Origin of the sequence: Duganella sp. Leaf126 (assembly GCF_001423125.1) — a bacterium.
Classification (GTDB): Bacteria; Pseudomonadota; Gammaproteobacteria; order Burkholderiales; family Burkholderiaceae_D; genus Rugamonas.
Genome location: NZ_LMNW01000001.1, coordinates 628715 through 683876 on the forward strand (window position 1 = coordinate 628715; position 55162 = coordinate 683876).

56 protein-coding genes (2 of these 56 cut by a window edge) are annotated in these 55162 nt (G+C 64.1%); 16 read left to right on the forward strand and 40 right to left on the reverse strand.

Translation table 11 applies throughout. The annotated features are described in order from the left end of the window. Positions 1–131, reverse strand: partial view of an LPS assembly lipoprotein LptE gene (gene lptE / locus ASF61_RS02630; protein WP_056150811.1) — the beginning only. 484 nt of this gene lie to the left of the window's left edge; 131 of the gene's 615 nt are visible here — the first part of the coding sequence; it begins with the start codon at positions 129–131; its stop codon lies off the left edge, out of view. An 18-nt stretch (positions 132–149) separates the two neighbouring features. Further along, positions 150–2777, reverse strand: coding sequence for a leucine--tRNA ligase (gene leuS, locus ASF61_RS02635; RefSeq protein ID WP_056150813.1), 2628 nt, complete (start codon positions 2775–2777; stop codon positions 150–152). Between the two features lie 210 nt (positions 2778–2987). Here leuS and ASF61_RS02640 point away from each other — a divergent pair, with 210 nt between their 5' ends. The 4 genes from ASF61_RS02640 (at position 2988) to map (ending at position 6417) form a co-directional block, all read left to right on the forward strand. Next, on the forward strand, positions 2988–4064 hold the full coding sequence (locus ASF61_RS02640; protein WP_056150814.1) for a Fic family protein: 1077 nt from the start codon (positions 2988–2990) through the stop codon (positions 4062–4064). Between the two features lie 257 nt (positions 4065–4321). Further along, positions 4322–5065, forward strand: a complete 744-nt coding sequence (locus ASF61_RS02645; RefSeq protein WP_056150816.1) for an SDR family oxidoreductase — start codon at positions 4322–4324, stop codon at positions 5063–5065. Positions 5066–5174: 109 nt separating this feature from the next. After that, entirely contained in the window at positions 5175–5549 is a 375-nt protein-coding gene (locus tag ASF61_RS02650; protein WP_229205679.1) for a VOC family protein, read from the forward strand. Positions 5550–5607: 58 nt separating this feature from the next. Continuing rightward, the gene (map, locus tag ASF61_RS02655; protein ID WP_056150818.1) at positions 5608–6417 is read left to right on the forward strand and encodes a type I methionyl aminopeptidase; all 810 of its coding nucleotides are present in this window, start codon (positions 5608–5610) and stop codon (positions 6415–6417) included. A gap of 41 nt (positions 6418–6458) precedes the next feature. On the opposite strand, the gene ASF61_RS02660 is transcribed toward map, so the two are convergent. From ASF61_RS02660 to ASF61_RS02680, 5 genes are read right to left on the reverse strand one after another with little or no spacing between them, the layout of a single operon-like run. After that, on the reverse strand, positions 6459–6785 hold the full coding sequence (locus ASF61_RS02660; protein WP_056150820.1) for a barstar family protein: 327 nt from the start codon (positions 6783–6785) through the stop codon (positions 6459–6461). Between the two features lie 10 nt (positions 6786–6795). Beyond that, a complete protein-coding gene (locus ASF61_RS02665; protein ID WP_056150822.1) occupies positions 6796–7218 on the reverse strand; it encodes a biopolymer transporter ExbD in 423 nt (140 codons plus the stop codon). Further along, positions 7215–7883: a MotA/TolQ/ExbB proton channel family protein gene (locus ASF61_RS02670; RefSeq protein WP_056150825.1), complete on the reverse strand. Its 669-nt coding sequence runs from the start codon at positions 7881–7883 to the stop codon at positions 7215–7217. Before ASF61_RS02670 ends, ASF61_RS02665 begins: the two co-directional genes overlap by 4 nt. A 19-nt stretch (positions 7884–7902) precedes the next feature. Beyond that, on the reverse strand, positions 7903–8712 hold the full coding sequence (gene dapB / locus ASF61_RS02675; RefSeq protein WP_056150827.1) for a 4-hydroxy-tetrahydrodipicolinate reductase: 810 nt from the start codon (positions 8710–8712) through the stop codon (positions 7903–7905). A 21-nt stretch (positions 8713–8733) separates the two neighbouring features. Continuing rightward, complete coding sequence (locus tag ASF61_RS02680) at positions 8734–9375, reverse strand: outer membrane protein assembly factor BamE (protein ID WP_056150829.1); 642 nt, start codon at positions 9373–9375, stop codon at positions 8734–8736. A 216-nt stretch (positions 9376–9591) separates the two neighbouring features. Between ASF61_RS02680 and fur the strand changes: the two genes are divergently transcribed. Further along, a complete protein-coding gene (gene fur, locus ASF61_RS02685) occupies positions 9592–10023 on the forward strand; it encodes a ferric iron uptake transcriptional regulator (RefSeq protein ID WP_056150831.1) in 432 nt (143 codons plus the stop codon). 4 nt (positions 10024–10027) lie between these two features. Here the strand turns inward: fur and hrcA are convergent, their stop codons facing one another. Beyond that, on the reverse strand, positions 10028–11050 hold the full coding sequence (gene hrcA, locus ASF61_RS02690) for a heat-inducible transcriptional repressor HrcA (protein WP_056150833.1): 1023 nt from the start codon (positions 11048–11050) through the stop codon (positions 10028–10030). Positions 11051–11061: 11 nt separating this feature from the next. After that, a complete protein-coding gene (locus tag ASF61_RS02695) occupies positions 11062–11796 on the reverse strand; it encodes an HAD family hydrolase (RefSeq protein WP_056150835.1) in 735 nt (244 codons plus the stop codon). A gap of 244 nt (positions 11797–12040) precedes the next feature. Between ASF61_RS02695 and ASF61_RS02700 the strand changes: the two genes are divergently transcribed. Continuing rightward, the gene (locus ASF61_RS02700) at positions 12041–12646 is read left to right on the forward strand and encodes a hypothetical protein (protein WP_156369424.1); all 606 of its coding nucleotides are present in this window, start codon (positions 12041–12043) and stop codon (positions 12644–12646) included. Positions 12647–12702: 56 nt separating this feature from the next. Then, entirely contained in the window at positions 12703–13332 is a 630-nt protein-coding gene (locus tag ASF61_RS02705; RefSeq protein ID WP_056150838.1) for a hypothetical protein, read from the forward strand. 167 nt (positions 13333–13499) lie between these two features. On the opposite strand, the gene ASF61_RS02710 is transcribed toward ASF61_RS02705, so the two are convergent. The 12 genes from ASF61_RS02710 to ASF61_RS02765 form a co-directional block, all read right to left on the reverse strand. After that, positions 13500–14273 carry an enoyl-CoA hydratase gene (locus ASF61_RS02710; protein ID WP_056150839.1) on the reverse strand — a complete coding sequence of 258 codons (774 nt, stop codon included), beginning with the start codon at positions 14271–14273 and terminating at the stop codon, positions 13500–13502. A gap of 78 nt (positions 14274–14351) precedes the next feature. Next, positions 14352–15548 carry an acetyl-CoA C-acyltransferase gene (locus ASF61_RS02715; RefSeq protein ID WP_056150841.1) on the reverse strand — a complete coding sequence of 399 codons (1197 nt, stop codon included), beginning with the start codon at positions 15546–15548 and terminating at the stop codon, positions 14352–14354. A gap of 15 nt (positions 15549–15563) precedes the next feature. After that, positions 15564–17963 carry a 3-hydroxyacyl-CoA dehydrogenase/enoyl-CoA hydratase family protein gene (locus tag ASF61_RS02720; RefSeq protein ID WP_056150842.1) on the reverse strand — a complete coding sequence of 800 codons (2400 nt, stop codon included), beginning with the start codon at positions 17961–17963 and terminating at the stop codon, positions 15564–15566. Positions 17964–17981: 18 nt separating this feature from the next. Beyond that, positions 17982–19772, reverse strand: a complete 1791-nt coding sequence (locus tag ASF61_RS02725; RefSeq protein WP_056150845.1) for an acyl-CoA dehydrogenase C-terminal domain-containing protein — start codon at positions 19770–19772, stop codon at positions 17982–17984. Positions 19773–19847: 75 nt separating this feature from the next. Then, positions 19848–20435 carry a TetR/AcrR family transcriptional regulator gene (locus ASF61_RS02730; RefSeq protein ID WP_056150846.1) on the reverse strand — a complete coding sequence of 196 codons (588 nt, stop codon included), beginning with the start codon at positions 20433–20435 and terminating at the stop codon, positions 19848–19850. A gap of 223 nt (positions 20436–20658) precedes the next feature. Then, complete coding sequence (locus ASF61_RS02735; protein WP_056150848.1) at positions 20659–21030, reverse strand: RNA-binding S4 domain-containing protein; 372 nt, start codon at positions 21028–21030, stop codon at positions 20659–20661. After that, positions 21027–22193 (reverse strand): cardiolipin synthase ClsB, encoded by a 1167-nt coding sequence (clsB, locus tag ASF61_RS02740; RefSeq protein ID WP_056150850.1) that lies wholly within the window; start codon positions 22191–22193, stop codon positions 21027–21029. Before clsB ends, ASF61_RS02735 begins: the two co-directional genes overlap by 4 nt. A 9-nt stretch (positions 22194–22202) precedes the next feature. After that, on the reverse strand, positions 22203–23018 hold the full coding sequence (locus tag ASF61_RS02745) for an endonuclease/exonuclease/phosphatase family protein (protein WP_056150852.1): 816 nt from the start codon (positions 23016–23018) through the stop codon (positions 22203–22205). Positions 23019–23085: 67 nt separating this feature from the next. After that, positions 23086–23544: a dihydroneopterin triphosphate diphosphatase gene (nudB, locus tag ASF61_RS02750; protein ID WP_056150855.1), complete on the reverse strand. Its 459-nt coding sequence runs from the start codon at positions 23542–23544 to the stop codon at positions 23086–23088. Between the two features lie 65 nt (positions 23545–23609). After that, positions 23610–25409, reverse strand: a complete 1800-nt coding sequence (gene aspS, locus ASF61_RS02755; protein ID WP_200919786.1) for an aspartate--tRNA ligase — start codon at positions 25407–25409, stop codon at positions 23610–23612. 86 nt (positions 25410–25495) lie between these two features. Continuing rightward, entirely contained in the window at positions 25496–26125 is a 630-nt protein-coding gene (locus tag ASF61_RS02760) for a DUF502 domain-containing protein (protein ID WP_056150859.1), read from the reverse strand. A 24-nt stretch (positions 26126–26149) separates the two neighbouring features. Next, the gene (locus ASF61_RS02765; RefSeq protein ID WP_056150861.1) at positions 26150–26461 is read right to left on the reverse strand and encodes an FmdB family zinc ribbon protein; all 312 of its coding nucleotides are present in this window, start codon (positions 26459–26461) and stop codon (positions 26150–26152) included. A 243-nt stretch (positions 26462–26704) separates the two neighbouring features. Between ASF61_RS02765 and ASF61_RS23090 the strand changes: the two genes are divergently transcribed. Then, positions 26705–26974 carry a hypothetical protein gene (locus tag ASF61_RS23090; protein ID WP_156369425.1) on the forward strand — a complete coding sequence of 90 codons (270 nt, stop codon included), beginning with the start codon at positions 26705–26707 and terminating at the stop codon, positions 26972–26974. Here the strand turns inward: ASF61_RS23090 and ASF61_RS02770 are convergent. From ASF61_RS02770 to ASF61_RS02805, 8 genes are all read right to left on the reverse strand, one after another. Next, positions 26922–27515: a methyltransferase domain-containing protein gene (locus ASF61_RS02770; RefSeq protein WP_056150862.1), complete on the reverse strand. Its 594-nt coding sequence runs from the start codon at positions 27513–27515 to the stop codon at positions 26922–26924. The two genes, ASF61_RS23090 and ASF61_RS02770, sit on opposite strands and share 53 nt — an antisense overlap. A gap of 10 nt (positions 27516–27525) precedes the next feature. Continuing rightward, positions 27526–29091 (reverse strand): ubiquinone biosynthesis regulatory protein kinase UbiB, encoded by a 1566-nt coding sequence (ubiB, locus tag ASF61_RS02775; protein WP_056150864.1) that lies wholly within the window; start codon positions 29089–29091, stop codon positions 27526–27528. Next, positions 29088–29699, reverse strand: a complete 612-nt coding sequence (locus ASF61_RS02780; protein ID WP_056150866.1) for an SCP2 domain-containing protein — start codon at positions 29697–29699, stop codon at positions 29088–29090. Before ASF61_RS02780 ends, ubiB begins: the two co-directional genes overlap by 4 nt. An 88-nt stretch (positions 29700–29787) precedes the next feature. Then, a complete protein-coding gene (locus ASF61_RS02785; RefSeq protein WP_056150868.1) occupies positions 29788–30741 on the reverse strand; it encodes a Tim44 domain-containing protein in 954 nt (317 codons plus the stop codon). Between the two features lie 21 nt (positions 30742–30762). Further along, positions 30763–31497: a bifunctional demethylmenaquinone methyltransferase/2-methoxy-6-polyprenyl-1,4-benzoquinol methylase UbiE gene (ubiE, locus tag ASF61_RS02790; protein WP_056150870.1), complete on the reverse strand. Its 735-nt coding sequence runs from the start codon at positions 31495–31497 to the stop codon at positions 30763–30765. Positions 31498–31692: 195 nt separating this feature from the next. Next, positions 31693–33150 (reverse strand): alpha/beta fold hydrolase, encoded by a 1458-nt coding sequence (locus ASF61_RS02795; RefSeq protein ID WP_056150872.1) that lies wholly within the window; start codon positions 33148–33150, stop codon positions 31693–31695. Between the two features lie 2 nt (positions 33151–33152). Further along, positions 33153–34439: an LLM class flavin-dependent oxidoreductase gene (locus tag ASF61_RS02800; protein WP_056150874.1), complete on the reverse strand. Its 1287-nt coding sequence runs from the start codon at positions 34437–34439 to the stop codon at positions 33153–33155. Between the two features lie 2 nt (positions 34440–34441). Next, positions 34442–36691 carry a TonB-dependent receptor gene (locus ASF61_RS02805; protein ID WP_056150876.1) on the reverse strand — a complete coding sequence of 750 codons (2250 nt, stop codon included), beginning with the start codon at positions 36689–36691 and terminating at the stop codon, positions 34442–34444. Positions 36692–36925: 234 nt separating this feature from the next. Here ASF61_RS02805 and ASF61_RS02810 point away from each other — a divergent pair, with 234 nt between their 5' ends. From ASF61_RS02810 to ASF61_RS02820, 3 genes are all read left to right on the forward strand, one after another. After that, on the forward strand, positions 36926–37885 hold the full coding sequence (locus tag ASF61_RS02810; protein WP_229205680.1) for a sulfonate ABC transporter substrate-binding protein: 960 nt from the start codon (positions 36926–36928) through the stop codon (positions 37883–37885). Between the two features lie 83 nt (positions 37886–37968). After that, complete coding sequence (locus ASF61_RS02815; protein WP_056150880.1) at positions 37969–38463, forward strand: hypothetical protein; 495 nt, start codon at positions 37969–37971, stop codon at positions 38461–38463. Next, complete coding sequence (locus ASF61_RS02820) at positions 38444–38749, forward strand: hypothetical protein (RefSeq protein ID WP_156369426.1); 306 nt, start codon at positions 38444–38446, stop codon at positions 38747–38749. Before ASF61_RS02815 ends, ASF61_RS02820 begins: the two co-directional genes overlap by 20 nt. 36 nt (positions 38750–38785) lie before the next feature. Here ASF61_RS02820 and ASF61_RS02825 read toward each other — a convergent pair whose 3' ends face one another. The 4 genes from ASF61_RS02825 to ASF61_RS02840 all read right to left on the reverse strand — a co-directional run bounded on the left by ASF61_RS02825 (position 38786) and on the right by ASF61_RS02840 (position 44411). Continuing rightward, positions 38786–39223 carry a gamma-butyrobetaine hydroxylase-like domain-containing protein gene (locus ASF61_RS02825; protein WP_056150883.1) on the reverse strand — a complete coding sequence of 146 codons (438 nt, stop codon included), beginning with the start codon at positions 39221–39223 and terminating at the stop codon, positions 38786–38788. Beyond that, on the reverse strand, positions 39220–39672 hold the full coding sequence (locus ASF61_RS02830; RefSeq protein WP_082491164.1) for an HIT family protein: 453 nt from the start codon (positions 39670–39672) through the stop codon (positions 39220–39222). The genes ASF61_RS02825 and ASF61_RS02830 overlap by 4 nt, the downstream gene beginning before the upstream one ends. A gap of 8 nt (positions 39673–39680) precedes the next feature. Further along, positions 39681–43697 (reverse strand): FAD/FMN-binding oxidoreductase, encoded by a 4017-nt coding sequence (locus ASF61_RS02835; protein WP_056150884.1) that lies wholly within the window; start codon positions 43695–43697, stop codon positions 39681–39683. Positions 43698–43919: 222 nt separating this feature from the next. Then, on the reverse strand, positions 43920–44411 hold the full coding sequence (locus ASF61_RS02840; RefSeq protein WP_056150885.1) for a YqaA family protein: 492 nt from the start codon (positions 44409–44411) through the stop codon (positions 43920–43922). Between the two features lie 174 nt (positions 44412–44585). On the opposite strand from ASF61_RS02840, the gene ilvA reads away from it, so the two are divergent. The 5 genes from ilvA to rapZ all read left to right on the forward strand — a co-directional run bounded on the left by ilvA (position 44586) and on the right by rapZ (position 49658). Then, positions 44586–46121 carry a threonine ammonia-lyase, biosynthetic gene (gene ilvA, locus ASF61_RS02845; protein ID WP_056150887.1) on the forward strand — a complete coding sequence of 512 codons (1536 nt, stop codon included), beginning with the start codon at positions 44586–44588 and terminating at the stop codon, positions 46119–46121. Positions 46122–46216: 95 nt separating this feature from the next. Beyond that, positions 46217–47050 carry an NADPH-dependent 7-cyano-7-deazaguanine reductase QueF gene (gene queF, locus ASF61_RS02850; RefSeq protein WP_056150889.1) on the forward strand — a complete coding sequence of 278 codons (834 nt, stop codon included), beginning with the start codon at positions 46217–46219 and terminating at the stop codon, positions 47048–47050. Between the two features lie 158 nt (positions 47051–47208). Further along, positions 47209–47691 carry a PTS sugar transporter subunit IIA gene (locus ASF61_RS02855; RefSeq protein ID WP_056146873.1) on the forward strand — a complete coding sequence of 161 codons (483 nt, stop codon included), beginning with the start codon at positions 47209–47211 and terminating at the stop codon, positions 47689–47691. Between the two features lie 62 nt (positions 47692–47753). Continuing rightward, positions 47754–48689: an HPr(Ser) kinase/phosphatase gene (gene hprK, locus ASF61_RS02860; RefSeq protein ID WP_056151256.1), complete on the forward strand. Its 936-nt coding sequence runs from the start codon at positions 47754–47756 to the stop codon at positions 48687–48689. Positions 48690–48797: 108 nt separating this feature from the next. Beyond that, positions 48798–49658: an RNase adapter RapZ gene (rapZ, locus tag ASF61_RS02865; RefSeq protein WP_056150891.1), complete on the forward strand. Its 861-nt coding sequence runs from the start codon at positions 48798–48800 to the stop codon at positions 49656–49658. Positions 49659–49668: 10 nt separating this feature from the next. On the opposite strand, the gene ASF61_RS02870 is transcribed toward rapZ, so the two are convergent. From ASF61_RS02870 to lptC, 7 genes are all read right to left on the reverse strand, one after another. Continuing rightward, positions 49669–50772, reverse strand: coding sequence for an enoyl-CoA hydratase/isomerase family protein (locus ASF61_RS02870; protein WP_056150892.1), 1104 nt, complete (start codon positions 50770–50772; stop codon positions 49669–49671). Further along, the gene (locus ASF61_RS02875; RefSeq protein WP_056150895.1) at positions 50769–51734 is read right to left on the reverse strand and encodes an alginate lyase family protein; all 966 of its coding nucleotides are present in this window, start codon (positions 51732–51734) and stop codon (positions 50769–50771) included. Before ASF61_RS02875 ends, ASF61_RS02870 begins: the two co-directional genes overlap by 4 nt. Positions 51735–51796: 62 nt before the next feature. Further along, on the reverse strand, positions 51797–52156 hold the full coding sequence (gene hpf / locus ASF61_RS02880) for a ribosome hibernation-promoting factor, HPF/YfiA family (RefSeq protein WP_056150897.1): 360 nt from the start codon (positions 52154–52156) through the stop codon (positions 51797–51799). A 74-nt stretch (positions 52157–52230) separates the two neighbouring features. Beyond that, positions 52231–53715: an RNA polymerase factor sigma-54 gene (locus ASF61_RS02885; protein WP_056150898.1), complete on the reverse strand. Its 1485-nt coding sequence runs from the start codon at positions 53713–53715 to the stop codon at positions 52231–52233. Between the two features lie 10 nt (positions 53716–53725). Further along, the gene (lptB, locus tag ASF61_RS02890) at positions 53726–54478 is read right to left on the reverse strand and encodes an LPS export ABC transporter ATP-binding protein (RefSeq protein WP_056150900.1); all 753 of its coding nucleotides are present in this window, start codon (positions 54476–54478) and stop codon (positions 53726–53728) included. A gap of 1 nt (position 54479) precedes the next feature. Next, entirely contained in the window at positions 54480–55082 is a 603-nt protein-coding gene (gene lptA, locus ASF61_RS02895) for a lipopolysaccharide transport periplasmic protein LptA (RefSeq protein WP_056150901.1), read from the reverse strand. 9 nt (positions 55083–55091) lie between these two features. After that, positions 55092–55162 carry the final stretch of an LPS export ABC transporter periplasmic protein LptC gene (lptC, locus tag ASF61_RS02900; protein WP_229205681.1) on the reverse strand. Its footprint extends 526 nt past the window's final position, so the window shows 71 of its 597 coding nt (coding positions 527–597); the start codon falls outside the window, past its right edge; the stop codon is at positions 55092–55094.

Consider the following 55162-nt stretch of genomic DNA (forward strand, 5'->3'; position numbering starts at 1 on the left):
AGCGTGTAATGGCCGCCGTCGCCGCGCAGGTGGAAGCCGCAGGCGGACAGCGAGCTTGCCATGGCTGCCGCCAGCAGCAGCGCCAGGCCGGCCGCGCGGCTGCGTCCCACCAATCCGGAAGTAGTCGTCATGAAATCCTCTTTACGCTCTTACACAACAATGTTGATCAGTTTGCCCGGCACCACGATGACCTTTTTCGGCGTGCCTTCGATGAACTTCTGCACCGCCTCGCTGGCCAGCGCTGCCGCCTCGATGCTGGCCTTGTCGGCGCCCTTGGCCACCACCACGCTGCCGCGCAGCTTGCCGTTCACCTGGATCATCATCTCGATTTCGGACTGCTCGAGCGCAGCCGGATCGACCTGCGGCCATGGCGCATTGAGGATGTCGCCATGGGTGTTGGCGTAGCCGAGCTCGGTCCACAGCACGTGGGTGATGTGCGGCGCGACCGGGTTCAGCAAACGCAGGAAGATCGCATAGCCTTCGGCCAGCACGGCCGCTTCCACGTCTTTCGCCGCTTCGAGCGTATTGAGCATCTTCATGCAGGCCGACACCACGGTGTTGTACTGGATGCGCTTGATGTCGTAGTCGGCCTGCTGCAGCAGCTTGTGCAGCTCGCGGCGCAGGGTCTTGCCGGCGTCGGTGCTGGCCGTGGCGGTCAGCGGCGAACCGGCAGCGGCGATCGCATCGCGCTGCGCATGACCGAACGCCCACACGCGGCGCAGGAAGCGGTTGGCGCCTTCCACACCGCTGCCCGACCATTCGAGCGTCTGCTCCGGCGGCGAGGCGAACATGGTAAACAGGCGCGCGGTGTCGGCGCCGTATTGTTCGATCTGGGCTTGCGGGTCGATGCCGTTGTTCTTCGACTTCGACATCTTTTCGGTGCCGCCGATGTGGACCGGCTGCTGGTCGTCGCGCAGGATGGCCGCTTGCGGACGGCCCTTGTCGTCCACGGCCAGGTCGACATCGGCCGGGTTGAACCAGGTCTTCTTGCCGGCGGCGTCTTCGCGATAATAGGTCTCGTTGAGCACCATGCCCTGCGTGAGCAGGTTGGTAAACGGCTCGTCGAACTTGACCAGGCCGAAGTCGCGCATCACCTTGGTCCAGAAGCGCGCATACAGCAGGTGCAGCACGGCGTGCTCGATGCCGCCGATGTACTGGTCCATCGGCATCCAGTAGTCGTTGCGGGCATCGACCATGGTGTCGGCGCCCGGCGAGGTATAGCGCATGTAGTACCACGACGAATCGACGAACGTGTCCATGGTGTCGGTCTCGCGGCGCGCCGGCTTGCCGCATTGCGGGCAGTCGCACTGGAGGAACGCTTCGTACTTGTTGAGCGGGTTGCCGCTGCCGTCCGGCACGCAGTCTTCCGGCAGCACCACCGGCAGGTCTTTTTCCGGCACCGGCACCGAGCCGCAGTCCGGGCAGTTGATCATCGGGATCGGCGTGCCCCAGTAGCGCTGGCGCGAGATGCCCCAGTCGCGCAGGCGGAACGTGACTTTTTTCTCGCCCAGGCCGCGCGCTGCCATGTCGGCGGCGACTGCCTCCACCGCGTCGGCGTAGTGCAGGCCATCGTACTTGCCCGAGTTGGTGACGATGGAAATGCTCTTGTCGCCGTACCATTCCTGCCAGGCGGCGTCCGAGAACTCCTGGCCTTCGGCGCGGATCACCTGCTTGATCGGCAGCTGGTATTTTTTGGCGAACGCGAAATCGCGCTCGTCGTGGGCCGGCACGCCCATCACGGCGCCGTCGCCGTAGGTCATCAAGACGTAGTTACCGACCCAAACTTCGACCTGCTCGCCGGTCAGCGGGTGGGTGACGAACAGGCCGGTGGGCATGCCCTTCTTTTCCATCGTCGCCATGTCGGCTTCGATCACGGAACCGAGCTTGCATTCGGCATTGAAGGCGGCCAGTTCGGGATTGGTCTGTGCGGCGTGCACGGCCAGCGGATGCTCGGCAGCGACCGCGCAGAAGGTCACGCCCATCACGGTGTCGGGACGGGTGGTGAACACGTACAGCTTGCCGTCGCCGATCAGGGCGCCGTCGGCGTCCTTGATATCGTGCGGGAAGGCGAAGCGCACGCCGGTCGACTTGCCGATCCAGTTGGCCTGCATGATGCGCACGCGCTCGGGCCAGCCCGGCAGCTTGTCGTCCACGTAGCCGAGCAGCTCGTCGGCGTAATCGGTGATGCGCGCGTAGTACATCGGGATCTCGCGCTTTTCGATCAGCGCGCCCGAGCGCCAGCCGCGGCCATCGATCACCTGCTCGTTGGCCAGCACGGTCTGGTCGATCGGGTCCCAGTTCACGGTGCCGGTCTTCTTGTAGATGATGCCTTTTTCCAGCATCTTGAGGAACATCCACTGGTTCCACTTGTAGTACTCTGGCTTGCACGCCGTCATTTCGCGCGACCAGTCGATGGCCAGGCCCATCAGCTCCATCTGCGAACGCATGTGGGCGATGTTCGAATAGGTCCACTGCGCCGGCGGCACGTTGTTGGCCATGGCCGCATTTTCAGCCGGCATGCCGAACGCATCCCAGCCCATCGGCATCAGCACGTTATAGCCGTTCATGCGCAGGTAGCGGTACATCACGTCGTTGATCGTATAGTTGCGCACGTGGCCCATGTGCAGCTTGCCCGACGGGTAAGGCAGCATCGAACAGGCGTAATACTTACCCTTGGGAAAACGCGGGTCGTGCTCGACCGCCTTGTAGGCGTCGATGGCTTGCCAGTGGGATTGGGCGGCTTTTTCTACGTCGGCGTGACTGTATTTATCTTGCATGGTGGTGTGCGGCCAGAGTTGAATATGAACCGGTCATTATACCGGTTCAATCCTCAACTGAGCGGCAGGGCTCGGTCATGGGCGCCAAAATGCGGCAGATGCGCTGTGCTGCGCCGTGGTTCATTCCCTGCGCTGTAAATTTACGGTGTCGGGACATGCGATAAGATGCTGGTCTCCATCCGTTAGCAATGCCCTTCAAAAGACACCCTCATGGCCTTCGACCGCAACCAGCCCCATAACGATCTTCCGTTGCTGCCACCTGCTCCCGACCTCGAGACCAAGGCGGTGCTCAAACAGGCGATTGGCGCAAACCGGGCGCTGGCCAATCTGCGTGGATTGGCTGGTCAGATTCCCAATCAGGGCATGCTCATCAACAGCATTACGTTGCAAGAAGCCAGATTATCTTCCGAGATAGAGAACATCGTCACGACCAACGACGAACTATATCGTGCCGATGCCGACGCTGATGGCAAAGCTGACGCTCATACGAAGGAGGTATTGCGTTACAGAGAGGCTCTACAATACGGTTTCGCCGCTTTACGAGAGCGGCCTTTGACCACCAACTTTTTTATTGACATTGCCCGATTGATCAAGCGATCGGATATCAGCATCCGTGCAATACCTGGCACAGCACTAAAAAACGAGATAGGCGAGGTGGTATATACCCCTCCGGTCGGCGATCAAGTCATCCGCGACAAGCTTTCCGATCTGGAGCGCTTCATCCATGCCGAGGATGGTATCGATCCCCTCATCAAAATGGCTGTGATGCACTACCAGTTCGAGGCGATCCATCCTTTCCCCGATGGGAATGGACGCACGGGACGCATCCTCAATTTGCTGTACCTCGTGCAAGTGGGCCTGATGGATATACCGGTGCTATTCCTGTCGCGTTACATCATCGCAAACAAGCGGGAATACTATCTGGGGCTGCAGAAAGTCACCGAAGAGCAGGATTGGGAAAGCTGGGTGTTATTCATGCTGCGTGCTGTGGAAAGCACCGCGCAACAAACGTTCGATCAGGTCAAACGTATTCTTGCGCTCATGGAAACTGTGAGGGAAAGGGTACACCGCGAGCTTCCAGGCATCTACAGCAAAGACTTGATCGAGGCAGTCTTTCGGCATCCTTACACCAAAATCCAGTTTCTGGTCGATGCCAATATTGCAAAGCGTCAGACCGCATCAGGATATCTCCAGGCACTTGCCGCAAATGGCGTCTTGATCGAAAAACAGATCGGACGAGAAAAATATTTTATCAATCAGGCTCTGCTCTCCGAGTTGGCACGATAGCAATAGGTTGACGCAATCGACATATGCTGAAAACGTGTCGATTTTTCCGCGTTTTTTAACCATGTTTGATTAATGTGTCGATTTGATCGACATATCCTCTACGCGGGTACGCAGAGCATAGCCAGTCGCCTGATCCGTGACTTCGAGGAATTCGCCGGTGTGACGGCGCAGCATTCCATTAGCGCTTAGATGAGACGGCCCACACGCGTCATGACATCCTTTTGTACACTGACCGCACACCCACACGAGGACTGACCATGAAAACCACTGGAAACACCATCTTGATCACCGGCGGCGGCAGCGGCATCGGTGAGGCGCTGGCCCATCGCCTGCATGACCTGGGCAACACCGTCATCATCGCCGGCCGCCGGCGCGAGGTGCTGGAGAAGTCGGCTGCCGGGCGCGCCAACATCGTCCCCATGCCGTTCGATGCCGACAGCGCCGCGTCGGTCGATGCGTTTGCGCGCCAGGTCGTGGCCGAACATCCCACCCTCAATGTGCTGATCAATAACGCCGGCATCATGCGTTTCGAGGACCTGACCGCGCGGCGCGACCTGGCCGATGCCGAGGCGACGATCACCACCAACCTGCTGGGACCGATCCGCCTGATCAACGCGCTGATCGACCACCTGCGCCAGCAGCCCGATGCGGCGATCATCAACACCACGTCCGGCCTGGCTTTCGTGCCGCTGCTGACCACGCCGACCTACAATGCCACCAAGGCCGCGCTGCACTCGTACACGGTGTCGTTGCGCGAAGTGTTGAAAGGCGCGGTGGAGGTGATCGAGCTGGCGCCGCCGGCCGTGCAGACCGACCTGACGCCGGGCCAGTCCACGCGCGAGGGCTACCAGCCGCTCGACGAGTACGCCGACGAGGTAATCGGCCTGCTGACGGCCAGCCCCACGCCGGCCGAGGTGCTGGTCCAGCGCGTGCACTTCCTGCGCGATGCGGAAAAGGAAAACCGCTACGAGCAGGCGCTGGCGACGCTGAACAAGCGCTGAACAAGCAATAACTGAGCGCCAACCCAGCGCCAACCTTTCAGTTTTACCGTTTTACCCTTCCGTTTTATGCCACCATAGCGTTTTAACATCACAGCGAAATCGGGAGAGCATGATGATCAAGGGACTGCGGACGGTGGTGTATCCGGTGGCGGATGTGGTGGTGGCGCGGGACTGGTATGCGCAGGCGTTCGGCACGACGCCGTATTTCGACCAGCCGTTTTACGTCGGGTTTGCGATCGGCGGCTTCGAACTCGGGTTGATTCCGGCAGAAAAGTTTACCGCGGCCATGGCCGGCAGCATGGCGTACTGGGGCGTCGATGACATCGATGCCGAGACCGCACGGCTGGTGGGCCTGGGCGCCGCCGTGCACGGCGCCATCGAGGACGTCGGCGAAGGCATCCGCACGGTGGAGCTGGCCGATCCGTTTGGCAATCTGCTGTGCCTGATCTTCAACCCGCACTTCGACCCGGCGGCAGTCCGCTGAGACCGCCAAGCCCGGTTTGTGGCACACTACGTCCCTTTGCCCCAAGAAAGAGGTCGTCATGTCCCGCCGCAACGCCAATCTGATCAAGTCGCCCGAGCAAATCGTCCAGGCGCGGGTCGCCGCCCAGCTGGCGGCCGACGTGCTGACCATGATCGGCCCGCACATCAAGCCCGGCGTGACCACGGCCTACCTCGACCAGCTGTGCAACGATTACATCGTCAATGTGCAGAAGGTCACGCCGGCCAATGTCGGCTACGGCGGCTTTCCGGCCACCGTGTGCAGCTCGGTCAACCAGGTGGTGTGCCACGGCATACCGTCGGCGACCGAGGTGCTCCAGGACGGCGACATCATCAATATCGACGTGGCCGTGATCAAGGATGGCTGGCACGGCGACACCAGCCGCATGTACTACGTGGGCGAGCCGTCGAAGGCCGCGCGCAAGCTGGTGGAGACGACCTACGCGGCCATGTGGGCCGGCATCCGCGCCGTGAAACCGCGCGCCACGCTCGGCGATGTCGGTTTCGCGATCCAGACCGTGGCGGAAAAAGCCGGGTTCAGCGTGGTGCTCGATTATTGCGGCCACGGCATCGGCATGACCTACCACGAAGACCCGCAGGTGACCCACTACGGCCGTCCCGGCCAGGGCATGGTGCTGAAACCGGGCATGCTGTTTACCATCGAACCGATGATCAACGCCGGCCGCGCCGCCACGCGCGAACTCGACGACGGCTGGACCGTGGAAACGCGCGACAGGTCGCTGTCGGCGCAGTGGGAACACATGGTGACGGTAACCGAGACCGGTTTCGAGGTGCTGACGCTGGCGCCGGGCGAAACCGGCGCCAAGGGCGATATCCCGATCGTCGGCTGAAGGGTCAGCTGAACTGCCGCAGCGCCACGGCGCGCACCGGCTTACCTGAGGGTCAGCTTCAACGCCGGTTTTTCGCCGTAGTCGTCGTAGCGGTCGTTGATGCCGGCCACGCAGTAAGTCACTTCTTCCAGCAGATCGGGCGCGGCCGCGCGCATTGCGGCCGCGTCGGTGATGACGATATCGAGTACCTCGTCCGGCTTGAGCCTGAACTTGCTCATATTGTCGTCGTCGCGCAGGTAGCTCAGGCAATCGACCCAGGCGTCCATGGTGTTGCCATAGCTGTCGGGAAAGCCGAGCGCTGCCTTGCAGGCCGCGTGGAAGGTCGCGGCGTCGGTGATTGCGGCGCCGTTCAGTTGGGCGGTGGCCATGATGTACTTTCTATTTTTTTGCGGGGTCGGTCACAAAACCGAGCCGGGTTAATCCATGCAGCTGCGCGGCAGCCATCACCTGCGCCACCACTTCGTAGCGGGTGTCCTTGTCGGCGCGCAGTTGCAGTTCTGGCGGCACCGGCAACCTGGCCGCTTCCACCAGGCGCTGCTCGAACACGGTGGACGTCACGGCCTCGTTGTTCCAGTACACCTGGCCCCTGGCGTCGATGGCGACCGTGACGGGGGCGGCCGGCGCCGGTGGGGTGGCCTGGGCTTGCGCCTTGGGCAGTTCCAGCTGGACCGAACTGGTCCACACTGGCGCGCCGAGAATGAAGATCACCAGCAGCACCAGCATCACGTCCACCATCGGCGTGACATTGATGTCGGCCATCGGGCCGGGCTGGCGGTGGTGGTTGAAGGCGCCAAAGCTCATCGTTTGACCAGGTAGGCGTGCAGATCGTGGGCGAAGGCGTCGAGCTCGGCCAGTGTTAGCCGGTTGACGCGGTTAAAACCGTTATAGGCCAGCACGGCGGGAATGGCGACTGTCAGGCCCACGGCAGTCATCACCAGCGCCTCGCCCACCGGGCCGGCCACCTTGTCGAGCTGCATGGCGCCGCTGGCCGAGATGCTGGCCAGCGCATGGTAGATCCCCCATACCGTGCCCAGCAAGCCGACGAACGGGGCGGTCGCGCCGATCGAGGCCAGCACGGTCAGGCCGGCCTCCAGACGGTTGGTCGAGCGCTGGATCGCGGCGCGCAGCACGCGCGTGACTTGCGCGGCGCGGTCCATGTCGCCGCCCAGCGTGGGATGGTCGGGCACCACCAGCTGCGCGGCGCCCTGCTCGGCCAGCGGCAGAAAGATTTTTTCCGGGTCGGCCAGCGCCAGCGTGGCCACGCCATCGGCCATGGTGGGCGCGTCCCAGAACGCCTGCACGGCCGGCGCGCTGCGGCGGATGCGCAGCGCGCCATACAGCTTGGCCAGAATGAAAAACCAGCTCACCAGCGACATCGCCAGCAGCGCCAGCGCCACCGCGTGGCTGACCGCGTCGGCCTGCGCCCAGAAGTGCGACAGTGAAAAACCGGTCAGCTGGGCGGCCACGTGCGCTGGTCCTTGTCCGTCAGCCGTTGAGGGACAGCACGTCGACCATGTCGAACAGGCCGGTCGGCTTGTCGACCAGGAAGCGGCAGGCGCGCAGTGCGCCGTGGGCATAGGTGACGCGGCTGCTGGACTTGTGGCTGATTTCGATGCGCTCGCCGATGCCGGCAAACAGCACCGTGTGGTCGCCGACGATGTCGCCGCCACGAATCGTGGCAAAACCGATCGACGACGGATCGCGCTCGCCGGTCACGCCCTCGCGCGCGAACACGCCGCACTCGTTGAGGTCGCGGCCCAGCGCATCGGCGATCACCTCGCCCATCTTCAAGGCCGTGCCCGATGGCGCATCGACCTTGAAACGGTGATGGGCTTCGATCACTTCGATGTCGTAGCCGGTGGACAGCGCCCGGGCCGCCTGCTCGAGCAGCTTCATGGTGACGTTGACGCCCACGCTGAAATTGGGCGAAAAGACGATGGCGGTCTTTTTGGCGGCCGCCGCGATGGCAGCCTTGCCGGCCTCGTCGAAGCCGGTGGTGCCGATCACCAGCTTGATGCCGTGTTCGGCGCAGTAAGCGAGGTGCTCGAGCGTGGCTTCGGGACGGGTAAAATCGATCAGGTAGTGGGCATTGGCCAGGCCGCGCGCCAGGTCCGACTCCACGATCACGCCGGCCGGCTGGCCGAGGAAGGCGGCGGCGTCGTCACCGACACCGGTCGCGCTGGCATGGTTGAGGGCGCCGGCCAGGCGGGCGTCGCCGGCCTGCTGGACGGCTTCGATCAGGATGCGGCCCATGCGGCCACCGGCGCCGGCAACGGCAATATTCATCTCGGTCATGCGAACTTCCTTGCAGTGTACTTATTTCGTCTCTTTGCTCACGCCCACGCCGACCGGCGCGGGATTGGCCTTGTCGGTGCCGGCCGGCAGCGGCGCGGTGGCCGGGGCCGGCTTGTTGTCCGGTGCATCCGGGTCCTTCTTGAACTTGGGCGCCGGACCGGCGATGCGGGCAATGTATTCTTTTTCGGTCGGCAGGTTACCGCCCTGCCAGCGCTCGACCTTGCCATCCTTGTCGAAGAACACGATCACGCGGCTGGTGGTGATTTCGCCGTTGCCCTTGGCCATGCGGAACGCGTAGTCCCAGCGGTTGGCGTGGAACGGATCGGTCAGCAGCGCGGTGCCGAAGATGAAGCGCACCTGGTCGCGCGTCATGCCGACCTTGAGCTGGCTGAGCATCTCTTCCGAGACGAAGTTGCCCTGCTGGATGTCGGGACGGTACGGCGAGAAGAACCACATGAAGCGCTGCAGCTTGGTCACGGTGGTGGTCTGTGCGCCCTGGTTGGCGTCCAGCGTCGGCGCCGTGTCCTTGACCTCGTTCGACCGCTCGCCCAGCGTGGTCTTGGACGCGCAGCCGCCCAGCGCTGCAGCCAGCACCACGCAGGCGGCCAACTTCGAGGTGGAACCGTGCAACAACGACTGCGATAAAGCCTGGGTGACGCGCATAAATGTCCTCAATCTGGTCAAGCGGAATGCCAAAAAACGCCATATCATAAAGCACAATCCCTGATATGTCCTTGTTTTGCAAGGCGCGGGTGTAAAAGTTTGCAAATGCCAAAAGTCGGCGGCACAGGTCCCCTGGTGCGCCATCCCGTGCGACATGGCGCGGAGTGCGTTAAACTGTCGGCCAGTCAGTCGCCAACTACATGAAGAGTGTCCACCATGGGAAATAATCCAACCGATCTGAAGGCCAGCGGCCTGAAAGCCACGCTGCCTCGCCTTAAAATCCTGGACATCTTCCAGACCAGCGACGTGCGCCACCTCACGGCCGAGGACGTCTACAAGATCCTGCTGGCCGATAACATGGACGTGGGCCTGGCCACCGTCTACCGCGTGCTGACCCAGTTCGAACAGGCGGGCTTGTTAAACCGCAATCATTTCGAAACAGGCAAGGCCATCTTCGAACTCAATGCCGGTTCGCACCACGACCACCTGGTCTGCCTCGACTGCGGCCGCGTCGAAGAGTTTTACGACGAAGCGATCGAGGAACGCCAGAACGCGATCGCCAAGGAGCGCGGCTTCAACATCGCCGAACACGCGCTGGCGATCTACGGCAACTGCACCAAGGTGGCCTGCCCGCACAAGCCTGCCTGAACCTTTACGGCTGAGTATGGCTGAGCGCGTTCGATAGCAGCTTGGCCGTGATATCGACGATCGGAATCACCCGCTCGTACGCCATGCGCGTGGGGCCGATCACGCCGAGCGTGCCGACGATCTTGCCGTTGGCCGTGTACGGCGCCGTCACCACGCTCATCTCATCCATCGGCACCAGGCTCGATTCGCCGCCGATATAGATCTGCACGCCGTTGGCCTTGCTCGACACGTCAAGCAGCTGCAGCAGGCCGGTCTTTTGCTCGAACATGTCGAACATTTGCCGCAGCGACGACATATTGCTCGACAGATCGCTGACCGACAGCAGGTTGCGTTCGCCCGCGATCACCATGTCGTCCTTGTCGTCGGCCATCGCTTCGCTGCCCGCCTCCACTGCCACCTGCATCAGCCGGCTCATATCGTCGCGCAGCTGCCGTACCTCGGCCTGCAGCCGGCGGTGCACGTCCTCGAACGACAGGCCGCCGTAGTTCTGGTTGATGTAGTTGGCCGACTGCACCAGCTGCGACGGGCTGTAATCGACATCGGTGAGCAGCATGCGGTTCTGGACGTCGCCGGTGGGACCGACGATCACCAGCAAGATGCGCTTTTCGCCCAGGCGCAGGAATTCGATCTGCTGGAATACCGATTCGCGGCGCGGGCTGAGCACCACGCCGGCGAACTGCGACAGCGACGACAGCATCTGCGCCGCATTGCTGATCATCTTTTGCGGCTGCGGCGCCTGCAGGCGCATGTGCGACTCCATCGACTGCTCGTCGAACGGCTGCACCGTCAGCAGGGTATCGACAAAGATGCGGTAGCCGCGCGGCGTCGGCACGCGGCCGGCCGAGGTGTGCGGGCTGGCCACGTACCCGAGTTCTTCCAGGTCGGCCATGATGTTGCGGATGGTGGCCGGCGACAGCTCGAGCCCGGAAATCTTGGACAGGGCGCGCGAGCCCACCGGCTGGCCGTCCGCAATATAGCGTTCCACCAGGGCTTTGAGCAGGGTTTGAGCGCGTGTATCGAGTTGCATGGTGAATATCTTCAGTGACCCTTGGTTGGTTCATCAGCATTATGCCGCATCTGCGACCTCACCCACACCAGCAGCTCGTCGAAGCTGGCGCAGATGGCATCGGGCACGATGCCGGCGTCGCGGTGGGCGCTGCTGCCGTGGCGGTTCATCCACACAGCGCGCATGCCGACCGCCTGCGCGCCCTGGACGTCGAGCCGCAAGTCGTCGCCGACGTAGATCGCCGTTTCCGGTGCCACGCCCATGGCCTGGCAGGCCGCCAGGAAGATTCCCGGGTCGGGCTTGGCGCGCCCGAAGCTGTGCGAGGCGATCGCCACCTTGAAATGGTGGTGCAGGCCGATGAGTTCAAGGTCGGCGTTGCCGTTGGTGATCACACCGAGCGGCAGCATGGCGCCCAGCGCCTGCAGCGCCGGCAGCACGTCGTCGAACAGGGTGACCGTGTTGCGCAGTGCGTGGAAGCGGGCCATGGCGCCGTCCACGTACACGGGATCGGCGCCGGTCTCGACAAACGCCGCTTCGAGCGCGGCGCGGCGCAGCTGGTACAGATCGGCCACCAGCGCCGGCTGGCGCTCGAGCAGCGCCATGCGCAGCGCGCGCAACTGCTCGACCGTGTAGCGGTCGGTGACGGCCGGCGCCCGCTCGGCCAGCCATGCGTGCCACCCGATCTCGGCGGCAGCGATGGCAGGGCCGATCGGCCACAGGGTATCGTCGAGGTCGAACAGCAGGGCTTGCGGAGCGGGCGTGTGCATGGGCGTCGTGGTCGGTGAAGGTTCAGCCGCCATTGTCGCACCGATCGCAACGATGGCGCCGGGCGCACGGACAGCCGCGCCGGCGCGGCCGCGGCGTTCACACGCTGTTACATCCGTGGCGGCGACCGCTGTTACCAAATGCACTAAAATACCGTCCAAACCCGTGTAAGATGCTGCACCCGCGCCCTATCCACGCTGCGCCCGTGCATGCTGCCGGCCCCTATTCGTTTTGGAGAGAGATGTGATGAAAACTATGTATCTGCGTTCGGGCCTGGCCCTGCTGTGCGGCGCCATCCTGAGCGCCTGCGGCGGCAGCAGCGGCGACCTGCAATTATCGGGCACGATCAACGGCTACACCAAGAAGGGTTTGCAGCTGGTTAATAATGGCAACGGCGAGACCCTCGATGTCACGGACAGTGCCACCAGCTTCGTCTTCACCCGCCGCGTGTCGGTCGATGACAATTTCGACATCCAGGTCAGCAAGCAGCCGGCCAATGCCACCTGCGTACCATCGAGCAACCAGGGCCGCGCCAACGTCTACAACGCCTACACGATCGTGATCACCTGCACCAACGTCCCGCGCACGCTGGGCGGCAGCATCAGCGGCCTGACCAGCGACGGCCTGGTGATCGCCAACGGCACCGACACGGTCACCGTTGCCAGGGGCGCCACGTCGTTCGTATTCCCGCACACGGTCGGCGACGGCTCCAACTACGGCATCAATATCTTGACCCAGCCTGCCGGACAGACTTGCACCATCCCGGCCGGCACCGGCACCGGCAATATCACCGGTGGCGACCTGACCAATGCTGTGACGGTCTCGTGCGTCAATACCTCGAATAGCCAGTAAGCGGCAAATAAGCGGCAAATAAGCGGCACGCAACCATTCAATCTTCGGAGAACTCCATGAAATTTTCGTACGCCGGTGCACTTGTTGCGCTGACCCTGGCCAGCCTGCTGTCGGCATGTGGCGGCAAGGCGCAATACACGGTCCAAGGTTCGGTCACGGGTCTGACGGTCGATGGCCTGCAATTGGCAAATGGCGGCAACACCATTTCGGTGCCCAAGGGCGCCACCTCGTTCTCGTTCCCGCAACAGATCGACTACGGCGCCGAATACGACATCACGGTGGCGCAACAGCCGCCCTACTTCAGCTGCGGCGTGAGCAACGGCAAGGCCACCGCCGGCTACACGGTCAGCATCGCTGCGGTGGTGAGCTGCAGCCCGATCGCCTACACGGTCGGCGGCACGTATTCCGGCCTGGTATCGGTGGAAAAAACCACGCCGACCGATGGCTCGACGCCGACCGACGTGGCCAACACCGTCACCTTGATCAACGGCAGTGGTGCGCAAACCACGCTCAGCAGCGCAGCAGGCAGCAGTGGCACGTTCACTGCAGCCAGCCTGAATAACGGCGATGTGTACAGCATCAGCATCCTGACCCAGCCTAAAAACCTGACCTGCACCCTGAGCAACCAGAGCGGCGTGGTGCGCGGTGCCGCGGTGACCAACCTGGCGCTGACCTGCAGCCGGTGAGCTAACCCGGGTATGGAGGAGCGACATTCACATTGATGATGTTAGATATGTGAAAAATAAAGTGGCATGATATGCGGCGACGCAGCATACTGCACCTGTCTCCTCCACTTCTTGCAAAGGAATTGGATTTAGCCCGCTCCCTGAGCGGGCTTTTTTTTTGCCCGGATTTACGCGAACTTCGTAAAGTCCGGCTTGCGCTTCTCGAAGAACGCCGTGAACGCCTCGCGCGCCTCGGGCGACGACAGCATGGCGCCGAAGTGCTTGTTCTCGGCCGCGATGGTGTCGGCAATCGCGTTGCTGCGGCTGGCCTTCATCAGCTGCTTGGTGGTGCGGATCGAACTGGCCGGCAACGCCACCAGCTTGGCGGCCTGGCCACGGGCAAACGCCGCCAGCTCGTCGGCCGGCAGCACTTTCGACACCAGCCCCATCTCCAGCGCTTCGGGCGCCAGGAATGCCTCGCCCAGCATCAGTTTTTCGGCCGCGCGCGGATAGCCGGCGATCTGGGTCAGCAGCAGGCTCGACGCAAATTCGGGGCACAGGCCCAGCTGCGCGAACGGCATCGAGAACTTGGCGTTGTCTGCGGCATACACGAGGTCGCAATGCATGAGCAGCGTGGTGCCGATGCCCACCGCTGCGCCCGACACGGCAGCGACTACCGGCTTCGTTGCGCCCGAGAGCGCCAGCATGAACTGGTACACGGGACGGTCTTCGAGGTCGCCGCTGGTGGGGGCGTTTTTCAGGAAATCTTCGAGGTCGTTGCCGGCCGTGAAAATCTCGGGCTTGCCCATGATCAGGATGGCGCGCACGGCCACATCCTGCTCGGCGTCGGTGAGGGCGTCGGCCATGGCCTGGTACATGGCCGCGGTGATCGCGTTCTTGCGCGCGGGGCGGTTGAATTCCAGGGTCAGGATGCCGTCTTGCTTGGTGCTCAGAATATCCATAGTTTCTCCAGTGTGCAGATAAGCAAAGGGCGCCGCGGTTTGCACCACAGCGCCCTGTTTATGATGATCTAAACCGCTTTAGACGCGCTCGATGATGCCTGCCGCGCCCATGCCGGCGCCCACGCACATCGTGACCATGCCGTATTTCAGGTTGTTGCGGCGCAGTGCATGGACCACGGTGGCAGCGCGGATGGCGCCGGTCGCGCCCAGCGGGTGACCGAGCGCGATCGCGCCGCCCATCGGGTTGACCTTGGCCGGATCGAGGCCCAGGTCGCCGATCACGGCCAGCGCCTGCGCGGCAAATGCTTCGTTCAGTTCGATCCAGTCCAGTTGATCCTGGGTAATGCCGGCTGCCTTGCAGGCGTCGGGAATCGCGAACTTCGGACCGATGCCCATGATTTCCGGCGGCACGCCCTTGACCGCGAACGACGAGAACTTCGCCAGCGGGGTCAGGTTGTGTTCGCGCAGGAATTTCTCGGACACGACCAGCAGCGCGCCGGCGCCGTCCGACATCTGCGAGCTGTTGGCGGCGGTGACCGAGCCCTTGGCCGCAAACACCGGTTTCAGCTTGGCCAGCGACTCCATGGTGGAATCGGCGCGCGCGCCTTCGTCGGTATCGACGGTGCGGGTCTTGACATCGATCTCGCCCGTGACCAGGTTCGGCGTGCGGGTGATGATCTCGACCGGGGTGGTCTCGTCCTTGAAGAAACCGGCCTGCTGGGCGGCGATGGCGCGGCGGTGCGATTCGACCGCGAACGCGTCCTGCGCTTCGCGCGAGACTTTCCACTGGGTCGCCACTTTTTCGGCGGTCAGGCCCATGCCGTAGGCCATGCCCACGTTTTCGTCCGAGAACATATTCATGTTCATCGACGGCTTGTTGCCCATCATCGGCACCATCGACATCGATTCCACGCCGCCGGCGATCATGGCGTCCGCTTCACCGACACGGATGCGGTCCGCTGCCATGGCCAGCGCGGTGATGCCCGAGGCGCAGTAGCGGTTGATGGTGACGCCGCCGACCGTTTTCGGCAGACCGGCCAGCAGCACGGACTGGCGGGCGATATTGAAGCCCTGCTCCGCTTCCGGGAACGAGCAGCCGATGATGGCGTCGGTGATCAGGGCCGGATCGAGGCCCGGCGCCTGCGCCAGCGCCGACTGGATCACGCGCACCAGCAGGTCGTCCGGACGGGTCTTGTTGAACATGCCGCGCGGCGCCTTGCCGATCGGGGTGCGGGTGGCAGCGACGATGTATGCGTCTTGAAGTTGTTTGGTCATTATGTTCTTCCTAGATTAGTTGCGTACCGGTTTGCCGGTCTGCAGCATGCCCATGATCCGTTCCTGCGTTTTTGGATGATTCAACAGCTCGAGGAAGGCCTTGCGTTCGCGGTCCAGTATCCATTGCTCGCTGACGAAGGAACCCTGGTCGATGTCGCCGCCGGAGACGATCTCGGCGATCATGTCGCCCAGCTTGAAGTCGTGCGCCGAAATGAAGCCGCCGTCGCGCATGTTGACCAGCTGCGCCTTGATGGTGGCCCAGCCGTAGCGGCCGGTCACCTGGATCGGCGCCTTCATCGGCGGACGGTAGCCCTTGTCGAACATGGCGCGCGCTTCCACCTTGGCCACGTGCAGCAGCTCGTAGGCGTTGAACACGATCACGTCGTCTTCTTTCAGGTAACCCATGGCCTGTGCTTCCAGTGCCGACTTCGACACATTGGCGGTGGCGGCATTGGTGAAGCCGGTTTTCAGGAATTGCAGGATGTCGTTGCCCTTGGCTTCCTTGTAGGCGCGCGATGCCGCTTCCTTGAGGCCGCCGCCGGCAGGAATCAGGCCCACGCCCACTTCCACCAGGCCGATGTACGATTCGATCGCGGCCACGCGTTTCGACGCATGCAGCGCCAGCTCGCAACCGCCGCCCAGCGCCAGGCCGGCCACCGCAGCGACCACCGGCACGTTCGCGTATTTGAGCGACATGAAGGCATCCTGCAACTCCTTGACGATCGGATCGACCGCCTTGGCGCCGCCCTGCATGAAGGCAGGCAGGGCCGATTGCAGGTCGGCACCGGCCGAGAAGGCGCCGCCTTCGGCAGCGTCCGCGTTCCAGATCACCAGGCCCTTGAAGTTTTTCTCCGCTTCGGCCAGCGCCTTGGTGAAGCCGGCGATGACGTCGGGGCTGATCACGTGCATCTTGGTTTTCAGCGAGATCACCAGCACCTCGTCGTCCATGTGCCAGATGCGTACCGAGTCGTCCTCGTGGAACGTGGTGCCGGCGGTGCGGCCGTCGATGGCGCCTGCACCCAGGACCGGTGCGCGGAACGCCTGGCGCTGGTACACGGCCAGGTCGGAGCGCGGCACGAACGCTTGCGAGGCCGCCGACCACGAGCCTTCCGGCGTATGCACGCCGCCCTTGTCGGCCACCGGGCCTGCGAACACCCAGGCCGGCAGCGGTGCGGTGGACAGCGCCTGACCGGCATCGATGTCTTCCTTGACCCACTGCGCCACCTGCGACCAGCCGGCTGCCTGCCAGGTTTCGAACGGACCGACGGTCCAGCCGAAGCCCCAGCGCATGGCGAAGTCGATGTCGCGCGCATTGTCGGCCACGGTGTCGAGGTGCACGGCGATGTAGTGGAAGGCGTCGCGGAAGATCGCCCACAGGAACTGGCCCTGCGGGTTGGTCGATTCGCGCAGCGCCTTCATTTTCTTGACCGGATCCTTTTCCTTGAGGATGCGGCCGATGATGTCGGCAGCCTTGGCGCCGCCCGGCACGTATTCACCGGTGGCAAAGTCCAGGCGCAGGATGTCCTTGCCGACCTTTTTGTAGAAGCCGGCGCCCGATTTCTGGCCCAGCGCGCCCTTTTCCACCAGCTTGGCCAGCACGTCCGGCGTCTTGTAGACCGCTGCGAACGGGTCGTTCGGCAGGTTGTCCTGCATGGTCTTGATCACGTGGCCCATGGTGTCGAGGCCCACCACGTCGGCGGTGCGGAACGTGCCCGACTTGGCGCGACCGAGCTTGGCGCCGGTCAGGTCATCGACCACATCGACCGACAGGCCGAATTTCTCGGCTTCGTGGACGATGGCCAGGATGCCGAACACGCCCACGCGGTTGGCGATGAAGTTCGGCGTGTCCTTGGCGCGGACCACGCCCTTGCCCAGCGTGGTGGTCAGGAAACCTTCGAGCTGGTCGGCGATTTCAGGACGGGTTGCAGCGGTCGGGATGATTTCGACCAGGTGCATATAGCGCGGCGGGTTGAAGAAGTGCACGCCGCAGTAGCGCGATTTCAGGTCGGCGTCGAACCCTTCGGACAGCGTGGTGATCGACAGGCCCGAGGTGTTCGAGGCGAAGATGGCGTTGGCGCCGATGTGCGGCGCGACCTTCTTGTACAGGTCGTGCTTCCAGTCCATGCGCTCGGCGATCGCTTCGATGATCAGGTCGCAGTCTGCCAGCTTGGCCAGGTCGTCTTCGTAGTTGGCCACTTCGATCAGCGCCGCGTGTTCCTTGTTGCCCAGGGGCGCCGGCGACAGTTTTTTCAGGCCTTCGATGGCTTTCAGGACGATACCGTTTTTCGGACCTTCCTTGGCCGGCAGGTCGAACAGCACGACAGGCACCTTGGCGTTGACGCAGTGGGCGGCGATCTGCGCACCCATCACGCCGGCGCCCAGCACGGCTACTTTTTTAACGATGAAATTGGTCATGTCTTTTCCTCTAGTCTCTTAGAACAGGTCGGCGTCGAGGGCCATCAGGTTGGCCGAACCCGAGCGTGCCTGGCGGATCAGGGTGGCGGTTTCCGGTTGCAGACGGGCGAAGTAGAAACGCGCCGTGGCCAGTTTTGCCTTGTAGAAGCTGTCGCCGCTGTCTTCCTTGGCCAGTGCGATCTTGGCCATTTGCGCGAACAGGTAACTGTACACCAGGTGACCGACCACGCGCAGGTACGGAACGCAGGCGGCGCCGACTTCGTCCGGGTTCTGGAACGCCTTCATGCCGATTTCCATGGTCAGCTTGGTGACCTTGTCGCCGAGGTCGCCCAGCGGGGTGATGAATTCGCTCAGCGCTTCGTCGGTACCGTTTTCTTCGACGAAGTTCTTGATCTTCTCGCCGAACTTGCGCAGCTTGGCGCCGTTGTCGCCCAGGATCTTGCGGCCCAGCAGGTCCAGCGACTGGATCGTGTTGGTGCCTTCGTAAATCATGTTGATGCGCGCGTCGCGCACGTACTGTTCCATGCCCCACTCGGCGATATAGCCGTGGCCGCCGAACACCTGCATCGCTTCCGAGGTGGCGATCCAGCCGTTGTCGGTGATGAAGGCCTTGACGATCGGCGTCAGCAGCGCCACTTCGTCGGCAGCTTCCTTGCGCACGTCAGCGTCCGGGTGGTGCAGTTCGCGGTCGATCTGCAGCGCCACGTACGACGTGAAGGCGCGGCCGCCTTCGGCGTACGCCTTGGCGGTCAGCAGCATGCGGCGCACGTCCGGGTGCACGATGATCGGATCGGCCGGCTTGTCCGGCGCCTTGGCGCCCGACAGCGAACGCATCTGGATGCGGTCCTTGGCATACACGAGCGCGTTCTGGTACGCCACTTCGGTCAGGCCCAGCGACTGCATGCCCACGCCCAGGCGGGCCGCGTTCATGAACACGAACATGGCGTTCAGACCCTTGTTCGGCTGGCCGATGATCCAGCCTTTTGCGCCGTCCAGGTTCATCTGGCAGGTGGAGTTGCCGTGGATGCCCATCTTTTCTTCGATGGCGCCGCAGGTGATCGGGTTGCGCGCACCGACCGTGCCGTCCGCGTTCGGCAGGAACTTCGGTACCAGGAACAGCGAAATGCCTTTCGAGCCTTCCGGTGCGTCCGGCACGCGTGCCAGCACCAGGTGCACGATGTTTTCCGACATGTCGTGTTCGCCGGCCGAGATGAAGATCTTGTTACCGGTGATCAGCCACGAGCCGTCTTCCTGCGGCAGCGCTTTCGAGCGCAGCATGCCGAGGTCGGTGCCGCAGTGCGGTTCGGTCAGGCACATGGTGCCGGTCCACTCGCCCGACACCAGCTTCGGCAGATAGGTCGATTTCTGTTCGTCGGTGCCGTGTTCCTTCAGGCACTCGTAGGCGCCGTGCGACAGGCCCGGGTACATGGTCCAGGCCTGGTTGGCCGAGTTCAGCATTTCGTAGAACGAGTTGTTCAGCAGTACCGGCAAGCCCTGGCCGCCGTATTGCGGATCGCACGCCAGCGCTGCCCAGCCGCCCTCGACGTATTGTTTATACGCTTCCTTGAAGCCCTTCGGGGTGGTCACGGAGTTGGTCGCCACGTCCAGCTTGCAGCCTTCGCGGTCGCCCGAATGGTTCAGCGGGAACAGCACTTCCGACGTGAACTTGCCGCCCTCTTCCAGCACCTGGTTGATGATGTCGGCATCGATTTCGGCGTAGTCCGGCAACGCTTTCAGTTCTTCCTGCACGTTGAGCAGTTCGTGCAGCACGAATTGCATATCCCGGATTGGCGCGACATATTGACCCATGGTTTTCTCCTGATGACTTTATAGACTGCAAAAATGGTGGCTTGCGTTGCGATGATTGGTACTACAACTGCCTTGCTAATTCTTGTACGACACGATCAAACGTTCGAATCCGGTACCGGCACGCTCCAGGCTGCCAGGGATGCGCAGGAAGCGCGCATCGTGGTGCAGCGCCAGGATCAGACCGTACATCTCGTAGACCATCTGGCGCGCATCGCTGCCCGCTTTCAGGTCGCCGGTCTCGATGCACTGCTGCACGCAGCGCAGCAGCGCTGCCTGCCAGGCGCCGACCATGGCCATCAACTCTTCGCGGATCGGCCCCGGGCGGTCGTCGTACTCGACCGCACCGCTGATATAGATGCAGCCCGACGCCACTTCCACGCTCACGCGCTTGACCCAGCGCGCGAACATCGAGCGCAGCCGTTCGATGCCGCGCGCTTCCTTCACGCTCGGGAAAAACACTTCCTGCTCGAACCGGTGGTGATACAGCTTGAGCACTTCCAGCTGCAAATCCTCGCGCGAGCCGAAATGGGCGAACACGCCGGACTTGCTCATGTTCATCTTGTCCGCGAGCAGGCCGATGGTCAGGCCTTCCAGGCCGTCCCGGCTGGCCAGGTCCAGCGCCACGTCGAGGATCGCCGCCCGTGTCAGTTCGCCCTTGCGCATAAATTTAGTCGAGGTATTGATAAGAAAGGGTCCCAAAGTGCCGCTGGCGTGGCGCAGCGTATTCTGCGCCCCCAACATTTACTCCGTGTGAAAAGAATTGCGAACGCTCGTACTATTATCCAGCGCAGGACAAAAGTCAAACGCTTCGTTTAGAGTCGAGGTTCTATTGCTGCGGCGCAGCATGCGATGATCGGGCCTGCGATTGCCGGCCCGCGAGGACCGGTTACAGCTTGCCCAGCTGGCGGCGGTCGCGCTTGGTGGGCCGGCCCTTGAAGTCGGCCGTCGGTTCGCGGAACAGGCGGCGGTTTTCCGCCACCAGCGCCCGCCGCTGCACGCTGTCGTCGGTCTCTTCGTAGAGATTGCGCGCGATCGGCGCAGCAGCCCGCACGTCGGACAGATTCATCACGTCGACTTCCCAGCGGTCCGAGCCGTTATCGATGTCGAGCAGGTCGCCGATGTGCACGGTGCGCGCCGGCTTGACCTTGTCGCCGTTGACTTTGACCTTGCCGCTGTCGATGGCGTCGGTGGCCAGGGTGCGGGTTTTGAAGAAGCGCGCGGCCCACAGCCACTTGTCGAGTCGGACGGTATCACTCATGCATATTTCCCTACGGAGAACAACCGCATCACGGTCCGGTAAAACACGAAAGCCACCTCGTAACCGATGCGGCGGAAGCGGCCGACATGTTCGAAGTCGGCGTAATGGATCGGCACGCCATCGGCGATGGCGGCCTCGATGTGCGCGCGCAAGGTCTGCGCGAACGCGGCATCCTTGATCACCACATTGGCTTCCTGGTTCAAAAACAGCGACAGGCCATCGACATTGCTCGAGCCGACGGTGGCCCAGTCGTCGTCGATCACGGCCACCTTGGCGTGCAGCTGGGTCTTGCGGTATTCGACGATCTTGACGCCGGCGGCCAGCAGTTTCGGATAGAACGAATGGGCGACCGCGTCCTGCAGCCAGATCTCGCCCACGCCGATCAGCAGCGTCACGTCCACGCCGCGCTCGGCAGCAGCGGCCAGCGCGCGGCGGAACTTGCGGCCCGGGGCGAAATACGGATTGGCCAGCAGCACGCTCTTGCGGGCGCGGCCCAGCGCCTGCAGGTAGGCGCGCTGGATGGTGCTGCGGTTGCGCAGGTTGTCGCGCACCACGAAGCCGGCCTGCACCATCTTGTCGGCCGCTGCCTTGGTGTCCTTGCGCATGTCGCGGTACAGGTTGATGCGCTTGATCAGCGTCATTTTACCGAGTCGGCGCCACTGTGCTTCCTGCTCTTTTTGCACGGCCGCCACCAGCGGGCCGCGCACCTGCACCGCGAAATCCCAGCGCGGCCAGTCGAGGGCAATCGCGTGGTTGTAGTCGCAGAACATGTCGTCGTTGATGTTGATGCCGCCGACCAGCGCGATCTCGCGGTCCACCACGCAGATCTTGCGGTGGGTGCGGGTGACGCCGCGCCTGAACCACGGGTTGAACACGCGGTGCTCGACGCCGCCTGCCACCAGCTGCTCGTGCATGCTGTTGACCTGGCGCCGGCCCGTGCCCCACCAGTCGGTAATCATGCGCACGTGGATGCCGCGCCGGGCAGCGGCGATCAGCGCGGCCATCACGCGCCGGCCGGTGTCGTCGGGGGCAAAGATATAGGTCTCGAAATAGATTTCGACGCGGGCGTTGTCGATCGCTGCGATGAGCGCCGGAAAATAATCGGTGCCGGTATGCAGGAGCTTGACGTCGTTATCAGCAAGGAAGTTGACTGAGGTGCCCATGGCGCCATTCTAGCCAAGTGATAGCGACGCGACAATCGGCGCGTGGTCGGAGAGCTTGGCCCACAGCGGACCATGCATCACTTCGGCGGTCTCGACCTTGAAGCCGCGCACATAAATGCGATCGAGGCGGAAAAACGGCAGCGCCGACGGGAAGGTGCGGGCCGGATTGACCGACGCCTTGCGGCGCAGCGTGCGCATCAGGTCGCTGAGCGCGGACTTGCTGTCGAGGTGGTCGAACGCTTCCACCACGCCCAGGGCATTGCGCAGCTCGGCCGAGAGCGTGTTGCGCCAGTCGTTGAAGTCGCCGGCGATGATGACCGGCTCGCCGTCGGGCGCCGACGCGCGCACGGCGGAAATCAGCGCCTGGGTCTGGCGCCTGCGCCCTGCTTCGAACAGGCCCAGGTGCACGACATAGCAATGCACCAGCCCGCATGGCGTGTTGAGCACGCAATGCAGGATGCCGCGCTGCTCGTAGGCGTGATCGGAAACATCGTGGTTGGCCATGTTGGCGATCGGGAACGCGCTGAGCAGCGCATTGCCGTGGTGGCCATGGTCGTAGACGGCATTCATGCCGTACGCCGCATGCAGGTGGCGCGACTCGCCGGCGAAATACTCGTGCTGCGCCGCCGCCGGCCAGTGTTTTTTACCGAGGTGCTCGGCGCCATACTTGGCCGCCTTCAGGTCATGCTTGCCCTGGACTTCCTGCAGGAACACGACGTCGGCGTCGAACATGCCGATCGCCTGCTTGAGCGCCAGCACGCGCGGCTCGGCACGGATCGAGGACACCCCTTTGTGGATGTTATAGGTGGCAACACGGATTTTCATGGAAACATTCTAACCCCGAGTCCGCACCACTGTACGTTCGCCGTCGCACACAGCAATTCCCGCACGATCAGCCCTGCCCGAGCTGCCTGGGCAGCATCAGGATCGCTTCCGCGTTGGACGCCGAAAAGCAGCGGTCGGCCGCCTCCCGGTGCGGCAACCAGGCGTAATTGATGTGCTCGCGTGGCGCCAGCCTGATGGGCGTGTCGCGCGCGACTTCGACGCTGAAGATGTGCTCGGTGTTTTCGGTCACGCCCGGGGCATAGCGGTGGCGCCATTCGGGATAGATGGTGTAGCGGTTCGACAGTTGCCAGTCGCGCAGCACGATGCGTTGGCCGTCGGCCACGATGCCGGTTTCCTCGCCCAGTTCGCGCCGGGCGGCATCGATCAGCGGCTCGTCCACGGTATCGATCGACCCGGTGACCGACTGCCAGAAACCGGGACGGTCGGCGCGTTCGATCAGCAGCACTTGCAGGTCGGCAGTATGGATCACGACCAGGACGGATTCGGGAATCTTGTAGGGCTTCATGTTCGGGCAAAAGAAAAGGCGCCGCGGTAGCCGGGGCGCCTTTTCATTATGCCAGATGGTTCAGATCAGCTTGCGACCTTCGGCTCAGCCGCGCGCAGGCGGATGTGCAGTTCGCGCAACTGCTTCTCGTCCACTTCCGACGGCGCCTGGGTCAGCAGATCCTGGGCGCGCTGGGTTTTCGGGAAGGCGATCACGTCGCGGATCGAATCGGACTTGGTCATCAAGGTGACGATGCGATCCAGGCCGAACGCCAGGCCACCGTGCGGCGGCGCGCCATACTGCAGCGCGTCGAGCAGGAAGCCGAACTTCAGGCGCGCTTCGTCGGCATCGATCTTCAGCGCGCGGAACACTTTCGACTGCACTTCCTCGCGGTGGATACGGATCGAGCCGCCGCCGAGTTCCCAGCCGTTCAGGACCATGTCGTAGGCCTTGGCGATGCAGGCGCCCGGATTGGTTTCCAGCATGTCTTCGTGGCCATCCTTGGGCGCCGTGAACGGGTGGTGGGTCGCGGTCCAGCGGTCCGATTCTTCGTCGTACTCGAACATCGGGAAGTCGACCACCCACAGCGGCGACCAGACGTCGTCGAACAGGCCGGCGTTCTTGCCGAATTCCGAGTGACCGATCTTCACGCGCAGCGCGCCGATGGCGTCATTGACGACCTTGGCCTTGTCGGCGCCGAAGAAGATCAGGTCGCCGTCCTGCGCGCCCGTCAGCTCCAGGATCTTGGCCAGGGTGGCGTCGTCGATGCTCTTGACGATCGGCGACTGCAGGCCGTCGCGACCCTTGGCCTTCTCGTTGACCTTGATGTAAGCGAGGCCGCGCGCGCCATAGATGGCGACGAACTGGGTGTAGGCGTCGATTTCCGAACGCGGCATCGAGCCGCCCTGCGGCACGCGCAGGCCGACCACGCGGCCGTTGGGCAGGTTGGCGGCGCTGTTGAAGATCTTGAATTCGACGTTCTTGACGACGTCGGTCAGTTCGGTGAATTGCAGCTTGACGCGCATGTCCGGCTTGTCCGAACCGTACTTGCCCATCGCTTCGGCAAAGTCCATCACCGGGAACGGGTTGGGCAGCTCGACGTTCATGGTGTTGCGGAACACCTTGCGGATCATGTCTTCGAACAGGTCGCGGATTTCCTGCTCGGTCAGGAACGAGGTTTCGCAGTCGATCTGGGTGAACTCGGGCTGGCGGTCGGCGCGCAGGTCTTCGTCGCGGAAGCACTTGGTGATCTGGTAGTAGCGGTCGAAGTTGGCCACCATCAGCAGCTGCTTGAACAGCTGCGGCGATTGCGGCAGCGCGAAGAAGCTGCCGGCGTTGACGCGCGACGGCACCAGGTAGTCGCGTGCGCCTTCCGGCGTGGACTTGGTCAGCATCGGGGTTTCGATATCGATGAAGCCCAGTTCGTCCAGGTACTTGCGCACTTCCATCGTCACCTTGTAGCGCAGGCGCAGGTTGTTCTGCATCTGCGGACGGCGCAGGTCCAGCACGCGGTGGGTCAGGCGCGTGGTTTCCGACAGGTTGTCGTCGTCGAGCTGGAACGGCACGGCCACCGAGGCGTTCAGCACTTCCAGCTGCGAGCACACGACTTCGATCTTGCCCGATTTCAGGTTGTTGTTGACGGTGCCGGCCAGGCGGTCCTTGACCACGCCGGTCACGCGCAGGCAGAACTCGTTGCGTACGGCTTCGGCGGCCTTGAACACTTCGGCCTGTTCCGGGTTGCAGACGATCTGCACCAGGCCTTCGCGGTCACGCAGGTCGATGAAGATCACGCCGCCGTGGTCGCGGCGACGGTGTACCCAGCCGCACAGGCTGACAGTTTGGCCAAGCAGCGCTTCAGTGGTGAGGCCGCAGTAGTGAGTACGCATTGAGGACATGATTATTTCTCGGTTCAGGTTAAATTACTCAGAGAGTTCGGCGGTATTGCGGTAACGAGTACGGTGACTATGGTGAATTATGGTGCACCATTGCCCGGCAGGACGATCGGCTGTGGCACATCTTCCGGCGCCACCACGCCCATCGACACGATGTATTTCAGGGCGGCATCGACGGTCATATCGAGCTCGACCACGTCCTTGCGCGCCATCATCAGGAAAAATCCCGAGGTCGGATTCGGCGTGGTGGGCACGTACACGCTGACGTAATCGCCGACCAGGTGGTTTTTCACGTCGCCGCCGGGCGCGCCGGTCAGAAACGCGATGGTGTACGACTGCTGGTGCGGATACGGAATCAGCACGGCCTTGCGGAAGGCGTTGCCCGACGACGACAGCAGGGTGTCCGACACCTGCTTGACGCTCGAATACAGCGAGTTGACCAGCGGGATGCGCTTGAGCAGCTTTTCCCACAGGCGCAACACATAGTTGCCGACCAGGTTGTTGGTCAGCAGGCCGGTCAGGAAAACGATGACCACGGTCAGCAAGGTGCCCAGGCCCGGGATGTCGAAACCGAACAGCGTGTGCGGCTGCCAGCGCTCGGGCACGAACAGCAGCGACTGGTCCATGGTGCTGATCACCAGGTTCAGCACCCAGGCGGTAATCGCCAGCGGCACCAGGATCAGCAGGCCGGTAATGAAGTATTTACGCATCAAGTCATTGCTCTGGTAAGTGGTTCAATCCGCCTTGGTGGTGCTGGCCGCTGCGGCCGGGGCGGCTGGCGACGCATCGGCCTTGGCCGCCTGGGCGGGCGCCGACGACGCGATCGCGCCCGACGGATGGGACACGCCGGTGGCTGGCGGGGTGCCGCCACGGAAATCGGTCACGTACCAGCCCGAACCCTTCAACTGGAAGCCGGCGGCAGTGACTTGTTTCTTGAACGACTCCTTGCCACATTCTGGGCAGACAGTGAGCTGCGGGTCGGAAATCTTCTGCAAGACATCCTTGGCAAAACCACATGCCTCGCAGCGGTAAGCGTAGATCGGCATCTATTACTCCGCAAAAATCATCAAAACCCTGAATTATAAAGCCTTTTGGACGCCCTATTCCTGTTTCCTGCGACCAAACCCCGGCAGCCCTGCCAGGTTCAATGACGGTGATTGAAAAAAGCTATTCGCCACCGGGTCACGATCGTGGTCTAATTCACCTGATGCGCTGATTTCCCAATCCCTGAATCGTGGCGCCACTTGCCGTCCAGCAGCCGACGCTCACACTTTTATTGGGGAATTATCATGAACAAGCACGTTAAACACTACCTCCACGCCAGCCTGCTGGCGGTCAGCCTGTCCACCGCATTGGTGGCGGCTCCTGCTTTTGCACAAAGTAAATATGTGGCCGAGTCGCCGACGGAGCCGCTCCATCGCCGCACGATCGCGCTGTGCGCGCTGGCGCTGTTGACCGTGCACGCGGTCACCCGCAGTCACAAGTTCCCCACCGGACGGCCGCAGTTCAGCGCCGGCGCCACACCATCCAGCGCTCCATCCCGGCAAACACCGCAATAGCATCGTCGACGACGTCGTCGGTTTCGCACACGAATGCCGGTTGCAGCAGGGCGTCGAGCGCGCTGCGCGTGATCGCGAACGGCGGCCCCTTGAAGCCATCGCCCACCAGGAAGCAGCCAGCGAGCAGCGCGCCCGCCGGCAATAGCTGCGCCCAGCGCGCGGCCAGGCGCGGCCACACGGCAGGCGGCATGGCGCACAGAAAAGCCTGCTCGTAAATCAGTTGCAAGGGTTCGGTCGGCTGCCAGGCGAAAAAGTCGGCCACCACCACGTGCTCGGCATGGGGCCCGGCCAGCTGGCGGGCCACGGCCACGGCAGCCGGCGAAAAGTCGATCGCCGTGGCATTCCAGCCGGCCGCACGCAACAGCAGCAGTTCGCGCGCGGCGCCGCAGCCGGGGATCAAGGTCGTCATCGGTGCATGGGCAGCGACGAAGCGGCGCAGCGCCGGCGACACCGTACCGCGGTCCCAGGGCGTGAAGCGGCGTTCGAAGCGCTCGTCCCAGAACGCCGGCGTCAGCGGATCGCGTTGCAGAAAGTCACTCATCGGGCGCGCATCAGTGCGGCATCAGGTGGGGCCAGAACTCGTACGACGCCAGCGCCAGCACCACCAGGGCAACCGTCCACGCTGCACCGCTGAGCAGGCGGTTGGTGCGCTGCTGTTCGTGGATCAGCACCTTGAGCAATTCGGTGTTGTCGTTGGGGCGTTCGCCCTGCTGTTCGAGCGCCCGGTGCACCAGGCGTGGCAGTTGCGGGAAGATCTGGGCGTAGCGCGGCGCCTCGGCTTTCAGCTTCTGGTACAGGCCCTGCCAGCCGACCTGCTCGGCCATCCAGTTTTCCAGATACGGCTTGGCGGTTTTCCACAGGTCGAGGTCGGGGTCGAGCTGGCGGCCCAGGCCTTCGATATTGAGCAGCGTCTTTTGCAGCAGCACCAGCTGCGGCTGCACTTCCACATTGAAGCGGCGCGAGGTCTGGAACAGGCGCAGCAGGATCTGGCCGAAAGAGATGTCGCGCAGCGGCCGGTCGAAGATCGGCTCGCAGCAGGCGCGCACGGCCGATTCGAGCTCATCGACCCGGGTTTCCTTGGGCGCCCAACCCGATTCGATGTGGGCCTCGGCCACGCGCTTGTAGTCGCGGCGGAAGAAGGCCAGGAAGTTTTGCGACAGGTAATCCTTGTCATAGTCGGTCAGCGTGCCGACGATGCCGAAGTCGAGCGCGATGTAGCGGCCGAAGGTTTCCGGCTCGATCGATACCAGGATGTTACCGGGATGCATATCGGCATGGAAAAAGCCGTCGCGGAACACCTGGGTGAAGAAAATCTCCACGCCGTCGCTCGACAGTTTTTTCAGGTCCACGCCGGCAGCGGCCAGGCGGTCGATCTGCGAGACCGGGATGCCGTGCATGCGCTCCATGACGATCACATTGCTCGAGCAATAATCCCAGTGCATCTCGGGCACCAGCAGCAGCTTGGAGTCGGCAAAGTTGCGGCGCAGCTGGCTGGCGTTGGCCGCCTCGCGCATCAGGTCCAGTTCGTCGTGCAAGTATTTGTCGAACTCGGCCACCACCTCTTTCGGCTTCAGGCGTTTGCTGTCGGCCCACAGGCGGCTGGCCAGGTCGGCCGCGATCTGCATCAGCGCCACATCTTCGTCGATGGTTTTTTTCATGCCTGGACGCAGCACCTTGACCGCCACCTGCTGGCCATCCTTGAGTGTTGCAAAGTGCACCTGGGCGATCGATGCCGAGGCCACCGGGATCCGCTCGAACGAGGCGAACAGCTGGTCCGGGTGGGCCCCCAGCGACTTGTGGATTTGCGCGATGGCGATGTCGGAATCGAACGGCGGCACCCGGTCCTGCAGGCGCGCCAGTTCGACGGCGATGTCGGGCGGAATCAGGTCGCTGCGGGTGGACAGCACCTGGCCGAACTTGATGAAGATCGGCCCCAGGTCTTCCAGCGCCAGGCGCAGCCGCACGCCACGCGGCGAGGACAGGTCGCGCCAGAACATCACGGTGTCGATGAAGCGCGCCGTGCGCGGCACCTTGAAGCCGGCAATCGCTATTTCGTCGAGGCCGTACTTGATCGCTACCCGCATGATCTTCAGGAAGCGCAGTAATTTCAACATCATGGGGTTCCCAGTTTCTGTTCCAGTTTGGCCAGGCGCTTGGCAGCGCGCTCGACATCGTCGCGCAGGCGCGTGACGTCGGCCGATAATTCTTCTACCGCGTGCGGGCGCACCAGCAGTTGCTTCTCGTCGAGCAGGTACTCGGCGACGTTTTCGGCCAGCTTGCGGTGACCGTTCCTGACCGCCTCGAACGCGCTGTGGGCGCCGGACACCACGCGCCTGGCCGCCAGCGGTCCCACCAGCTTCTCCAGGTCCACCTCGGCTTCCCAGCGCAGCGACTGGCTCAGGCTCGACAGCGCGTTGGCGAACTCGGCGTCACCCTCGATGCGCACGTAGGAAAACGCCCGCGCCCGGTCCTGCACGATCAGCGGCAGGTCGGCCGGCTTGATGCGAATGGTCACGCTGGCCACCGCTTCGGCAGGGGCGGCTTCAAGCATGCCGTCAGCCGTCACGCGCAGGCGCAGCGCCGCCACACCGGCGTCGATGGCAGCCACCTTGCCAGCGTGGCGCTGCAGGGCGCTCCTGGCCCATGGCTCCTGCGCCAGCAGGTGGTTGATCGCGGCGCTGGCCGGCAAGGCAGCAGAAAGGGAACTGGGCAGGGGGAGTGTCATTCGGTACGCTATCAAAACAGGGCCACAAAACAAAACCGCCCAGCAACGGGCGGTTTCGATCTTACCATTTTGCGGGACAAACCACGGTTCAGGCCAACTGTTGAATACCAGCGAGCAGCCAGCCGGCCGAACCCGACACCGGTTTGCTCAGGTTCCACACTTCGTTGAGCGGCTCGGCCAGCGCATCGCGGGCCGGCTTGACCATGCCCGTGAAGCGCACGCTGGCCAGGTAGTCGGTGGCCGTGGTTTCGATGCCCAGCAGCTCGGCATTGAGGCTGACCACTTCGGTGTAGTCGGGCTGGGTGCGCTCGGACAGCTGCAGGCTCATCTCGGCAAATACTTCCGGCGTGGTGAATTCGCGGATGTCGGCGGTATCGCCCTTGTCCCAAGCCGCCTGCAGGCGGATGAAGTTACCCTTGGCCACGCGCAGGAACGACACTTCGTCGAAATCGGCGGGCACGCCCCATTTCTGGTGCGCAGGCGCCGCTGCCGGCTGGTACTGGTAGTTCTGGCCCGACTGCAGGCCGGAACCGATTTCGGGCGTACCGCTCGCATTGCCGGTGTTGTACTGCGCCGGCTGCTGGGCGGGCGTGAACGGCTTGACGTTGTCGTTGTAGCCGCTGTTGCCGAAGGCCGGCGCCGGCTGTGCCTTGCGACGGATCATGCGCACGATGAAGAACACCACGCCGGCGATCAGCGCCAGCATCAGGATCGAGCCGATCATGCTGCCCAGCGCGCCGCTGAGGCCGAAGTGCGAGAACAAGGCGCCCAGACCCAGGCCCAGCAAGGCGCCGCCGAGAATACCTTTCCACGGACTGGCCGGTTTCGGCGGCACGGCCGCGTTGGGTGCCGGGGCGGGCGCCTGGCGCTGTACGCCCTGCGGCGCCTGCTGCGGCGCGGCGGCCGGCGGCATGCGCTGGACGTTTTGCGACTGGCGGCCGATCGAGCGGCCGCCGCCGGCAGGACGGGCGATGGCTTCGGACACCATGGCGCCGACGGAGAGCGCCAGCACGGCGCTCACCAGGATTTTTTTGATTGTCATTATGTCTCTCTCCCTACGTGGTTATAACTTGATACCGGTGTGTAAAGCGGCCACACCTGCCGTCAGGTTGTAATACTTGACGCTTTCCAGGCCCGCCGTTTCCATCATCGTTTTCAGCGTTTCCTGGTCCGGATGCATGCGGATCGATTCGGCCAGATAGCGGTAGCTTTCGGCATCGCCGGCGATTTTCTGGCCCATCCACGGCAGCACCTTGAACGAATACAGGTCGTACGGTTTTTGCAGCGGCTCGATCACTTTCGAGAATTCCAGTACCAGCAGCTTGCCGCCCGGCTTGAGCACGCGGCGCATTTCCGCCAGCGCCTGGTCCTTGTGCGTCATGTTGCGCAGGCCGAAGGCCACGCTCACGCGGTCGAAATAGTTATCGGGGAATGGCAGCTTCTCGGCGTCGCACAACAAGGTGGGGGGCAACAGGCCCCGGTTCAAGAGCCGGTCGCGCCCAACCCGCAACATCGATTCGTTGATGTCGGTGAGCCAGACTTCGCCGGTGGGACCGGCCTGCTTGGCAAACGCCTTGGCCAGGTCACCGGTGCCGCCGGCGATGTCGAGGCACTTGAAGCCGGGACGCACGCCGGCGTTGGCGATCGTAAATACCTTCCAGAGCCGGTGCAGGCCGCCGGACATGACGTCGTTCATGATGTCGTACTTGGCAGCGACAGAATGGAAAACCTTGGCGACTTCGCGTACTTTGTCGTCTTCCGCAACGGTTTTGTAACCGAAATGAGTGGTATTGGTCATGGTGGCAGGCCTGTTAGTTTGCCTGCATTATACAAGCGCAGGGACGGTTTTCACCGCTCCGGCCACCATGTTGCCCTGCGCTAAGCCGACATTAAGCCGTTATTAAGTCGATATGGCGCCGATATCCCGTTTGCAGGCCGGCACCATTCAACTGGTATCAGCCGATTTGCGCGTCTGCCGCCCCCGCTGGCGCCATCATTGCGGCGGCAAATGCCGCCATGCGAGTCCCAGCGCAGCGCGCTTGGGGAAGCCTTTCCACAAGCCGGGGTCGGGCTTGATGGTGCCGTCCGCGCTTAGCGGTGGCAGCGCCAGGTAGGCTTGCAGCGGCTGCTGCTTGAGCACGATGCCGAGGAACGCCGTCACGAAGTGCTGGTTGATGTTGTTGATGCGGCGGCTGTCCCACACGGGTTCCGCGTACGACTGGAAATCGTCGGCATTGCGCCACATGGCCGGCGACGGCGGGTTCGGGGCGCTGTTGTGGCGCCCGCCCACGTAGGTCAGCAGGTAGCGGTCGGCGTTCACCGTGCCCTCGAACAGGCGCAGCACGCCGTCGCGGTAACCGGCCACGTCGTCCTGGTCGCCGCTGATAAACAGCAGTGGGGTGTGCACGCCGGCCAGGCCGTCGGCATCCCAGATCTTGTGCGCGCCGCCCCACGGGGCGAACGCCACCACCGCCTTGATGCGCGCGGCAGCCTGGCGCTGCTGCGCGTATTCGGCATTGCCCTGCTGGTTGACGGCCAGCTTGCCGCCGGGGACAAAGGCCACCGCCGCCGCGCTGACGCCTGCGCCCACCGTGTTCAGGGCGCCGTAACCGCCCATCGAATAACCGATCAGCGCGGTGCGGTCCACGTCCACCAGGCCGGCCAGGAAGTTGCCGCTGCCCGGCCTCGCCCAGCCGGCCACCGTGTCGAGCACGAACAGGTCGTCGAGCCGGCGGTTGAGCAGGGTGCTGGCAAAGCCGGCCTTGTCGGCACGGGTCGATTCCGGGTGGTCGATGGCGACCACCACGTAGCCTTTCGAGGCCAGGTTTTCGGTCAGGTAGCTCATCTGCAGGCGCGAGCCGGGATAGCCGTGCGAGACGATCACCAGCGGGTAGCGGGTGTCGGCGGACGCTGACGCTGCCGCGCCGGCGGCCGCGAACACAGTGCCAGCGGGAGCGGCTGGCGTTGGCGTTGGCGTTGGCGTTGGCGTTGGCGTCGATGGTGCGGCCTCACTGGCGAGATGCGCCGGTGCGGCGCCGCCGGCGGGGTGCAGCGGCGCGGCATCCCTTGCCGCGCGGCCGTTGAACTGGAATGCGGTGTTGGGCCGTTTCGGGTCGTTGGGACCGGAGCCAAGCACGTCGGTGTACACGGTGTGCTCGGCCTGGCCGCTGGCCAGCGCTGCCGGATACCAGATTTCGAGCGTGAGCTTGCGCGTGGTGCGCGGGTTCGGGGTCTGGTCGGTCACGCGCAGCACGTCGAGCTGGTCGCGGTGTTCGACCGTCAGCGTGCGCACGCCCACCTTGGCCGGACCGCGCGCGGCCAGTTCCGGTGCGTCCGGCCGGGCGTCGCCGAAATACTCCTGCGCACCGGCCGTCCCTGCCACCAGCAGCGATGCCACCGATACCGCCGCTACCATTGCCACCGCTGCCACCATCCTGCCCACTGCCTGCATCGCTACTCCCGTAATCCCAAGTGTGCGCGCAAGGTGATGCCGGTGTAGGCGGTGCGGAACAAGCCGCGCCGCTGCAACTCGGGCACCACCAGCGCCAGAAAATCGTCGAGGCCGCCCGGCAGCGCCGGCGCCATGAAATTGAATCCGTCAGCCGCCCCGCCCTCGAACCAGGCCTGCATCTGGTCGGCCACCGTCTGCGCCGTGCCGATCACGGTAAAGTGGCCGCGACCGCCCGCGATGCGTTCGTAGAGCTGGCGGATACTCAACTGCTCGCCCTGCGCCAGATTGGTCAGCAGCTGCTGGCGGCTGCGCTGACCGTCCAGCGTTTCCGGCAGATCGGGCAAGGGGCCGTCCAGCGGATAGCCGGACAGGTCGAAATTGCCGATCATGCGGCCCAGCAGCGCCAGCCCCGCCTTCGGCTCGATCAGGCCTTGCAGCTGGCCGAACTTGTCGTCCGCCTCGCCCTGCGAACTTCCCACCACCGCGAACAGACCCGGCATGATCTTCAGTGCGTCGCGATGGCGGCCCTGCTCCGCCACCCGGCGCTTGATGTCGCCGTAAAAATCGCGCGCACTGGCCAGCGTGGGCTGGGCAGTAAACACCACGTCGGCGGTCGCTGCGGCCAGCGCGCGACCCGCTTCCGAACCGCCGGCCTGCACCACCACCGGCCGGCCCTGCGGGCTGGGCGTGACGTTGAGCGGACCGGCCACCGCGAAGTGTGCGCCGCGATGATCGAGCTTGCGAATGCGGGCAGGATCGGCCAGTACACCGCCCGCCTTGTCGTTGACCAGCGCGCCATCCTGCCAACTATCCCACAGTCCTGTGACAACTTGATGAAATTCGCGGGCGCGCGCATACCGCTCGGCATGGTCCACGTGCCGGTCGCGGCCGAAGTTGGCCGCTTCGGCCGCGTTATCCGACGTCACCAGGTTCCACCCTGCCCGGCCGTCCGACAGCTGGTCGAGCGAGGCGAACTGGCGCGCCACCGTGTACGGCTCGTTATAGGTGGTGGTGGCGGTGCCGATCAGGCCGATGCGCTCGGTCGACGCGGCCAGCGCCGACAGCAGGGTCAACGGTTCGAGCGACGGGATGTTGCCGGTCAGCGCCAGGCTGTCGGCAAAGAAGACGGCGTCCAGGCAGGCCGCTTCGGCCTGGCGCACCTGCTGGCGAAAGACCTTGAACGGATTGGTGTCCAGGTCGGTCTGCGGATGGCGCCAGGCGGCCACGTGGTGACCGTGGCGCATCATGAAGGCGGCGATGCTCAGTTGGCGGCTGGCGGGTGCGGTCATGCTCAGAACTCCTTGCGTGCGGTGAGACCGACATAACGCCGGTCGTCGCGCGGTACGGCGCGGTTGACATAGCCGGTGGATGTGACCAGGTTGGTGGCGTACGACTTGTTGGCCAGGTTCTTGCCCACCAGCGCAATGCGCCAGCCGGCGACCGGCGACGACAGGGCAATGCCGGCGTTGACGATGCCGTAAGCGGCCCCGATCGCATCGGGCGACTGGAACAGGTCGAACTGGGTGCTCGACTGGTACGACACATCGGCCGAGAAATCGGCGATCCAGCCGTTGCGCAGCGCCAGCGCGTAATTGGCGCGCGTATAGGCTTTCCATTTCGGCGAGAACGGCAGCGGCTGGCCATCGAGATTGCACGAGGCGGCCGCCGCCGGCGGGCAGTTGAAGCTGTCGATCCTGGCGTCGGTGTAGGCCAGCGCGCCCGAGAGCGTAAAAGCGCGCGTGGGGCGGGCGGTCACGTCGAGTTCCGCGCCCCGCGTCGAGACCTTGCCGGCGTTGATCAGGCGCGTGATCACGGTGCCGCCCACGGTGTCGTAGAAATTGGCCTGGTAATTGTCGTACCGCGTGTGGAACACGGCCAGGTTGGCGGTCAGGCGGCGCTCGAACGCACTCGCTTTCAGGCCCAGCTCGAACGCGTCGGACGTTTCCGGTTTCAGGGCCAGCGTGTCGCGCGCCAGCATGTTGAAGAACACATTGTAGGCCGGCCCCTTGTAGCCGCGCGAATAGGTGGCGTAGCTGCTGACGCCGGGCGTGACATCGTATTGCAGGCCGAGGCGGCCGGAGTGGCCGTCATCGCTGGTGGCGCCGCTGTTCTGCACGCCCGGTTGCACGCCGGGGAAGGCCGAGGCGGACGTCGAGGTGCGCACGTGGTCGTACGACAGCTCGTCACGGGTGGCGCGCGCACCGAGGATCGCGCGCCAGCCGGCACCGAGATGGATCGTGCTTTCGCCGAACAGCGCATAGCTGTCGTTCGTGACGCCATAGTCGGCGCGGCCGGTGTTGAACACATTGGCCGCGCTGCCGCCGGCACTGGCGGTGCTGGTGACGAGCCGCTGGTAAGTCTCGCGGTCCCTGCCGTGCAGGTAGTAGGCGCCCACCACGTAATCGACCACGCCGTCCCTGGGCGAGGCCAGGCGCACTTCCTGCGAGACCTGGCGAAAGTCCACGGTGCCGATGTCGCGCGTGGCCGGATAGGCTGACGTGATGCGCGCCGCGTCGGCGGCATTGCCGATCGCCGAGGTGCTGGTGTACTGGGTATTGTCCCAGTCGCGCACCGCCGTGATTGCGGTCAGCGTGTGGCCGCCCAGGCGCCAGTCCACCTGCGCCGACACGCCGCGGTTGGTGTCGCCGATGTCGCTCGGGATGTCGGTGACGACTTCGCGGTTTTCCGGGCCGGCCACCACCGGTGCGATCGCCGCCGAGAACGCGGCGCTGGTGGACTTGTACGCGGTCAGGCTGGGCGAGGCGTTCGAGCGCAGGTAGTCGGCAATCAGCACGATATCGACATCCTGGTGCGGGCTGATATCGACACGGGCGCGCGCGCCCTTGCGTTCGTAGCCATTGAGCTTGCCGCCGCCGGCATGGCGGTTATCGACATTGCCGTCGTAGTCGGCATACAGGGCGGTAAGCGCAGCGCGTACCACGCCCGGTACCAGCGCGCCCGACACGCCGGCGCGCACGCGCTTCTCGTTACCCTGGTACCACGACGTATCGACGTAGCCGCCGGGCAGCTCGCCCGGCTTGCGGCCGATCACGTTCAACACGCCCGATGACGCGTTCTTGCCGAACAGCGTGCCTTGCGGGCCGCGCAGGATTTCGATGCGGTCGATGTCGAGCAGGTCGAGCGTGGCCTGGCCCGGACGCGCATACACCACGCCGTCGACCACGGTGGAGACGGTGGGTTCCACGCCGGGCGAGGTCGAGATGGTGCCGATGCCGCGCACGAAGATGGTGGAATCCTTGTTGCCGCCCTGCTGGCGGAACGTAGTGCTCGGCACTTCCTGGACGATGGTGTCGATGCTGTTGCGGTTGGCCTGCGCCAGCTGTTCGCCATCGATCACCGACACCGCCACCGGCACCGACTGCAGCGACGCGCTGCGGCGCGTGGCAGTCACCGTCACCGCCGGAATCGCCGCGCTCTCGCTGCGCTCGGCGATCGGTGCGGCGTCGTCCGCCGCCCAGGCGCCGGCCACCCACAGGGCGCCCGTCGCCAGCACGCCGATCTGTTTAGTCTTGTTCTGCATTACCACGTCCTTGATTGAGAAGCACACCTTGCGCGATATGCGGAAAACCGATTTGCATCGGTGAAGAACCGGCTTAGCCAGCGCGCCCGCGCTTGCTACACTTGCGCCGTCACCGGGTCCTTTTTTAGTGTCACGGCCGGCAGTTTTGAAGTCAAAGAATTAAAAAACTCAAGGTTATGTTTTTTCGGAATATGCGCGGACCAGGTACCGCGCACGGCTAAGGCGCGACAGCGCATGAGGAACGAGATGAAGCAATGGATGGCGGCAGCCGTCGCAGCGGGCGCAGTCGCGCTGCCACTGTTGGCGCAGGGCGCCGACATCACGATCGGCTTTCAGAAGGGCAGCGGCCTGCTCAGCATGATCAAGGCGCAGGGCGCGATGGAGAAAGCGCTGGCCGGGCACCGCGTCAAATGGATCGAGTTCCCGGCCGGGCCGCAGATGCTCGAAGCGCTCAATGCCGGCAGCATCGATTTCGGCAGCACCGGCGCACCGCCGCCCGTGTTTGCGCAGGCGGGCGGGGTCGATCTGCTGTACGTGGGCGCCGAGCCGGCGCCGGTGGCCAGCGAGGCGATTTTCGTGCCCAGGGATTCGCCGCTGCACAGCGTGGCCGCGCTCAAGGGCAAGCGGGTGGCATTCCAGAAGGGTTCCGGTTCGCACTTCCTGCTGGCTTCGGCATTGGACAAGGCGGGGCTGAAGATGGCCGACATCGTGCCGGTGTACCTGTCGCCGTCCGATGCCCGCGCCGCCTTCGTCTCCGGCAGCATCGACGCCTGGGTGGTGTGGGATCCGTATTTCGCTGCTGCGCAAAAGGCTTACCAGGTGCGGGTGCTGGCCGACTACACCGGCCTGCCGCTGGCCAACGGCTACTATCTGGCCTCGCGCCGCTTCGTGCAGCAGTCGCCGCAGCTGGTCAGCACCGTGCTGGAACAGGTCGCGGCCGCAGGCAAGTGGGCCAATGCCCATCCGCAGCAGACCGGCGCCAGCCTGACGCAGCTGACCGGGCTGCCGGCCGATATCGTGACCACCTGGCTGGCGCGTTCGCGTTTCGGCGCCACCCCGCTCACGCCGGCCATCGTGGCCAGCCAGCAGCACGTGGCCGATGTGTTCTACCAGCAAAAGCTGATCCCGAAACCGGTCGATATCGCCAGCCGCGTGTGGGCCTGGCAACCGAGGTCTGGCGTGCGGCCCGATTGATGTAGCCGAAACTCCCTGCCGGGTTCGATGCTACGCTGGTCCGTGCCGCCGGCTGCGCGGCATGCCAGCGCGAGGTCGACTCCATGCCACAGACCGTCTACATCGACACGTCGGTAATCCGCTACCTGACCGCCCCCCTGAGCTCCGATGCGGTCGTTCGCGGTTGCCAGGAACTCACCCGCCAGTGGTGGAACACGCGCTGCGTGCGCGAGATGACCTATATTTCCGATGCCGTGCTGGCGGAAATCAAGGCCGGCGACCCCACGCTGATCGGCGCGCGCATGGACATCGCCGAGCAGCTGATCTACTTTCCTCCCCATCCAGAAGTACAAATCTTCGCTGAACTTTTGATACTGGGCGGCGGTCTAAACGCCAAAGCCAGAATCCCGGCGCAACATATCGCCTGCGCGGCGCTCCAGGAGCTCGACGTCCTCGTGTCGTGGAACTGCACCGACATCGCCAATGCTCAAAACTGTGCGGTACTCCGCAAGCTGATGATGCTGAAGGATCTCGAGCTGCCGGAGCTGGTCACACCGTTCGCGCTGATGGAGAACAGTTATGAAGATCTACAATATTGAGATGCCGCCCGACCTGACCTTTCCCGCCCTCGACAGCGACACCAAGGCTGAAATCGACGCCTTACACGCCGCCATGCTGCGCGACCAGGCCGAGGCCGAGGCGCTGGTCGAGCGACGGCGCGCCGAAGGCTATGTGATTCCGACCCACGAGGAAATGCTCGGCCGCATGCGCTGGGACACGCGGCCGCTGCGCCAGCCGGCGATCAACGTGGCGGCGCTGCGCGAACTGCCGCCGCGCATGCGCGCCATCTTTGCCTACCTGTACCGCCACAACATCACGTACTGAGCGCTCATGGAGCGCTCATCGAGTGCGCATCGGGGGTTACTTGCAACCGCAGCTGCCGCTGCCGCAGCCACCCTGTTTGCTGCCGGACGGACCGGTCAGCGAGATGCCGCTTTCGCGGCCGCTGTCACCGTCAAAACCGGACGCGTGCAGGCGGTCCATATAGGTCGCCCACAGCGCATCTTTCTCGTTGCCCAGCTTGTACAGATAGTCCCAGGTGAAGATGCCGGTGTTGTGGCCGTCCGAAAAGGTCGGCTGCACCGCGTAGTTGCCGACCGGCTCGATGCCGGCGATGCCGACCTCGCGCTTGCCGGTTTGCAGTACTTCCTGGCCCGGACCGTGGCCCATCACTTCGGCCGAGGGCGAATACACGCGCAGCAGCTCGAACGGAATCGAAAACCTGGCGCCGTCGTCGAAAGCGATGTCGAGCACTTTCGACAGGTTGTGGAGGGTCAGTTCGGTAGGGATCTTGCTCATGATAAGTCTTTCAATCGTTCGATGATGGCGCCGTGCAGGGCCGGCAGCAAGGCGCGCCGCGCGGCCAGCGCCTCGGGGGCCGACGCGCGCTGCGCGCTGGCCCAGGTCGGGTTGGGAAAATGCGCATCGTCCAGGTAGCGCGGAATCACGTGCCAGTGCACGTGCGGCGTCATGTTGCCGAAGCTGGCCAGGTTGATTTTTTCGGGCGCCATGACGGCGCGCTGGGCTGCCTCCACCGCCCACACGGCCGCCATCACGCGCGTGCGCTCGGCCGGCGCCAGGTCCGTCATTTCCTTGACGTGGGCTTGCCACACCACGCGGGTAAAGCCCGGGTACTCGGGTTCGTCCACCGCCACCACCGCCAGCTGGTGGTCGGCCCAGATCAGCGCGGCGCCCGGCGCCTGCAGCAGCGTGCACAGGTCGCAGTGGGCGCTAGTGCTCGTACTCATGCGCGTACTCATACCAGCACCCGTTCGATGCCGCCGTCGTTGGCGCGGCGGACGTAGTCGGGCAGCCAGTTCTCGCCCAGCAGGTGCTTGGCGATCTCGACCACGATGTAGTCGGCCGTGGTGCCGGCGTCCTCGTTGTAGCGCGACACGCCGCCCAGGCAGGACGGGCAGCTGGTGAGGATCTTGACGTCGCCGCTGAACCCGTCGGCGCGCAGCTTCTCGGCGCCCTTGACCATTTCCTCTTCCTTGCGGAAGCGCACTTGCGTGGAAATGTCGGGGCGCGAGACTTGCAGCGTGCCCGAGTCGCCGCAGCAGCGGTCGTTCTTCTCGATCTTGACGTTATCGACCGTGGTGATCAGCGCATTGATGGTCTTGCCCGACTCCTGCAGCTTCATCGGGTTGTGGCACGGCTCGTGGTACATATAGCGGGTGCCGTTGACGCCTTCGAGCTTGACCTGTTTCTCCAGCAGGTATTCGTGGATGTCCATGATGCGGCAGCCGGGGAAGATCTTGTCGAACTCGTAGGTGGCCAGCTGGTCGTAGCAGGTGCCGCACGAGACCAGCACGGTCTTGATGTCGAGGTAATTGAGCGTGTTGGCCATGCGGTGGAACAGCACGCGGTTATCGGTCATCATCTTCTCGGCCTTGTCGTACTCGCCGTTGCCGCGTTGCGGGTAACCGCAGCACAGGTAGCCGGGCGGCAGCACGGTCTGCACCCCCACTTCCCACAGCATCGCCTGCGTGGCCAGCCCCACCTGCGAGAACAGGCGCTCGGACCCGCAGCCGGGGAAGTAGAACACCGCTTCCGTGTCGGCATTGGTGGTCCTGGGGTTGCGGATGATCGGGATGACCTTGTCGTCCTCGATGTCGAGCAGCGCGCGGGCCGATTTTTTCGGCAGGTTGCCCGGCATTTTCTTGTTGATGAAGTGGATCACCTGCTCGCGCACCTTGGGCTTGCCGACGGTCGGCGGCGGCGCCTTGGTCTGCTTTTTGGCGAACTTTTTGAGCACGTCGTGGCCGAGCCGCTGGGCCTTGAAACCCCAGTTCGACATCACCTGGCGCGTGGCGTTGATGGTGGTCGGATCGCTGGCGTTGAGGAAGAACATGGTGGCGGCCAGGGCCGGCTTGAAGCTCTTCTTCTCCATCTTGCGCAGCAGGTTGCGCATGTTCATCGAGACGTCGCCGAAGTCGATATTGACCGGGCATGGCGTCACGCACTTGTGGCACACGGTGCAGTGATCGGCCACGTCCTCGAACTCTTCCCAGTGGCGGATCGAGATGCCGCGCCGGGTCTGCTCCTCGTACAGGAACGCTTCGATCAGCGACGACGTGGCCAGGATCTTGTCGCGCGGCGAGTACAGCAGGTTGGCGCGCGGCACGTGGGTCGAGCACACCGGTTTGCACTTGCCGCAGCGCAGGCAGTCCTTGACGCTGTTGGCAATCGCGCCGATATCGCTTTGCTGCATGATCAGCGACTCGTGGCCCATCAGGCCGAACGACGGGGTGTAGGCATTGGACAGGTCCGCTTCCATGCCGGGCAGGTTCAGCAGCTTGCCCTTGTTGAAGCGCCCTTCCGGATCGACGCGCAGCTTGTAGGCGCGGAACGGGCCGATCTCGTCCTCGTTCAGGAATTCGAGCTTGGTGATGCCGATGCCGTGCTCGCCCGAGATCACGCCGTTGAGCGAGCGCGCCAGCACCATGATGCGCGCGACCGCCTGGTGCGCCAGCTGCAGCATCTCGTAGTGGTCGGAGTTGACCGGCAAGTTGGTGTGGACGTTGCCGTCGCCGGCGTGCATGTGCAGCGCCACGAACACGCGCCCGCGCAGCACGCGCTGGTGGATGGCGCTGGCTTCATCGAGGATCAGCTTGTAGGCCGCGCCGTTGAAGATCTGGCGCAGCTGGGCGCGGATTTCCTGCTTCCAGGTCACGCGCACCGTGCGGTCTTGCACGATGTCGAACAGGGTGGCATCGGGTTGCGCTGCCAGGCGCTGTTCGAACACGGGCAGCAGGCGCTCCATGCCATGCGCGGCCAGCGCGGCGGTGATGCCGGCCAGCGGCAGGTCCAGGTTGCTCAGCAGATAGGTCCAGCGCGCGTGCACCTGCGCCAGCAGCGCCTGCGCCTGCTGCTGGCGGTCGCCCAGCATCTCGGCGTCGCCCACGGCATCGTCGGCGTCGTCGCTCTTGCCGATCGGCAGGTTGCCAGAGGCGAAGAAGGTGTGCAGGGCATCGACCAGCTGCAGCTTGTTCTTGATCGACAGCTCGATATTGATGCGCTCGATGCCGTCCGTGTACTCGCCCATGCGGTTGAGCGGAATGACCACGTCTTCATTGATCTTGAAGGCGTTCGTGTGCTTGGCGATGGCAGCCGTGCGCGCGCGGTCGAGCCAGAATTTCTTGCGCGCCTCGGGGCTGACCGCGACAAAGCCCTCGCCGACGCGGGTATTGGCCAGGCGCACCACTTCCGAGGCGGCAAGCGCCACCGCGTGTTCATCGTCGCCGACGATGTCGCCGAACAGCGCCATTTTCGGCAGCACGCCGCGCTTGGACTTGGTGGCATAGCCGACCGCGCGCAGGTAGCGCTCGTCCAGGTGCTCGAGGCCGGCCAGGCGCAGCGTGGCGAACTGTTCGCCGGTGGCCGGCAGGCCGTCGAGGTAATCCTTGATTTCGACGATGGATGGGATCGCATCGCGGGCCTGGCCGAAGAATTCGAGGCACACGGTGCGCGCGAATTTTGGCATTTTATGCAGGATCCAGCGGCCCGACGTGATCAGGCCGTCCGTGCCCTCCTTCTGGATGCCGGGCAGGCCGGACAGGAACTTGTCGGTGACGTCCTTGCCCAGGCCTTCCTTGCGGAACTTGCGGCCTTCGATTTCCAGGATCTCGGTCTTGAACGGCGCGCCCTTGGCTTCGCCCAGGCGGTTCGGATGGGTCCAGTCGAGCTGGAAGCGCGCCAGCGGCGTGTCGTGGATTTTCGACAGGTTGTGATCGAGCCGCGTGACCTCGAGCCAGTCGCCGTTCGGATCGACCATGCGCCACGAGGCCAGGTTGTCGAGCGCCGTGCCCCACAGCACTGCCTTCTTGCCGCCCGCGTTCATGGCGATATTGCCGCCGATGCAGGACGCGTGGGCGGACGTGGGATCGACCGCGAACACGAAGCCGGCCTTCTCGGCCGCTTCCGACACCTTATTGGTGATCACGCCGGCGCCGGTATGGATGGTCGCGTATTCCCTGTCCAGGCCCGGCAGCACTTTCATCTCGACCGCGCCCATGGTGAGCAGCTTTTCGGTGTTGATGACGGCCGACATCGGCGTGAGCGGAATCGCGCCGCCGGTATAGCCGGTGCCGCCGCCGCGCGGGATGATGGTCAGCCCCAGCTCGATGCAGCCCTTGACCAGGCCGGCCATCTCGTCTTCGCTGTCGGGCGTGAGCACCACGAACGGGTACTCGACGCGCCAGTCGGTGGCGTCGGTCACGTGGGAGATGCGCTTCATGCCGTCGAAGCAGATGTTGTGCTTCTCCGTGTAGCGGCCCAGTACCTTGGTGGTGCGCTTGCGCAGGTCGTAGACTTGCTTGAATTCTTCGCCGAAGTCGGCCACGGCCTTGCTGGCCGCGCGCAGCAGCTTGACGACGTTGTCGCTGCGTTCACGCGCATGGGCATCGTTCTCTGCCCCGTCGTCTTCCACCGTCAGGCGGCGCTTGTCGACTTCGGCCAGGCGGTGATGCAGCGCGTCGATCAGCTCCTGGCGCCGTTTCGGGTTGTCCAGCAGGTCGTCCTGCAGGTAGGGATTGCGCCGCACGGCCCAGATATCGCCGAGCACTTCGTACAACATGCGCGCCGAGCGGCCGGTCTGGCGGGCGCCGCGCAGGGCGTCCAGCAAACGCCACGATTGCTCGCCCAGCAGCCGGATGACGATCTCGCGGTCGGAAAACGACGTGTAGTTATACGGGATTTCGCGCAGGCGCGTGGCCTCGGGACCGTGGGGCGTTTCCGCCAGCAGTGCTTGGATCTGTGCAGGGGCATTCATTGTGCGATTGGACTAGTCTACTGAACCCGGGAGGGTCATTTTAGCCGATTGCGGCGCACCACGCGGGAACCGCCCTGCTTCGCCCCGGGCGGCCCGCCGCGCAATCGATCCGACGTTTCTACGCAAATTACCGGAATTATTGGCAATTAAATTCAATATCGCGCGCTACGCCGAACTTCATTCAGCCTGGCAGCGCTGGCGCAGTAGGAACCGCAGTCCCGCCTAGCCCAGCAGCTGCCCGATCCGGTGCCAGAAGCCGTCCGGCACATACAACAGCAGCGTGGTCATGGTCAGATAGCGCAGACATTTGCCCACCGCCATGTAGGCCACGCACGGCCAGAACGGCAGCCGCAGCCAGCCGCCCAGCGTGCACAGGGGATCGCCGACCACGGGCAGCCAGGCCAGCAACATGGTCTTGGCGCCATAGCGTTCGAGCCAGTGGAACCAGCGGCTGCGGCGCTCCTTGGCGAAGGTCTGCTTGGCCTGGTACCCCATCCAGTAATCGACCGCGCCGCCCAGCGTGTTGCCGAGCGTGGCCACCGCGACGGTGCTCCAGAACAGTTCCGGATTGGCCTTGATCACTGCAAACACGGCCGGCTCCGAGCCCAGCGGCACCAGCGTGGCCGACACGAAACTGATGATGAATACCGACGTCAGGCCCACTTCCGGTGCAGCGATCAGCTTGAGCAGCCAGGCGATTGCGGATTCGATCATCGGTTTCTTTGAGGTCTGGTAAAGGCGTCCATTATAATGACCCGCACACCGCACGATTGAACAGCCCGGTCCACGCCACCCGCACCGACCGGCGCCCCTGCTCCCCCGGTCACCCGCCGGATAGTTGGCATCCCGATTTGCCTGCCCTATCGCTCTTTTTCTTGTTTGCAGACCATGACTATCGACTATCTGAAGAAAGTACTGACCGCGCGCGTTTATGACGTTGCCCAGGAAACTCCGCTGGAACTGGCGCCGACGCTGTCGCAGCGCTATGACAACCGCATTTATTTCAAGCGCGAGGACATGCAGAGCGTGTTCAGTTTCAAGATTCGTGGCGCCTACAACAAGATGGCCCACCTGAGCGACGCGCAGCGCAAGCGCGGCGTGATCTGCGCCTCGGCCGGCAACCATGCCCAGGGCGTGGCGCTGTCTGCCGCCAAACTCGGCTGCCGGGCGCTGGTCGTCATGCCCACCACCACGCCGCAGGTAAAGATCGACGCGGTCAAGGCGCGCGGCGGCGCCGATGTGGAAGTGGTGCTGCACGGCGAGTCGTACACCGACGCCTACCACCACGCGCTCACGCTCGAACGCGAACAGAAGCTGACCTTCGTCCACCCGTTCGACGATCCCGACGTGATCGCCGGCCAGGGCACGATCGGCATGGAAATCCTGCGCCAGCACTCGGGACCGATCCACGCGATTTTCGTGGCCATCGGCGGCGGCGGGCTGATCTCGGGCGTGGCAGCGTATGTCAAGGCGATCCGGCCCGACATCAAGATCATCGGCGTGCAGACCATGGATTCGGACGCGATGGCGCGCAGCGTCAAGGCGGGCGAGCGCATCACGCTGGCCGACGTCGGCCTGTTCTCGGACGGCACGGCCGTGCGCCTGGTCGGCGAGGAAACCTTCCGCCTGACGCAGCAGTATGTCGACGACATCATCATCGTCGATACCGACGCCATCAGTGCCGCCATCAAGGACGTGTTTACCGATACCCGCTCGATCCTGGAGCCGGCCGGTGCACTGGCCATTGCCGGCGCCAAGGCCTACGTGGAACGCGCGGCGCTGACCAAAAACCCGGTCAGCAACGAAACCCTGATCACCATCGCCTGCGGCGCCAACATGAACTTCGACCGCCTGCGCTTCGTGGCCGAGCGGGCCGAACTCGGTGAAGCGCGCGAGGCGCTGTTTGCCGTCACCCTGCCCGAGCAGCGCGGCAGCTTCAAGCGCTTTTGCGCGCTGGTGGGGCCGCGCAATGTCACCGAGTTCAACTACCGCATCAGCGACAAGGACAAGGCCCATGTCTTTGTCGGCGTGCAGATCGCCGACCGCGGCGAATCGGGCGCGCTGGCGCGCACCTTCGAAGCGCAGGACTTCCGTACGCTGGACCTGACCCACGACGAACTGGCCAAGGCCCACGTGCGCCACCTGGTGGGCGGCAAGAGCGCGCTGGCCGACAGCGAGCTGCTGTACCGCTTCGAGTTCCCCGAGCGCCCGGGCGCGCTGATGCGCTTTTTGAACAGCATGGCGCCGAACTGGAATATCTCGCTGTGCCATTACCGCAGCCAGGGCGGCGACGTCGGCCGCATCCTGATCGGCCTGCAGGTGCCGCCGGGCGAGATGGAACAGTTCGGCCAGTTCCTGACCACGCTCGGCTACCGCTACTGGGACGAGACCGCCAACCCCGTGTACCGGCTGTTCCTGGGCTGAGGCCCGTACGGTGCCGGCGGCAGGCTGCCGCCAGCGCCGTGCAGGTGGCGCATGTACAATTGGCGCTTGTTCCTTTACGCCACCCGCAGCCTGCCATGACCAACACCGCCGACCTGTCCCCGCTGGGCAAGACCTCCGCCTACCGCACCGATTACGCGCCGGAGCTGCTGTTCCCGATTCCGCGCCAGGGCAAGCGCGACGAGCTGGGCCTGTCCGGCACGCTGCCGTTTTTCGGGGTCGATATCTGGAATGCCTATGAAATTTCCTGGCTCAACCACCGGGGCAAGCCGCAGGTGGCGATCGCCCGCGTCACAGTGCCGGCCGACTCGCCCAACATTATCGAATCGAAATCGTTCAAGCTGTACCTGAACTCGTTCAACCAGACCCGCCTCGACAGCGTGGAGGCGCTGCGCGCACTGCTGCAGCAAGACCTGTCGGCAGCCGTGGGCGCCAGCGTCCACCTGGTGCTGACCCAGCCCGACGGCTTCGGCGCCATCGCCATGGGCGAGCTCGACGGCCTGCTGCTGGACCGGCTCGATATCGAGATCGACGATTACCGCCCGGCGCCGGAACTGCTCAAGGCAGCGCTGGACGAAGAACCGGTCGAGGAACAGCTGGTGTCGCACCTGCTCAAGTCGAACTGCCTGGTCACCGGACAGCCGGACTGGGCCAGCGTGCAAATCCACTACAGCGGCCCGCAGATCGACCAGGAAAGCCTGCTCAGATACCTGGTGGGCTTCCGCGAACACAACGAATTCCACGAGCAGTGCGTCGAGCGCATCTTTGTCGACATCCTGCGCCAGTGCGCGCCCCAGCAGCTGGCCGTGTATGCCCGCTACACCCGGCGCGGCGGCCTCGACATCAATCCGTGGCGCAGCAATTTCAGCACCGGCCGCCAGCCGCCCAACCTGCGCGGCGCGCGGCAATAAGAAGCCGTTTGGCCCGGCAATCAGGCGTATGATGGGGGCGCGGCCCGGGGTTTCGGTCCGTTGACCGAAATGCAACGCGGCCGCGTGCGATTTCGAGTTACACGGTGCTTAAACAAGCCTATAATTCGGGCCGTGCGTCGCAACACTATTGTCGTCATATGAACAACCTGAGCAAAATTCTCTCCCTCGAAAACGTGTTGCTGGACCTCGAAGTGTCGAGCAAAAAGCGCGCGTTCGAGCAAGCCGGCCTGATTTTCGAAAACAACTGCGGCATCGCCCGCTCGACCGTGTCGGACAACCTGTTCGCGCGCGAGCGGCTCGGTTCCACCGGTCTCGGCCACGGCGTGGCCGTGCCGCACGGCCGCATCAAGGGCATGAAAAGCCTGAAGTCGCCGCTGGCCGCCTTCGTGCGCCTGTCCGAGCCGATTCCGTTCGAGTCGCCCGACGGCAAACCGGTCAACCTGCTGTTCTTCCTGCTCATTCCCGATCACGTGACCCAGCAACACCTGGAAATCCTGTCCGAGATCGCGGAAATGTTTTCCGACGACGCCTTCCGCACCGCGCTGACCGAGGATCCCGATCCGAAATCGGTGCACTCGCGCATCATCAACTGGCTGCCGAGCCTGCAAGCGGCGGGCTGATCCGTCGCCAGCAACTTGCAGTACACTAGGCTCTACTCTTCACGATTCGGACCCCGATGCCCATGCTGCAGACCCCGCTGACGATACAACGCCTGTACGACGACAATCGCGAAAGTTTGCAGCTGGGCTGGTTTGCCGGCTTCCCCGGCGGCGAGCGCCTGATTTCCGGCGACGTCGCCTCGGCAGCCGACCAGGTCGGTCACCTGAACACCATCCACCCGGGCCGCATCCAGGTGTTCGGCCACCAGGAAATCAATTATTACCAGCGCCTGAAGTCGCTCACGCGCGCCCACCTGATCGGCGAGCTGATCGCCGGCAGTCCGCCGGCGCTGATCGTCGCGCAGGGGCTGGAAACGCCGCCCGACATCCTGGCCGTGTGCGACGAAAAGAATATCCCGCTGTTTTCCACGCCGCTGCCGGCCGCGCAGGTGATCGACTTCCTGCGCGTGTACCTGTCCAAGAAGCTGGCCCAGCGCATCATCATGCACGGCGTGTTCATGGACGTGCTGGGCGTGGGCGTGCTGATCACCGGCGACTCGGGCCTCGGCAAGAGCGAACTGGGCCTGGAACTGATTTCGCGCTCGCACGGCCTGGTGGCCGACGACGCCGTGGAATTTTCGCGCATCGCCCCCAATATGATCGAGGGCCGCTGCCCGGCCCTGCTGCAGAATCTGCTCGAAGTACGCGGCCTGGGCCTGCTCGACATCAAGGCCATCTTCGGCGAGACGGCCGTGCGGCGCAAGATGCGGCTGAAGCTGATCGTGCACCTGGTCAAGCGCGGCGGCCAGGAAGAGGAAGTCGAACGGCTGCCGTTCCAGTTCCCGACCGAAGACGTGCTGGGCCTGCCGATCCGCAAGGTCGTCATTCCCGTGGCAGCCGGCCGCAACATCGCTGTGCTGCTCGAAGCGGCGGTGCGCAACACGATCTTGCAACTGCGCGGAATCGACACGCTGCAGGAATTCATGGAACGGCAACGTCTGGCCATGAGCGGAGATTGAATGTTGCCAAGCAGTCGCGCCATGCAGGGCGCAACCGTTACGCAGGCGCAGCGCCATGCGCTGCGGATTCCCTGCTTCACCAACGTCTGGCCATGAGCGGAGATTGAAATGCGTATCGTCCTGATTACCGGGATTTCCGGTTCCGGCAAATCGGTGGCCCTGAATGTGCTGGAAGACCTCGGCTACTACTGCGTGGACAACCTGCCCCCTGCCCTGCTGCCGCACCTGGTCTCGACGCTGGTCGGCGAAGGCCTGCGCGCGGTGGCGGTGGCGGTCGACGCCCGCAGCGCCGAGTCGCTGACCAGCCTGCCCAGCGACGTCGCCCACCTGCGCGAAGCGGGACACGATGTGCGCGTGATGTTCCTGACCGCCAATACCCACTCGCTGGTGGCGCGTTTTTCGGAAACCCGGCGCAGCCATCCGCTGTCGCACGAGCTGCGCCCCGGCCAGAACCCGGCCGCGCGCCGCACGCTGATCGAATGCATCCTCGAAGAACGCGAGCGGCTCTCGGCCATCGAGCAACTGGGCCACGTGGTCGATACGTCGGAGCTCAGCGCCAACAAGCTGCGGGCGTGGGTCAAGGACCTGGTCGAACTCGAACATGCACCGCTGACGCTGTTCTTCGAATCGTTCGCCTTCAAGCTCGGCGTGCCGATGGACGCCGATTTCGTGTTCGACGTGCGGGCGCTGCCGAACCCGTACTACGACCTGTCGCTGCGCCCGCTGACGGGGCGCGACGCCCCGGTCATCGAGTTCCTCGATGCCCAGCCCAGCGCGCGCGAGATGCTCGAAGACATCCGCGCCTTCGTGGAAAAATGGCTGCCCTCGTTCAAGACCGACAACCGCAGCTACCTCACCGTGGCGCTCGGCTGCACGGGCGGCCAGCACCGCTCCGTGTACATCGCCGAGAAACTGGCGGCCTACTTCCACGCCAGCGAGCGCGTGGTGATCCGGCATCGCGAGCAGTAAGCATCACAGATCATGATGCAGCGCCGGACAAATGGCGCAGCGGATGGGCGTGGTCCGGCCACACCGGCGACAAGATCTGCGTGACCATGGCCTCGGTCACGTCGCTCAGCGCGGGCGGCGCCCATTGCGGCGCGTGGTCCTTGTCGATCACCAGCGCGCGGATGCCTTCGATCACCTGACCGTTTTCCAGCGTGCGGCGCACGGCCGCGCGTTCCATGCGCAGGCAGTCGGCCATACTCATGGCCGCACCGCGCGCCTGCAGGGCATGTGATACGCACATCATCAGCGGCGAGCGGGTAGCCATCATCGCCAGCGTGTCCTGGGCAAATGCGCAGCCGTCGGCCTGCAGCGAGGCCACGATGGCCGGTACCGTGCCGGCGCCGAAATGGTGATCGATGGCGGCGCGCTCGCGTTCGAGCGTGCCTGGCGCCACAGGCGCGCCGGCGGCGGTCTGCGCGGCAAACGCTGCAATCGCTGCCGGCAGGCTGGCGCCGTCGGCCGTTTCCAGCAGCGCCTGCAGGGCCGTCAGCTGCGCGACCGGCACGTAGTGGTCGGCCAGGCCCGCATACAGCGCATCGGCAGCGCCGATGGTGGCGCCGGTGATGCCGAGATACAGCCCGAGGTTGCCGGGCAGGCGCGGCAAGAAGTAGCTGGCGCCGATGTCGGGGAACAGGCCGATATTCGTTTCCGGCATGGCCATCCGCGTGCGCTCGGTCACGATGCGCACCCGGCTGTGCGGCCCGGCCTGCGCCACGCCCATGCCGCCGCCCATCACCACGCCGTCCATCAACGCGATGTACGGCTTCGGGTAGTGATGGACCAGGTGGTTGAGCGCATATTCTTCGGTGAAGAAATCCTCGACCAGCGCGCTGCCCTGCTGCGGCGTGGCGCGGCCCAGGTCGTGGAAGAAACGGATGTCGCCGCCGGCGCAGAACGCCTTGTCGCTGCTGCTGCGCACGACCACCGCCTGGACGGCAGCGTCGTCGCGCCACGCCAGCAGCGTGTGCGTGATCGCGCGCACCATGTCGAGCGACAGCGAATTGAGGGCGCGGGGGCGATCGAGGGTAATCCAGCCGATACCCCGGCCCAGGTGGGTCAGTACGTGCTCGCTCATGGTGTTCCTGTGAGGTTGGTTTGCGCGGATGCCGGCCAGTGTTCGAGCGGATTGGGCAAGGCCAGGTCGCCGCCCAGGCGTGCCTGGAACCGCGCGCGCAGCGATGCCGGCTGCCCCATGTGCCGGGCATAGATCACGGCAAACGGCAGATCGTCGACCGGTTCCTGGGGCACACCGGTAGCACGCACGAGGGCCGACGGATCGCGCACGGCAGCGAGCGTGAACTGCACCAGCCGGTCCAGCGCCGGTGCGCGCAGGTCGAGGATGGAGGCGATCATGGTCAGCGGCGCGGCGGCGAACGCGTGGTAATGCAGCGCCTTGACGCCGCGCGCCATCTCTTCGGGCAGCGATCCGTCGGGCGCCACCTGGGCCATCGCATGGTCGAACACGCGGCGGCCCCAGGCCAGGAAGCGCTCCTTGTGCGTGACCGCGCCCACGGCCGTCACGGCCAGACCTTCCCAGTAATAATGATTGTTGCGCTTGCCCTTGCGGGTGTCGGCGTGCACCAGCGTGGCCTCGGCCAGCGTGGCGAGCCACGCCGCGATCGCCGTTTTCTGCGCCGGCGTGGCGGCGGCCTGCACGCGCGCGTAGCTGAGCGCCAGTCCGGCCAGCGTCCACTTGCGCACAAAATAAGCCTGTTCGCTCGACATCTTGCCCAGCATGGCGCGCTGGCCAGCCCAGCCTTCCAGCCAGGTCAGCGCGCAGGCGGCGTCCGGCGCCCTGCCGCTGGCCTGGTAGCGGCTGGCGCTGCGCGCCACGCCGGCCAGGAATTGCTCGACCGGCTCGGTACTGGCAAGGTTCTGGGCGCGCCGCGCCGGGTCGATCACGGAGTGGTTAGTGTCGGTGTAATAACTGTTGGCGTCGATATCGATGACGGCAGCCGGCGCCGGCTCGCAGGTCGCAGCAAGCGCCGGGACGGTGAGGAAACAGAGAACGGTATAAACCAGATAAACAATTTTCATGGAATCCCGCAAACAAGAAAGGGCGCCGAGATGCGCCCTTGGTTGGTGGTGCCGCGCCGGGATCAGGTGGCGGCAGCAGCGGATTCGAAGTTTTCCGGGAGATGCTTGATCGCATCGTGGCCGTGCTGTTGCACTTTGCCTTTGTACTTCATGACCTGGCGATCGAGCTTGTCGATCAGGGTGTCGATCGCAGCATACAGGTCTTGCGACAGGCTTTCCACGTAGACCGTTTTACCGGACAGGCGCAGATTGATTTCAGCCTTTTGGCGCTTGGTTTTCTCTTTAAGGTTATCTACGGTCAGAATGACAGCAATATCGATGACTTGATCGAAGTGCCGTGTCACGCGTTCGAGCTTGCTTTGTACGTATTCACGAATGGCGGCGGTGACTTCGAGATGATGTCCACTGATGGTGAGATTCATACACACTCCTAAAGATAAATGTCGCTAACGGTTAGTGCATCGCCCATTGGCGCCGGGCATGCAGGAACCAGTGCCTACAAAGACTTGCGGAGACTGACGGGAGGGATTTTCAGGGCTTCGCGATATTTGGCAACAGTGCGTCGCGCAATCACCATGCCCTGTTCTCCCAGCATGTCCGCAATTTTACTGTCGGATAAAGGATGTTTAGGGTCTTCAGCTCCTGTCAATTGCACGATCAATGCCCGTATCGCCGTCGAACTGGCTTCGCCCCCCGCGTCGGTGGCGACATGGCTACCAAAAAAATATTTCAGCTCAAACATGCCGTGCGGGGTCAGCATGTATTTTTGCGTTGTCACCCGAGAAATCGTGCTCTCGTGTAGTCCCAGTGTATCAGCAATTTCGCGAAGCACAAGGGGACGCATGGCGACCGCGCCGTGCGAGAAAAAGTTCTTTTGTCGTTCTACTATCGCCTGCGCCACGCGCAAAATGGTGTCGAAACGCTGGCGCATATTCTTGATCAGCCACTTCGCTTCCTGCAGCTGCGCGCCCATCGCGCCCTCGCCTGCCTCCCCCTTTTTTTGCTTGAGCAGATTGGCGTACATGGCGTTCACGCGCAGGCGTGGCATGACGTCGTTGTTCAGGCTGACCTGCCAGCCGGTGCGCGATTTTTTCACGATCACGTCCGGCACCACGTAGTCCGAGATGTCGGACGCGAAGGCCGCCCCCGGGTGCGGATTGCACTGGCGGATCACGGCCTGCGCTTCGCGCAGGTCTTCGTCGTCGCACAGCAGGGCTTTTTTCAGCTTGTTGAAATCACGCTGGGCAAACCACGCCAGGTGCTTGTCGACGATGGTCACGGCCATGCGCCGCGTGACCAGCGCCACGCCGGGCAGGCGCTTGATCTGCAGCGCCAGGCACTCGGCCGCACTGCGCGCACCGACGCCGGGCGGATCGAAACTTTGCAGCAGCGACAACGCCGTCTGCAGCTCGTCCGGATCGACATCCAGCTCGGCCGGCAGGCGCGCATGAATCTCGTCGAGTCCTTCTTCGAGGTAGCCGTTTTCGTCGAGCGCGTCGATGATCAGCTCGACCAGCGCGCGGTCGCGCAGCTCCAGCACGGTCACCCGCATCTGCTCCATCAGGTGCTCGCGCAGCGTGCAGTGGTGGGCTTCGATCTGCGGACGCGCGTCCTCGTCGTCGGGCGCCTTGCTGCGGCCGGCGTCGCTCCAGTCGACGTCCGCTTCGGGCGTGGTGCTTTCGGTATCGGCGGCCGGGCCGTCGTAGGGATCGGCGTCGCCGGCCGGCGCCGCTTCCTGCGGCCCCGATTCGGCCGGCGCGTCGCCGGACGGCGCAGGCTGGCTGATGGCGCCGTCGGACAGCAGGCGCAGCGAGTGGTCGAGCGGATCGTCGAGCCGTTCGAGCAGCGGATTGTCGGTGAGGAGTTGTTCGAGTTCCTGGTGCAGTTCCAGCGTGGAGAGCTGCAGCAAGCGGATCGATTGCTGCAGTTGGGGCGTCAGCGCGAGATGCTGCGAAGTCCGCAGTTGCAACGACTGTTTCATGGCGTATCGATTACATCCGGAAGTGTTCACCCAGGTAGACGCGGCGCACCGATTCGTCGGCAATGATGTCGTCCGGCCGGCCCGATGCCAGCACCGAGCCCTGGTTGATGATGTAGGCGCGGTCGCAGATGCCCAGCGTCTCGCGTACATTGTGGTCGGTAATGAGGACGCCGATCTGCCGGTCCTTGAGAAAGCGCACGATGCGCTGGATCTCGATCACGGCAATCGGGTCGACCCCGGCGAATGGTTCATCGAGCAGCACGAAGCGCGGATTGGTGGCCAGCGCCCGGGCGATCTCCACCCGGCGGCGCTCACCGCCGGACAGCGACAGCGCGGGGTTGTCGCGCAGCTTCTCGATTTGCAAATCGGCCAAGAGGGTATCGAGCCGTTCCTTGATGTCAGCCTTGGATAAAGGCTTGCTGTCTACTTTCTGGATTTCGAGGACAGCACGAATATTTTCTTCCACCGTCAGCTTGCGGAACACCGACGCTTCCTGCGGCAGGTACGACAGGCCGAGCGAGGCGCGGCGGTGGATCGGCAGCGACGAGATATCGACGCCGCTGATGTCGATGGTGCCGGCGTCGGACGGCACCAGGCCGACGATCATGTAGAACGACGTGGTCTTGCCGGCGCCGTTGGGGCCGAGCAGGCCGACCACTTCGCCGCATTCGACCTGCAGCGAGACGTCGTGCACGACCTGGCGCTTGCCATAGCTTTTCTGCAGGCCGCGCACGATCAGGGTGTTACCGCAACTCGCTTCCATGTCATTTCCCCGCAGGCTGGGTGGCTGGGACCGGCTGCGCCGGCGCGATCGGCGGGCGCTTGGACGACGGCTGAATCACCATGGTGCCACGCCCGGCGCCGGGCTTGCTCTCGCCGCTGCTGCTGTTCTTGACCGCGAACACTTCGCGGCGGCTGTCGTACGAGATGAACTCGCCGTCGACCTGGCTGCTCACTTTGCCCGACTCGAGCTGCTTGATGCGGCCCTTGGAAATCAGCTTGACCAGCTCGGTCTTGTCGTCGTACTCGATGCGGTCGGCCTGGCCTTCCACCCACTTGTCGGTCTCGCCGTCGAGCTTCTGGCGGAACGTGGCCTGTGCGCCGGCCGTGCCGGTCAGCACGACGAACTGGTAGCCCTCGGGGTCTTGCGTGACCACCGCCTTGGGCGAAGTCATGCGGATGGTGCCGCGCGTCAGGATGACGTTGCCGGTAAAGGTCTTGATCTGCTTGACGTCGTCGGAGTCGGCCTGGTCGAACGAGACTTCGATCGGCTTGTTGGAATCGGCCTTTTCGGCGTGCGCCGGTACCGTCAATGCTGCCAGCAGCAGTGCTGCCGACCACAGGGATTGTCTGGTCAATACGTTCATAGTCTTCCTTTAGCGTGCCGCACGGGGCGGCACGGTGATCTTGCCGCGCCCGCCCAACTGGGTTTGCAGCGTTGCATTAT

What these genes read in the sequence shown, in the direction of transcription:
- ASF61_RS02840 (WP_056150885.1), bottom strand. Translation starts at nt 44,411, where the DNA reads ATGATCGAATCCGCAATCGCCTGGCTGCTCAAGCTGATCGCTGCACCG.
- ASF61_RS02730 (WP_056150846.1), bottom strand. Translation starts at nt 20,435, where the DNA reads ATGCGCAAGGGCGAACTGACACGGGCGGCGATCCTCGACGTGGCGCTG.
- hrcA (WP_056150833.1), bottom strand. Translation starts at nt 11,050, where the DNA reads ATGCAACTCGATACACGCGCTCAAACCCTGCTCAAAGCCCTGGTGGAA.
- fur (WP_056150831.1), top strand. Translation starts at nt 9,592, where the DNA reads ATGGGAAATAATCCAACCGATCTGAAGGCCAGCGGCCTGAAAGCCACG.
- ASF61_RS02870 (WP_056150892.1), bottom strand. Translation starts at nt 50,772, where the DNA reads ATGAGCGAGCACGTACTGACCCACCTGGGCCGGGGTATCGGCTGGATT.
- ASF61_RS02875 (WP_056150895.1), bottom strand. Translation starts at nt 51,734, where the DNA reads ATGAAAATTGTTTATCTGGTTTATACCGTTCTCTGTTTCCTCACCGTC.
- ASF61_RS02665 (WP_056150822.1), bottom strand. Translation starts at nt 7,218, where the DNA reads ATGAGCTTTGGCGCCTTCAACCACCACCGCCAGCCCGGCCCGATGGCC.
- ASF61_RS02705 (WP_056150838.1), top strand. Translation starts at nt 12,703, where the DNA reads ATGAAATTTTCGTACGCCGGTGCACTTGTTGCGCTGACCCTGGCCAGC.
- ubiE (WP_056150870.1), bottom strand. Translation starts at nt 31,497, where the DNA reads ATGACCAATACCACTCATTTCGGTTACAAAACCGTTGCGGAAGACGAC.
- ASF61_RS02795 (WP_056150872.1), bottom strand. Translation starts at nt 33,150, where the DNA reads ATGCAGGCAGTGGGCAGGATGGTGGCAGCGGTGGCAATGGTAGCGGCG.
- leuS (WP_056150813.1), bottom strand. Translation starts at nt 2,777, where the DNA reads ATGCAAGATAAATACAGTCACGCCGACGTAGAAAAAGCCGCCCAATCC.
- aspS (WP_200919786.1), bottom strand. Translation starts at nt 25,409, where the DNA reads ATGCGTACTCACTACTGCGGCCTCACCACTGAAGCGCTGCTTGGCCAA.
- nudB (WP_056150855.1), bottom strand. Translation starts at nt 23,544, where the DNA reads ATGAAGCCCTACAAGATTCCCGAATCCGTCCTGGTCGTGATCCATACT.
- hprK (WP_056151256.1), top strand. Translation starts at nt 47,754, where the DNA reads ATGCTGCAGACCCCGCTGACGATACAACGCCTGTACGACGACAATCGC.
- ASF61_RS02700 (WP_156369424.1), top strand. Translation starts at nt 12,041, where the DNA reads ATGAAAACTATGTATCTGCGTTCGGGCCTGGCCCTGCTGTGCGGCGCC.
- ASF61_RS23090 (WP_156369425.1), top strand. Translation starts at nt 26,705, where the DNA reads ATGAACAAGCACGTTAAACACTACCTCCACGCCAGCCTGCTGGCGGTC.
- ilvA (WP_056150887.1), top strand. Translation starts at nt 44,586, where the DNA reads ATGACTATCGACTATCTGAAGAAAGTACTGACCGCGCGCGTTTATGAC.
- ASF61_RS02650 (WP_229205679.1), top strand. Translation starts at nt 5,175, where the DNA reads ATGATGATCAAGGGACTGCGGACGGTGGTGTATCCGGTGGCGGATGTG.
- ASF61_RS02745 (WP_056150852.1), bottom strand. Translation starts at nt 23,018, where the DNA reads ATGAAAATCCGTGTTGCCACCTATAACATCCACAAAGGGGTGTCCTCG.
- ASF61_RS02660 (WP_056150820.1), bottom strand. Translation starts at nt 6,785, where the DNA reads ATGGCCACCGCCCAACTGAACGGCGCCGCAATCACCGACGCCGCGACC.
- ASF61_RS02820 (WP_156369426.1), top strand. Translation starts at nt 38,444, where the DNA reads ATGAAGATCTACAATATTGAGATGCCGCCCGACCTGACCTTTCCCGCC.
- ASF61_RS02770 (WP_056150862.1), bottom strand. Translation starts at nt 27,515, where the DNA reads ATGAGTGACTTTCTGCAACGCGATCCGCTGACGCCGGCGTTCTGGGAC.
- ASF61_RS02825 (WP_056150883.1), bottom strand. Translation starts at nt 39,223, where the DNA reads ATGAGCAAGATCCCTACCGAACTGACCCTCCACAACCTGTCGAAAGTG.
- ASF61_RS02720 (WP_056150842.1), bottom strand. Translation starts at nt 17,963, where the DNA reads ATGACCAATTTCATCGTTAAAAAAGTAGCCGTGCTGGGCGCCGGCGTG.
- lptA (WP_056150901.1), bottom strand. Translation starts at nt 55,082, where the DNA reads ATGAACGTATTGACCAGACAATCCCTGTGGTCGGCAGCACTGCTGCTG.
- ASF61_RS02780 (WP_056150866.1), bottom strand. Translation starts at nt 29,699, where the DNA reads ATGACACTCCCCCTGCCCAGTTCCCTTTCTGCTGCCTTGCCGGCCAGC.
- clsB (WP_056150850.1), bottom strand. Translation starts at nt 22,193, where the DNA reads ATGGGCACCTCAGTCAACTTCCTTGCTGATAACGACGTCAAGCTCCTG.
- ASF61_RS02835 (WP_056150884.1), bottom strand. Translation starts at nt 43,697, where the DNA reads ATGAATGCCCCTGCACAGATCCAAGCACTGCTGGCGGAAACGCCCCAC.
- ASF61_RS02715 (WP_056150841.1), bottom strand. Translation starts at nt 15,548, where the DNA reads ATGACCAAACAACTTCAAGACGCATACATCGTCGCTGCCACCCGCACC.
- ASF61_RS02695 (WP_056150835.1), bottom strand. Translation starts at nt 11,796, where the DNA reads ATGCACACGCCCGCTCCGCAAGCCCTGCTGTTCGACCTCGACGATACC.
- lptB (WP_056150900.1), bottom strand. Translation starts at nt 54,478, where the DNA reads ATGGAAGCGAGTTGCGGTAACACCCTGATCGTGCGCGGCCTGCAGAAA.
- ASF61_RS02810 (WP_229205680.1), top strand. Translation starts at nt 36,926, where the DNA reads ATGAGGAACGAGATGAAGCAATGGATGGCGGCAGCCGTCGCAGCGGGC.
- ASF61_RS02800 (WP_056150874.1), bottom strand. Translation starts at nt 34,439, where the DNA reads ATGACCGCACCCGCCAGCCGCCAACTGAGCATCGCCGCCTTCATGATG.
- map (WP_056150818.1), top strand. Translation starts at nt 5,608, where the DNA reads ATGTCCCGCCGCAACGCCAATCTGATCAAGTCGCCCGAGCAAATCGTC.
- ASF61_RS02855 (WP_056146873.1), top strand. Translation starts at nt 47,209, where the DNA reads ATGAACAACCTGAGCAAAATTCTCTCCCTCGAAAACGTGTTGCTGGAC.
- ASF61_RS02765 (WP_056150861.1), bottom strand. Translation starts at nt 26,461, where the DNA reads ATGCCGATCTACGCTTACCGCTGCGAGGCATGTGGTTTTGCCAAGGAT.
- queF (WP_056150889.1), top strand. Translation starts at nt 46,217, where the DNA reads ATGACCAACACCGCCGACCTGTCCCCGCTGGGCAAGACCTCCGCCTAC.
- ASF61_RS02725 (WP_056150845.1), bottom strand. Translation starts at nt 19,772, where the DNA reads ATGGGTCAATATGTCGCGCCAATCCGGGATATGCAATTCGTGCTGCAC.
- dapB (WP_056150827.1), bottom strand. Translation starts at nt 8,712, where the DNA reads ATGACCGAGATGAATATTGCCGTTGCCGGCGCCGGTGGCCGCATGGGC.
- ASF61_RS02785 (WP_056150868.1), bottom strand. Translation starts at nt 30,741, where the DNA reads ATGACAATCAAAAAAATCCTGGTGAGCGCCGTGCTGGCGCTCTCCGTC.
- ASF61_RS02815 (WP_056150880.1), top strand. Translation starts at nt 37,969, where the DNA reads ATGCCACAGACCGTCTACATCGACACGTCGGTAATCCGCTACCTGACC.
- ASF61_RS02735 (WP_056150848.1), bottom strand. Translation starts at nt 21,030, where the DNA reads ATGAGTGATACCGTCCGACTCGACAAGTGGCTGTGGGCCGCGCGCTTC.
- ASF61_RS02640 (WP_056150814.1), top strand. Translation starts at nt 2,988, where the DNA reads ATGGCCTTCGACCGCAACCAGCCCCATAACGATCTTCCGTTGCTGCCA.
- ASF61_RS02645 (WP_056150816.1), top strand. Translation starts at nt 4,322, where the DNA reads ATGAAAACCACTGGAAACACCATCTTGATCACCGGCGGCGGCAGCGGC.
- ASF61_RS02805 (WP_056150876.1), bottom strand. Translation starts at nt 36,691, where the DNA reads ATGCAGAACAAGACTAAACAGATCGGCGTGCTGGCGACGGGCGCCCTG.
- ASF61_RS02760 (WP_056150859.1), bottom strand. Translation starts at nt 26,125, where the DNA reads ATGCGTAAATACTTCATTACCGGCCTGCTGATCCTGGTGCCGCTGGCG.
- ASF61_RS02680 (WP_056150829.1), bottom strand. Translation starts at nt 9,375, where the DNA reads ATGCGCGTCACCCAGGCTTTATCGCAGTCGTTGTTGCACGGTTCCACC.
- ubiB (WP_056150864.1), bottom strand. Translation starts at nt 29,091, where the DNA reads ATGATGTTGAAATTACTGCGCTTCCTGAAGATCATGCGGGTAGCGATC.
- hpf (WP_056150897.1), bottom strand. Translation starts at nt 52,156, where the DNA reads ATGAATCTCACCATCAGTGGACATCATCTCGAAGTCACCGCCGCCATT.
- ASF61_RS02830 (WP_082491164.1), bottom strand. Translation starts at nt 39,672, where the DNA reads ATGAGTACGAGCACTAGCGCCCACTGCGACCTGTGCACGCTGCTGCAG.
- ASF61_RS02710 (WP_056150839.1), bottom strand. Translation starts at nt 14,273, where the DNA reads ATGGATATTCTGAGCACCAAGCAAGACGGCATCCTGACCCTGGAATTC.
- ASF61_RS02885 (WP_056150898.1), bottom strand. Translation starts at nt 53,715, where the DNA reads ATGAAACAGTCGTTGCAACTGCGGACTTCGCAGCATCTCGCGCTGACG.
- rapZ (WP_056150891.1), top strand. Translation starts at nt 48,798, where the DNA reads ATGCGTATCGTCCTGATTACCGGGATTTCCGGTTCCGGCAAATCGGTG.